Origin of the sequence: Rhodoferax sp. TH121 (assembly GCF_002251855.1) — a bacterium.
Lineage (GTDB): Bacteria > Pseudomonadota > Gammaproteobacteria > Burkholderiales > Burkholderiaceae_C > Allorhodoferax.
The window spans coordinates 57257-113975 of sequence record NZ_NOXW01000018.1; the positions used below are offsets into that span (position 1 = coordinate 57257).

The 56719-nt window shown below is 62.6% G+C and carries 48 protein-coding genes (2 of these 48 cut by a window edge); 16 read left to right on the forward strand and 32 right to left on the reverse strand.

Features of this window, described 5'->3' with window-relative positions:
- The 9 genes from CHU94_RS03485 to CHU94_RS03525 form a co-directional block, all read right to left on the reverse strand.
- Positions 1-131: the 5' end (the start) of an esterase gene (locus CHU94_RS03485; RefSeq protein ID WP_176451913.1), read on the reverse strand. Its footprint begins 448 nt before the window's first position; only the first 131 of its 579 coding nucleotides appear in the window; it begins with the start codon at positions 129-131; its stop codon lies off the left edge, out of view.
- 65 nt (positions 132-196) lie between these two features.
- Positions 197-556, reverse strand: coding sequence for a DUF4405 domain-containing protein (locus CHU94_RS03490; protein ID WP_094476814.1), 360 nt, complete (start codon positions 554-556; stop codon positions 197-199).
- 45 nt (positions 557-601) lie between these two features.
- A complete protein-coding gene (locus CHU94_RS03495; RefSeq protein ID WP_094476816.1) occupies positions 602-1642 on the reverse strand; it encodes an alpha/beta fold hydrolase in 1041 nt (346 codons plus the stop codon).
- 75 nt (positions 1643-1717) lie between these two features.
- A complete protein-coding gene (locus tag CHU94_RS03500) occupies positions 1718-2137 on the reverse strand; it encodes a DoxX family protein (protein WP_094476818.1) in 420 nt (139 codons plus the stop codon).
- 160 nt (positions 2138-2297) lie between these two features.
- Entirely contained in the window at positions 2298-3557 is a 1260-nt protein-coding gene (locus CHU94_RS03505; protein WP_094476820.1) for a Zn-dependent hydrolase, read from the reverse strand.
- 28 nt (positions 3558-3585) lie between these two features.
- Positions 3586-5028: a dihydropyrimidinase gene (hydA, locus tag CHU94_RS03510; RefSeq protein ID WP_176451914.1), complete on the reverse strand. Its 1443-nt coding sequence runs from the start codon at positions 5026-5028 to the stop codon at positions 3586-3588.
- A gap of 89 nt (positions 5029-5117) precedes the next feature.
- Positions 5118-6425 (reverse strand): NAD-dependent dihydropyrimidine dehydrogenase subunit PreA, encoded by a 1308-nt coding sequence (gene preA, locus CHU94_RS03515; RefSeq protein WP_094476824.1) that lies wholly within the window; start codon positions 6423-6425, stop codon positions 5118-5120.
- Between the two features lie 60 nt (positions 6426-6485).
- The gene (locus CHU94_RS03520) at positions 6486-7838 is read right to left on the reverse strand and encodes an NAD(P)-dependent oxidoreductase (protein WP_094476826.1); all 1353 of its coding nucleotides are present in this window, start codon (positions 7836-7838) and stop codon (positions 6486-6488) included.
- A gap of 77 nt (positions 7839-7915) precedes the next feature.
- Positions 7916-8833 (reverse strand): LysR substrate-binding domain-containing protein, encoded by a 918-nt coding sequence (locus CHU94_RS03525; protein ID WP_094476828.1) that lies wholly within the window; start codon positions 8831-8833, stop codon positions 7916-7918.
- Between the two features lie 222 nt (positions 8834-9055).
- On the opposite strand from CHU94_RS03525, the gene CHU94_RS03530 reads away from it, so the two are divergent.
- On the forward strand, positions 9056-10252 hold the full coding sequence (locus tag CHU94_RS03530; RefSeq protein ID WP_094476830.1) for an acyl-CoA dehydrogenase: 1197 nt from the start codon (positions 9056-9058) through the stop codon (positions 10250-10252).
- Positions 10253-10301: 49 nt separating this feature from the next.
- Complete coding sequence (locus CHU94_RS03535; protein ID WP_094476832.1) at positions 10302-11339, forward strand: LacI family DNA-binding transcriptional regulator; 1038 nt, start codon at positions 10302-10304, stop codon at positions 11337-11339.
- On the opposite strand, the gene CHU94_RS03540 is transcribed toward CHU94_RS03535, so the two are convergent.
- The 9 genes from CHU94_RS03540 to CHU94_RS03580 all read right to left on the reverse strand — a co-directional run bounded on the left by CHU94_RS03540 (position 11336) and on the right by CHU94_RS03580 (position 21721).
- Entirely contained in the window at positions 11336-12661 is a 1326-nt protein-coding gene (locus CHU94_RS03540) for a GH1 family beta-glucosidase (protein ID WP_094476834.1), read from the reverse strand. The genes CHU94_RS03535 and CHU94_RS03540 overlap by 4 nt on opposite strands.
- 2 nt (positions 12662-12663) lie before the next feature.
- On the reverse strand, positions 12664-13743 hold the full coding sequence (locus tag CHU94_RS03545) for a Gfo/Idh/MocA family protein (protein ID WP_094476836.1): 1080 nt from the start codon (positions 13741-13743) through the stop codon (positions 12664-12666).
- 14 nt (positions 13744-13757) lie between these two features.
- Complete coding sequence (locus CHU94_RS03550) at positions 13758-14804, reverse strand: LacI family DNA-binding transcriptional regulator (protein ID WP_094476838.1); 1047 nt, start codon at positions 14802-14804, stop codon at positions 13758-13760.
- 18 nt (positions 14805-14822) lie between these two features.
- Positions 14823-15905: an ABC transporter ATP-binding protein gene (locus CHU94_RS03555; protein ID WP_094476840.1), complete on the reverse strand. Its 1083-nt coding sequence runs from the start codon at positions 15903-15905 to the stop codon at positions 14823-14825.
- 35 nt (positions 15906-15940) lie between these two features.
- Complete coding sequence (locus tag CHU94_RS03560) at positions 15941-16840, reverse strand: carbohydrate ABC transporter permease (RefSeq protein ID WP_094476842.1); 900 nt, start codon at positions 16838-16840, stop codon at positions 15941-15943.
- A gap of 13 nt (positions 16841-16853) precedes the next feature.
- Entirely contained in the window at positions 16854-17753 is a 900-nt protein-coding gene (locus CHU94_RS03565; protein WP_094476844.1) for a carbohydrate ABC transporter permease, read from the reverse strand.
- Positions 17754-17866: 113 nt separating this feature from the next.
- A complete protein-coding gene (locus CHU94_RS03570; protein WP_094476846.1) occupies positions 17867-19093 on the reverse strand; it encodes an ABC transporter substrate-binding protein in 1227 nt (408 codons plus the stop codon).
- Positions 19094-19166: 73 nt separating this feature from the next.
- Positions 19167-20561: a GH1 family beta-glucosidase gene (locus CHU94_RS03575; protein WP_094476848.1), complete on the reverse strand. Its 1395-nt coding sequence runs from the start codon at positions 20559-20561 to the stop codon at positions 19167-19169.
- Complete coding sequence (locus CHU94_RS03580) at positions 20558-21721, reverse strand: LacI family DNA-binding transcriptional regulator (protein ID WP_094476850.1); 1164 nt, start codon at positions 21719-21721, stop codon at positions 20558-20560. The genes CHU94_RS03575 and CHU94_RS03580 overlap by 4 nt, the downstream gene beginning before the upstream one ends.
- Positions 21722-21937: 216 nt before the next feature.
- Between CHU94_RS03580 and CHU94_RS03585 the strand changes: the two genes are divergently transcribed.
- Entirely contained in the window at positions 21938-24400 is a 2463-nt protein-coding gene (locus tag CHU94_RS03585; protein WP_094476852.1) for a glycoside hydrolase family 2 protein, read from the forward strand.
- Positions 24401-24475: 75 nt separating this feature from the next.
- Here CHU94_RS03585 and CHU94_RS03590 read toward each other — a convergent pair whose 3' ends face one another.
- Entirely contained in the window at positions 24476-25723 is a 1248-nt protein-coding gene (locus CHU94_RS03590) for a YbiU family protein (protein ID WP_094476854.1), read from the reverse strand.
- A 143-nt stretch (positions 25724-25866) separates the two neighbouring features.
- On the opposite strand from CHU94_RS03590, the gene CHU94_RS03595 reads away from it, so the two are divergent.
- Positions 25867-27141 carry a CaiB/BaiF CoA-transferase family protein gene (locus CHU94_RS03595; protein ID WP_094476856.1) on the forward strand — a complete coding sequence of 425 codons (1275 nt, stop codon included), beginning with the start codon at positions 25867-25869 and terminating at the stop codon, positions 27139-27141.
- Positions 27142-27150: 9 nt separating this feature from the next.
- Here the strand turns inward: CHU94_RS03595 and CHU94_RS03600 are convergent, their stop codons facing one another.
- The 3 genes from CHU94_RS03600 to CHU94_RS03610 all read right to left on the reverse strand — a co-directional run bounded on the left by CHU94_RS03600 (position 27151) and on the right by CHU94_RS03610 (position 31734).
- Complete coding sequence (locus CHU94_RS03600) at positions 27151-28425, reverse strand: glycoside hydrolase family 125 protein (RefSeq protein WP_094476858.1); 1275 nt, start codon at positions 28423-28425, stop codon at positions 27151-27153.
- Positions 28426-28515: 90 nt separating this feature from the next.
- On the reverse strand, positions 28516-30477 hold the full coding sequence (locus CHU94_RS03605) for an ATP-binding cassette domain-containing protein (protein ID WP_094476860.1): 1962 nt from the start codon (positions 30475-30477) through the stop codon (positions 28516-28518).
- Between the two features lie 81 nt (positions 30478-30558).
- Positions 30559-31734 (reverse strand): GGDEF domain-containing protein, encoded by a 1176-nt coding sequence (locus CHU94_RS03610; RefSeq protein ID WP_094476862.1) that lies wholly within the window; start codon positions 31732-31734, stop codon positions 30559-30561.
- A gap of 86 nt (positions 31735-31820) precedes the next feature.
- Here CHU94_RS03610 and CHU94_RS03615 point away from each other — a divergent pair, with 86 nt between their 5' ends.
- Positions 31821-32687, forward strand: coding sequence for a pirin family protein (locus tag CHU94_RS03615; RefSeq protein WP_094476864.1), 867 nt, complete (start codon positions 31821-31823; stop codon positions 32685-32687).
- On the opposite strand, the gene CHU94_RS03620 is transcribed toward CHU94_RS03615, so the two are convergent.
- From CHU94_RS03620 to CHU94_RS03630, 3 genes are all read right to left on the reverse strand, one after another.
- Complete coding sequence (locus tag CHU94_RS03620) at positions 32659-33702, reverse strand: LLM class flavin-dependent oxidoreductase (protein WP_094476866.1); 1044 nt, start codon at positions 33700-33702, stop codon at positions 32659-32661. The two genes, CHU94_RS03615 and CHU94_RS03620, sit on opposite strands and share 29 nt — an antisense overlap.
- A 135-nt stretch (positions 33703-33837) precedes the next feature.
- On the reverse strand, positions 33838-35343 hold the full coding sequence (locus CHU94_RS03625; protein WP_094476868.1) for a CoA-acylating methylmalonate-semialdehyde dehydrogenase: 1506 nt from the start codon (positions 35341-35343) through the stop codon (positions 33838-33840).
- 88 nt (positions 35344-35431) lie between these two features.
- Positions 35432-36742, reverse strand: a complete 1311-nt coding sequence (locus tag CHU94_RS03630) for an aspartate aminotransferase family protein (protein WP_094477075.1) — start codon at positions 36740-36742, stop codon at positions 35432-35434.
- 167 nt (positions 36743-36909) lie between these two features.
- On the opposite strand from CHU94_RS03630, the gene CHU94_RS03635 reads away from it, so the two are divergent.
- Complete coding sequence (locus tag CHU94_RS03635; protein WP_094476870.1) at positions 36910-37836, forward strand: LysR family transcriptional regulator; 927 nt, start codon at positions 36910-36912, stop codon at positions 37834-37836.
- A gap of 140 nt (positions 37837-37976) precedes the next feature.
- Here CHU94_RS03635 and CHU94_RS03640 read toward each other — a convergent pair whose 3' ends face one another.
- A complete protein-coding gene (locus CHU94_RS03640) occupies positions 37977-39302 on the reverse strand; it encodes a D-amino acid dehydrogenase (RefSeq protein ID WP_094476872.1) in 1326 nt (441 codons plus the stop codon).
- 131 nt (positions 39303-39433) lie between these two features.
- On the opposite strand from CHU94_RS03640, the gene CHU94_RS03645 reads away from it, so the two are divergent.
- Positions 39434-40351 (forward strand): LysR family transcriptional regulator ArgP, encoded by a 918-nt coding sequence (locus CHU94_RS03645; protein WP_094477077.1) that lies wholly within the window; start codon positions 39434-39436, stop codon positions 40349-40351.
- A gap of 53 nt (positions 40352-40404) precedes the next feature.
- Entirely contained in the window at positions 40405-41022 is a 618-nt protein-coding gene (locus CHU94_RS03650; RefSeq protein WP_094476874.1) for a TetR/AcrR family transcriptional regulator, read from the forward strand.
- A 43-nt stretch (positions 41023-41065) separates the two neighbouring features.
- Here CHU94_RS03650 and CHU94_RS03655 read toward each other — a convergent pair whose 3' ends face one another.
- Positions 41066-41980 carry an aldose 1-epimerase gene (locus tag CHU94_RS03655; RefSeq protein ID WP_094476876.1) on the reverse strand — a complete coding sequence of 305 codons (915 nt, stop codon included), beginning with the start codon at positions 41978-41980 and terminating at the stop codon, positions 41066-41068.
- A gap of 400 nt (positions 41981-42380) precedes the next feature.
- On the opposite strand from CHU94_RS03655, the gene CHU94_RS03660 reads away from it, so the two are divergent.
- The 5 genes from CHU94_RS03660 to CHU94_RS03680 all read left to right on the forward strand — a co-directional run bounded on the left by CHU94_RS03660 (position 42381) and on the right by CHU94_RS03680 (position 48057).
- Positions 42381-43346 (forward strand): ABC transporter substrate-binding protein, encoded by a 966-nt coding sequence (locus CHU94_RS03660; RefSeq protein WP_094476878.1) that lies wholly within the window; start codon positions 42381-42383, stop codon positions 43344-43346.
- 74 nt (positions 43347-43420) lie between these two features.
- Complete coding sequence (locus CHU94_RS03665; RefSeq protein WP_094476880.1) at positions 43421-44959, forward strand: sugar ABC transporter ATP-binding protein; 1539 nt, start codon at positions 43421-43423, stop codon at positions 44957-44959.
- The gene (locus tag CHU94_RS03670; protein ID WP_094476882.1) at positions 44956-46023 is read left to right on the forward strand and encodes an ABC transporter permease; all 1068 of its coding nucleotides are present in this window, start codon (positions 44956-44958) and stop codon (positions 46021-46023) included. The genes CHU94_RS03665 and CHU94_RS03670 overlap by 4 nt, the downstream gene beginning before the upstream one ends.
- The gene (gene yjfF, locus CHU94_RS03675) at positions 46020-46988 is read left to right on the forward strand and encodes a galactofuranose ABC transporter, permease protein YjfF (RefSeq protein WP_094476884.1); all 969 of its coding nucleotides are present in this window, start codon (positions 46020-46022) and stop codon (positions 46986-46988) included. Before CHU94_RS03670 ends, yjfF begins: the two co-directional genes overlap by 4 nt.
- 85 nt (positions 46989-47073) lie before the next feature.
- Entirely contained in the window at positions 47074-48057 is a 984-nt protein-coding gene (locus CHU94_RS03680; RefSeq protein ID WP_094476886.1) for an aldo/keto reductase, read from the forward strand.
- A 61-nt stretch (positions 48058-48118) separates the two neighbouring features.
- On the opposite strand, the gene CHU94_RS03685 is transcribed toward CHU94_RS03680, so the two are convergent.
- The gene (locus CHU94_RS03685; RefSeq protein ID WP_094476888.1) at positions 48119-48541 is read right to left on the reverse strand and encodes a universal stress protein; all 423 of its coding nucleotides are present in this window, start codon (positions 48539-48541) and stop codon (positions 48119-48121) included.
- A gap of 91 nt (positions 48542-48632) precedes the next feature.
- Here CHU94_RS03685 and CHU94_RS03690 point away from each other — a divergent pair, with 91 nt between their 5' ends.
- On the forward strand, positions 48633-49526 hold the full coding sequence (locus tag CHU94_RS03690) for a DNA ligase (RefSeq protein WP_255033812.1): 894 nt from the start codon (positions 48633-48635) through the stop codon (positions 49524-49526).
- A gap of 74 nt (positions 49527-49600) precedes the next feature.
- Here CHU94_RS03690 and CHU94_RS03695 read toward each other — a convergent pair whose 3' ends face one another.
- Positions 49601-50407 (reverse strand): metallophosphoesterase, encoded by an 807-nt coding sequence (locus tag CHU94_RS03695; RefSeq protein WP_094476890.1) that lies wholly within the window; start codon positions 50405-50407, stop codon positions 49601-49603.
- Positions 50404-51366, reverse strand: coding sequence for a LysR family transcriptional regulator (locus tag CHU94_RS03700; RefSeq protein ID WP_094476892.1), 963 nt, complete (start codon positions 51364-51366; stop codon positions 50404-50406). The genes CHU94_RS03695 and CHU94_RS03700 overlap by 4 nt, the downstream gene beginning before the upstream one ends.
- 129 nt (positions 51367-51495) lie before the next feature.
- On the opposite strand from CHU94_RS03700, the gene CHU94_RS03705 reads away from it, so the two are divergent.
- On the forward strand, positions 51496-51891 hold the full coding sequence (locus CHU94_RS03705) for a hypothetical protein (protein ID WP_141211373.1): 396 nt from the start codon (positions 51496-51498) through the stop codon (positions 51889-51891).
- Between the two features lie 94 nt (positions 51892-51985).
- Here the strand turns inward: CHU94_RS03705 and CHU94_RS03710 are convergent, their stop codons facing one another.
- Together CHU94_RS03710 and CHU94_RS19190 are read right to left on the reverse strand one after the other, a co-directional pair.
- Positions 51986-53869, reverse strand: a complete 1884-nt coding sequence (locus CHU94_RS03710; RefSeq protein WP_094476896.1) for a phosphoenolpyruvate carboxykinase (GTP) — start codon at positions 53867-53869, stop codon at positions 51986-51988.
- A gap of 425 nt (positions 53870-54294) precedes the next feature.
- Positions 54295-54435 (reverse strand): hypothetical protein, encoded by a 141-nt coding sequence (locus CHU94_RS19190; RefSeq protein ID WP_176451915.1) that lies wholly within the window; start codon positions 54433-54435, stop codon positions 54295-54297.
- Between the two features lie 175 nt (positions 54436-54610).
- Here CHU94_RS19190 and CHU94_RS03715 point away from each other — a divergent pair, with 175 nt between their 5' ends.
- Positions 54611-56719, forward strand: the 5' portion of a protein-coding gene (locus CHU94_RS03715) for an ATP-binding protein (protein WP_094476898.1). It continues 219 nt past the right edge of the window; the window shows 2109 of its 2328 coding nt (coding positions 1-2109); the start codon lies at positions 54611-54613; its stop codon lies beyond the right edge, outside the window.

Genomic DNA, 56719 nt, shown 5'->3' on the forward strand with positions numbered 1-56719 from the left:
CTGATACCCGCGGACTCAAAGCCCTGAGGGGCTAAGGTCAGAGTACGTGGCTGACAGCCGCCCAACGTGTGCGCGAGCACTTCCATGTCCTCGGCGCGTGCGCCCCAGCCATGCAAAAGTACCAAAAGCATGTCGGGCTTCGGTTGCGTGTGGCCGCACTGCAAGGTGTGCGGCATCCAGGAGCAAGGTTTCAACATCATGGCTTGGCTGGGGCACTGCTTTGCTCGAGTTGTTGTGCCGCTTGGTCTACAGCAGCCGCCTTTGCGGGGTCTTGGGTGTTCAGTATTGCCACTGCGTACACCAGTACCAGAATCACACTCAGCACCGAGCCCGCCCACACTGCCGAACGATGGCGCGCGTGCGCAATCAGGCCGCGGTAGTTCAGCCTGAGGTGGCTGAGGATGGCCACGATCATCAGCACACCGAACAGCTTGTGCACCGGGTGCATACGAATAGTGAAAGAAGGCTGGTCAATGATCAACATCAGCACACCCGAGGTGGACATGGCGATGAATGACACCAGCAAGGTGATGGCTGTGAGGGCTCTGAGATTCATAAGTGGTTCTACAGGGAGTGGACAAAAATGCAGACAGCGGTAACGTTAGCCACGAGGTGCAGAATGTGCAGTGGGCGCGCTGTAGTGGGACAACAAAGTGGTGTGCTGAAGCGGCCAACTCTCCAAGGCTTTATGGTCGGCATCCCACACCGCGCGTAAAAACGCAAGTATCAGGGCCTGGCTGGCTTGTTTGACCAGAGGGTTGAGCTCAGCGCCACCGCTTCGGTTGCGGTCGGTGAACATGCTGTGGGAACCACCCTCATACACGGCGAGCCACTTCTGGTCGCCTCCGGTTGCGTGAAAAATCTTCAGTCGGTCTTCGGATCCGCTGAAGTAGCCGGGGATGCGTATGACGTCATCTGTTGCCGTGATGTGCAGGCTAGGAATCGTTATATGACCCAGAATGGGCTTCAGATCACCTTCGCCATAAAACGGTGGTGCAGAAATCACGATGGCGCCGCAGATACGTTCGTCTGCGAAATCCAAAACACCCCCAGCGCGTTGTACTCGGGCACCCGCTGCCAACAGTGTGGTGTTGGCGCCGTAACTGTGCCCTGCGGCGACGATACGCCGGGCGTCGAGTTTCTGGCCGAGGTCGCTGGCGATCAATGTGTCCAGCGCAAACCGGAGATCGTTCACTCGCTCCAGCGCTTCGCGTTCTTGCGCAGCCTTTTGGAGTCGACCAATCAAGCCAAGGACGTTACCCTTCCACAAGGTCAGGTCGCTGCCCACATGCTGCAGATGCAGGCTGGCGATACCGTGTCGAGCTAAATGCTGGCCAAACCAAGAGTAACCCTGGCGTGAGCCCCCAATCCCGTGTGAGAAGACAACCGTTGGCCATGGGTTTCTGGCCTGCTCCCCAGTGTCCGCGTCATAGGTCTTTGGCAGATAGAGGCGCACGGGAACCGCGCGTTGGCGTTGTGTATCGAACCAGTCCAGATCGCGTATTTCTACGCCTTGTTCGCTGCTAAACCGCGCAGGCCGAGAGGCGTCCGCGAAGGCAGCACCCCCCCAGGTGACCAGTGCGAGGGAGGCGCCTTTCTTCAAGAAGTCGCGGCGAACATTTCGTATGGGGTGCCGACTCATGGCGGGAGGTTTGTGGGTTGGATAGACACCGGCGTGGCCGGTGTCGCGTGTTGCTTACGCCCAATGCGGCAATGATCAGCGGGCAGTGATGGGGGCAGCTTTGCTGCGGCCCCAGTACACAAACGCAGCCAATCCCAACAGGATGACGTTAAAAGGGGTAGCGGGCCATTCGCCGCGGGAACCGTGGAAAGCGAAAGCCAGAACTTGCAAGACGATGATGCCCAGAGCGGCCAGCACCGTCAAACGAGGCTGAATCCGGGTAAGTGCGGGCAACAGGATGCCCAAGCCACCCAGCAGATCAACAATGCCTGTGAATGTTTTTAAAGCGGGGTACTGGGCTGCCCACACCATCATCTTGGCGACTTCGTCCGCCGGCGCCGCGAGTTTCATGTAAGCACCAAACAAAAGAAAGAAGGCCAGTACAAGCTGAGCCGCCCACAGCCCGACGCCCAGCAGGCGTCGAGGTGATGCGGTAGGAATAGTGGTGGTGTTCATAACAATCTCCAGATCAAAATAAAGGGTGATCTGTCGCAACAACAGACCTACCCTGAACGATAGAGATCGCAATGAATCTTGAGAAGCGATTAAATTTTGATGAAAACCATCTATATTTAAGATGGCTTGGTGTCAAATGCGTCTCTTCATTGGCCGAAACTCAAACCACTTTCGCCCGCTCCAACATCGCATGCAGCAACACATTGCACCCGGCGGTGATGTGCTCGGGCTTGGCGTCTTCAATCTCGTTGTGGCTGATGCCGTCCTTGCAGGGGATGAAGATCATGCCGCTAGGCGCTAGCTTGGCCATGTAGACCGCGTCGTGGCCGGCGCCTGAGACGGCGGGCATGTGGCTGTAGCCCAGGTTTTTGGCGGCTCGACCCACAGCGTCCACGCAGTCGTCGTGAAAGGCAATCGCCGAGTAGCTGGACACCATTTCAATCTTCACGTCCACGCCATGCTCTTGCGCTACTTTGGCGGCGAAGGCTTTCACCTCGTCGGCCATCTGGTCTACCAGCGCGTCGGTGCTGTTGCGCAGGTCGATGCTGAACTTCACGCGGCCCGGAATCACGTTACGGCTGTTGGGGAACACCTGCACCATGCCCACGGTGCCGCGGCCATGCGGCGGGTGGCGGTGGGCGGCGGCCACCACGTCTTGCATGATGCGCGTGGCGGCCAGCATGGCGTCCTTGCGCAGGCCCATGGGCGTGGGGCCGGCGTGGGCTTCCATGCCGGTCACGGTGCAGTCAAACCAGCGAATACCCAGCACGCCGCTGACCACACCGATGGTCACGTCGTTGTCTTCCAGCACCGGGCCTTGTTCGATGTGCGTTTCAAAATACGCTCCGATGGGGTGGTCGCCAGGTTCCTGGTCGCCGATGTAGCCGATGCGCTCCAGCTCGCCCTTCACGCTCTTGCCTTCGGTGTCGGTGGCGGCATAGGCATGTTCCAGCGTGAAGGCTTTGGCAAACACGCCCGAGCCCATCATCACGGGCACAAAGCGCGAGCCCTCTTCGTTGGTCCAGAAGGCCACTTCGATGGGCGCTTCGGTTTCAATGCCCAGGTCGTTCAGCGTGCGCACCACCTCAATGCCCGCCAACACGCCGTAGTTGCCATCGAATTTGCCGCCAGTGGGCTGGGTGTCGATGTGGCTGCCGGTCATGATGGGGGGCAAGCTGTTGTTGCGGCCCGCGCGGCGCATGAAGCCGTTGCCGATCTTGTCGATGGTGACGGTCATGCCGGCGTCGCGCGCCCAGCCCAGCACCAGGTCACGGCCCTGCTTGTCCAGGTCGGTTAGCGTCAGGCGGCAGACGCCGCCCTTGGGTGTGGCGCCAATCTTGGCCAGCTCCATGAGCGAGGCCCAGAGGCGGTCGCCGTTGATGCGGACTTTGGAGATGTCGATATCGGTTGCGGTGCTCATGGTGGTGTCCTTGGGCTTGGCTATGGGTTTAACGCTTCACGGCGGTGGGCGCCAGTGTTTCAGCGCGCAGGCGGCTGGCAGAGAAGTTGTCGCTGAAGGCGGGGCGTTTGAGGTAGCGTCCCTTGCCTTGCACGGCGCGCAGGTCGCCCTGCACGTAGACCAACTCGCCCTGGCTCACGGTGTGGCTGGGGATGCCCTTGACGGTGCGGCCTTCGAAGATGTTGAAGTCGCCCTTGCTGTGCTGCGTTTTCACCGACAGGGTCTTGGTACCCGCCGGGTCCCACACCACTAAATCGGCGTCGGCGCCTACGCTCACGCTGCCCTTTTGCGGGTAGATGTTGAACAGCTTGGCGGTGTTGGCGGAGGTGACAGCCACAAACTCGCTGGGTGTCAGGCGCCCGGTGTTCACGCCTTCGTCCCAGATGACGGCCAGGCGCTCTTCCACGCCACCGCAGCCGTTGGGGATTTTGGTGAAGTCGTCTTTGCCTGCGGCCTTTTGCGCAGCGCAAAAGGTGCAGTGGTCGGTGGCGGTGGTGTGCAGGTTGCCGCTTTGCAGGCCGCGCCACAAAAATTCGCTATTGCCCTTGGGGCGGAAAGGCGGGCTCATCACGTGGGCCGCAGCGGTGGCAAAGTCGGGGTGGCGGTAGACGCTGTCGTCCAGCACCAGGTGGCCGGCCAGCACTTCGCCGTATACGCGCTGGCCGCGGGCGCGGGCGCGGGCAATGGCTTCAGCCGCTTCCACGCAGCTCACGTGCACCACATAGATGGGCACGTTCAGCACGTCGGCAATCGCAATGGCGCGGTTGGCGGCTTCGGCCTCCACCATGGGCGGGCGGGAGAGCGGGTGGCCCTCAGGCCCCTTGATGCCCATCTCCGACACGGTTTTCTGCAGCAGGTAAACCAGTTCGCCGTTCTCGGCGTGCACGGTAGGCATGGCGCCCAGTTCCAGCGCGCGCTTGAAGCTGTTCACCAGCGTTTCGTCGTCGCACATGATGGCGTTTTTGTAGGCCATGAAGTGCTTGAAGCTGTTCACGCCCTCTTGCTGCACCAGCGTGCCCATGTCCTGGCGTACCTGCTCGCTCCACCAGGTGATGGCGACGTGGAAGGTGTAGTCCGACGCCGACTTCTCGGCCCAGCCGCGCCACTTGCGGTAGGCGTCCATGATGTTCTCTTGCGGGTCGGGGATGACGAAGTCGATGATGGTGGTGTTGCCACCGGCTAGTCCGGCCGCCGTGCCGGTGAAGAAGTCGTCCATCGTCACCGTGCCCATGAAGGGCAGCTGCATGTGGGTGTGCGGGTCAATGCCGCCGGGCATGACGTACTGGCCGCCCGCGTCCACCGTGGTGGCGCCGGCCGGGGCCGTCAGGTTCTCGCCCACGGCCACGATCTTGCCGTCTTGGGTAATCACATCGGCCTTGAAGGCGCGGTCCGCGTTGACCACGGTGCCGCCACGGATAAACAGAGTCGTCATGATTTGCTCCTAAAACAATAGCTGCTTGCGCAATAAATACGGGGTCTGGAGGCCATTTTGATGCCTAAATGCCGCTCTATCAAGTCCGTTCAGGCGCTGGCGCGCATCGGGTTGTTGGGGTGGGTGGTCCAGTCGGCGTGCACCGGGCTCACGGGTTTGCCGGTGCGTTGGTCCACTTGGCCCACCGGCACGTCGCGCATGCTGATGGTGTTGGGCACCGGGCACACGGTCACGCACAGGTTGCAGCCCACGCATTCGTCTTCCTTCACCTCAAAGTGGCGTTTGCCGTCTTTCATGAAGGTGATGGCCTGGTGGCTGGTGTCTTCACAGGCGATGTGGCAGCGGCCGCACTGGATGCAGCTGTCTTGGTTGATGACGGCTTTGCTGATGTGGTTCAGGTTCAGGTAGCGCCAGTCGCTCACGGTGGGCACGGCCTTGCCCACGATCTGGTCCACGCTGGTGAAACCCATCTCGTCCATGTAGGTGGACAAGCCGCTCTCCATTTCCTGCACGATCTTGAAGCCATAGACCATGGCGGCGGTGCACACTTGCACCGTGCCGGAGCCCAGGGCGATGAAGTCCAGCGCATCGCGCCAGGTGCCGATGCCGCCGATACCGCTGATGGGCAGGCCGGCAGTGGCGGGGTCACGCGCGATCTCGGCCACCATGTTCAGCGCAATGGGTTTGACGGCTGGGCCGCAGTAGCCGCCGTGGCTGCCCTTGCCGCCGGTGCTGGGCGACATGGTCAGGGTGTAAGGGTCCACGCCCATGATGGAGTTGATGGTGTTGATCAGGCTCACCGCATCGGCCCCACCGCGCTTGGCGGCTTGGGCGGGCTTGCGGATGTCGGTGATGTTGGGGGTGAGCTTCACGATGACGGGCAGCTTGCTGTATTGCTTGCACCAGGCCGTGACCATCTCGATGTATTCAGGCACCTGGCCCACGGCCGCGCCCATGCCGCGCTCGCTCATGCCGTGAGGGCAGCCAAAGTTCAGCTCAATGCCGTCGGCACCCGTGTCTTCCACGCGAGGCAAGATGGCCTTCCAGCTCTTCTCTTCGCAGGGCACCATCAACGACACCACCATGGCGCGGTCTTGCCAGTTGCGCTTGACCTCGGTGATCTCTTTCAGGTTGAGTTCGAGGTCGCGGTCAGTGATCAGCTCGATGTTGTTGAAGCCCATGAGGCGGCGGTCGGGCGACAGCAAGGCGCCGTAGCGCGGGCCGTTCACGTTGACGACGGGGGGGCCGGCTTCGCCCAAGGTCTTCCAGACTACGCCGCCCCAGCCGGCTTCAAACGCGCGGTTGACGTTATAGGCCTTGTCGGTGGGCGGGGCAGAGGCAAGCCAGAAGGGGTTGGGGCTTTTGATGCCGACGAAATTGGTTGCGAGATTGGCCATGGTGTGACTCCGGTGTTCTTGAGGTTGTGAGGTCGTGATGTCTCGTGACGGAGGGGCCGATCAGGCCTTGAGGTACGCGTGGATGGCTTTGGCAGCCAGCTTGCCGTGTTCCACGGCCTCCACGGTCAGGTCCAGCCCGCCGGCACGGCAGTCGCCGCCCGCCCACACGCCTTTGAGGTTGGTCGTGCCCTCGGCATCGGTGGCAATTTTTCCGCCCGAGAGCGTCAGGCCGGCCTCGGCCAACACAGGGTTACCCAGCTTTTGGCCAATCGCCTTGAGCACGGTGTCGGCCGCCAGGGTGGTGGTTTCGCCGGTGGGGGCGAGCTTGCCGTCCACCATCGCCTGGTGTGCAAAGGTGATGCCGCTCACATGGCCGCTCTGGCCCAGCACCTCCACGGGTGCCAGCCAGTGGTGGATGGTCACGCCGTTGGTTTGCGCCCATTCCTGTTCGGCCTTGGAGGCGGACAGACTTTCGGGCCCTCGGCGGTAGACCATGTGCACCTCTTCAGCACCCAGCAGCTTGCTTTGCACCGCGGCGTCGACCGCCGTCATGCCGCCGCCGATGACCACCACGCGGCGGCCCACGGGCAGGGTGGACAGGTCTTCGGTCTGGCGCAGGGTGGCAATAAAGTCCACTGCGTCTTGCACGCCTTGCAGGGTTTCGCCCACCACACCCAGTGCTTGGGTGGTGGCCAGGCCTAGACCCAAAAAGACGGCGGCGTAGTCTTTGCGCAGGCTCTCCAGCTGGGCTGCGGTTTCCAGTTTCCAGTTGTGCTGGATGGTGATGCCACCAATGTCCAGCAGCCATCGCACTTCACGCTGGGCAAAGTCGTCGGGGGTTTTGTAGCTCGCCAGGCCGTATTCGTTCAAGCCGCCGGCCTTGGGCTTGGCGTCAAAGATGACCACGTCATGGCCTTCACGCGCCAGCGTGTAGGCACAGGCCAAACCTGCAGGGCCGGCGCCGACCACGGCCACCTTTTTGCCGGTAGCGGGGGCGCGGGTAAAGATCTGGGGCTTGTCGCTTTCCATCAGCGCATCCACCGCGTGGCGCTGCAGGCGGCCAATGGCGACCGGGCGGTCTTCCTGGGTGTTGCGTACGCAGACGGCTTCGCACAGGTTTTCGGTAGGGCAGACACGGGCGCACATGCCGCCTAGCGGATTGCTCTCCAGAATGGCCTTGGCAGAGCCGCGCAGGTTGCCATCGGCAATGCGCTTGATGAAGGACGGCACATCAATGCTGGTGGGGCAGGCCGTGGCGCAGGGTGCGTCATAGCAGTAGAGGCAGCGTTCCGCCTCCAGCAGGGCTTGCGATTCGGTGAAGCGCGGGGTGGCGTCGGCAAACCGTTGGGCGTATTCCTCGCTGGCGAGGCGGCCTGCACGAACGTCGGCGGGAGAGGGTGAGGGGGTAGACACGCTGGCAACTCCTTTAAAAACTGACCGTTTGGTCAAGTCATGAGTTGCATGCTAGCAATCCACGTGCCACGCTGTAACTAGGGGTTTGCCCGCACGGTCTCCAGCAGCCACTGACCAAACTGTTGCAGCGCTGGGCGCTCGGCCTGGCCCTCAGGCAGCACCAGGTAATAGTGGCGCTCTTCAGGGTGGGGCAGGGGGTGCGCCACCACCAGGGCGCCGCTGCGCAGTTCGTTTTCAATCAGCAGTTGGGGAATCAGGGCTACGCCCATGCCGGCCACGGCGGCGGCAGTGGTCATGGAGAACTGTTCAAACCGCGGGCCGCCCAGCGCGTGGCTCGGAGCGGGTTCTCCCGGTGGGCCTGCGGCTTCTAGCCACAGGGGCCAAGCCTGAGGACGGGTGCTTTGCTGCAGCAGCGGCAGGGTCGCCACCTCGGCGGCCGACAGCGTGCTGCGCCCCGCCATGCACCGCGGTGCGCACACCGGCAGCACCACTTCGGGTAACAAACGCACCGCGCGGGTGCCTGCCCACTGGGCCATGCCCTCGGGCGTGCTGGCGTACAAGGCGGCGTCCAGCTCGGTGTCGGTAAACAAAAAAGGGCGGGTGCGGGATTCGATGTGCACCACCACGTCCGGGTGGGTAGCGGCAAACGCGGGCAGGCGCGGCACCAGCCAGCGGGCGGCAAAGGTGGGCACGGCGGCCAGGTAGATGGCGCCGCCGGCACCCTGGCCCGACATGGCGTCCAGCGTGTCGCGCTCCAGCGCCTGCAGGCGCGGCGCGATTTGGCGGGCATATTGGCTACCCGCCACCGTGAGCACCACGCCGTGCCGGGTGCGGCGGAACAGCTCCAGACCCAAATAGTCCTCCAGTGCTGCTACCTGGCGCGAGACGGCACTCTGGGTGAGCGCCAGTTCTTGGGCGGCGCGGGTGTAGCTCTGGTAGCGGGCGGCGGCGTCAAAACAGGCCAGTGCCTGCAGCGAGGGTATTTTTCTGCGCATGGTGTTTGACTATACACAGGAGCACGTCAAGAGGGCTAGTTTGCTATAAATTCAGGAGCTTTTTACGCAGTATTTAAAAGGTAAAAGCGTATAAAACAAGCATAAAAGGCATGGGTTCATAAGTGCTAAAACAGCATGTATGGATGCTGGAAAAGCGTTTGTCAGTGCGGCCGTGGCGCACTACGATGGCGGCCACACCCTATTGACCTCGGAGACGATTCCATGCCCCACGCCGCCTTCAACTGGCAAGACCCTTTTCTGCTGGACAGCCAGCTCAGCGACGACGAACGCATGGTGCGCGACGCGGCTGCGGCCTATTGCCAGGACCAGCTGCTGCCCCGTGTGACGCAGGCTTTCCGCGATGGCACGACCGATGAGGCGATTTTTCGTGAAATGGGTGCCCTGGGCCTGCTGGGTCCCACTATCCCCGAGCAGTACGGCGGCCCCGGCCTCAACTACGTGGCCTACGGCCTGATCGCCCGCGAGGTGGAGCGGGTCGACAGCGGCTACCGTAGCATGATGAGTGTGCAGAGCAGTCTGGTGATGGTGCCGATCTTTGAATTTGGCACCGAGGCGCAGAAGCAGAAGTACCTGCCCAAGCTGGCCACGGGCGAGTGGATTGGCTGCTTTGGCCTGACCGAGCCCGACCACGGCTCCGACCCCGGCAGCATGGCCACACGCGCTCACAAGGTCGCGGGCGGCTACAAACTAACTGGCAGCAAGATGTGGATCAGCAACAGCCCGATGGCCGACGTGTTTGTGGTCTGGGCCAAGGAAGTGAGCGAGGGTGGCAAGGTCGGGCCTATCCGCGGCTTTGTGCTGGAAAAAGGCATGGCTGGGTTGAGTGCTCCGGCGATCCACGGCAAGGTGGGCCTGCGCGCCAGCATCACGGGTGAGATCGTCATGGACGGTGTGTTTTGCCCAGAGGAAAACGCCTTTCCCGAAGTGCAAGGCCTCAAGGGTCCGTTCACCTGCCTCAATTCGGCCCGCTATGGCATTGCCTGGGGCGCGCTGGGCGCAGCCGAAGACTGCTGGCTGCGCGCGCGCCAGTACACGCTGGACCGCAAACAGTTTGGCCGCCCGCTGGCCGCCAACCAGCTCATCCAGAAGAAGCTGGCTGACATGCAGACCGAAATCGCGCTGGGCCTGCAAGGTTGCCTGCGCTTGGGCCGCATGAAGGACGAGGGCACGGCGGCGGTGGAGATCACCTCCATCCTCAAGCGCAACAGCTGCGGCAAGGCGCTGGACATTGCCCGCCTGGCGCGCGACATGATGGGCGGCAACGGCATCAGCGACGAGTTTGGCGTGGCGCGCCACCTGGTGAACCTGGAGGTGGTGAACACCTACGAAGGTACGCACGACATCCATGCACTCATCTTGGGCCGTGCGCAGACCGGCATCGCCGCCTTTGCCAACTGAGGCCCGTAGCCTGCCCCGGCGCAGGCGCTTGGCATAAACTCGGAAGGGTATGCCTTCTCCCTCCGATTCCCCTTCCACGGCGTCCGAGCCGGTCACCCTGTTGGATGTGGCCCGCGCCGCAGGGGTGTCGGCCAGCACGGTGTCGCGTATCCTCAATGGCACAGCCAAAGTGGCGCCGGAAAAACGCGAGGCGGTGGAAGCCGCCATCCGCCGCCTCAACTTCAAGCCCAACCTGTTTGCACGCAGCCTGAAGACTGGCATCACCATGACAGTGGGGGTGCTCACCCAGGCCATTGAGAGCCAGTTTTATTCGCGTGCGCTCAAAGGGATCGAGATGGGGCTGGCCGAGAGCGGCCATTCCTGCATCATTGTGAGCGGTCACTGGAACGCCGAGGCCGATGCAGCCAGCCTGAAGCTGCTGACCTCGCGCCGTGTGGATGGCGTCATCATCCTGACCGGCAATATCGCTGACAACGAGGTATTAGCCGTGGCACAGCAGCAGCCGGTCGTGATTACCGAGCGCAAGCTGGAGGGGCCGAATGTGCGCTCCATTGATTTGGACCAGAAGCACGGGGGCTACCTGGCCACCCAGCACCTGCTGGCGCTGGGACACACCCGTATCGCGCACCTGGCCGGCATGGAAGGGCGGCCCCACGCGCAGCAGCGCTACCTGGGCTATCTCCAGGCGCACGAGGAAGCGGGCGTCACGCCCAATCCCCACTGCGTGGTGCATGGCAACTTCACCGACAGAGGTGGCTACCTGGCGGCCCAAAAGCTGCTGGACAGCGGCGAGCCATTTACTGCCATCTTCTGTGCGAACGATGAGTCGGCACTGGGCGCGCGCCTGGCCTTGCACCAGAGCGGCATCCGGGTGCCTGAGGATGTGTCCCTGGTGGGCTTTGATGACCTTCCCCTGTGCAACTACATGACGCCACCGCTGACCACCGTACGCCAGCCGGTGTACGAGGTGGGCCTGTACGCGGCGCACACCTTGCTGGAGATGATGGGCTACCCCAGCGAGGCGGTGCATGTGCCGCCCTTGGAGTTGGTCGTGCGCCAGACGACCCGGGCCGTGGCCCCGGATTAGCGGCGCTGTTGGGCAATAAAGTCGCGCAGCCAGAGCGCACTGCTTTTGGGGGTGCGTTGTTGGCTGGCGTAATCCACATGGCAGATGCCAAAGCGCCGTGTGTAGCCGTGGCCCCACTCGTAGTTGTCCAGCAATGACCAAGCCAGGTAGGCGCTGACCGGTACACCTGCATCGCGGGCCTGGGCCACGGCGGCAAGGTGCGATTGCAGGTAGTCACGGCGCACCGGATCGTGCACCTGGCCGTTCTCCAGCACGTCATCCATGGCGGCGCCGTTTTCGGCAATGTAGATGTCGGGCAGGCGGTAATCTTGGTGGATGCGGACCAACATTTCGCGCAGGCCATCAGGCCAGATTTCCCAACCCATGTCGGTGAAAGACGAAGTGGTACAGCGCACGTCGGCGGCATGCGGAAAGGGCTTGGAGGCGCTGTGTTCCACGTGGCCGCGCGAGTAGTAGTTGATGCCCAGGCTGTCAATCGCTTGGCAGATGGTGGCCAAGTCGCCCTCGTGCACCGTGGGTACCAGAGACCCATACCTGTCCCAGATGTCCTGCGGGTAGTGGCCCAGAAACATGGGCTCCATGAACCAGCGATTGAATACGCCATACGCGTTGTGTGCGGCTTGGCGTGAGGCTGCCGAATCGTCCGCGGCGTGGTAGGGCTTCACGTCCAGCACCACGCCCAGGCGCGCCTTGCGGGTGTTCGCGCGCAGCGCCTGCATGCCCAGGCCGTGGGCCAGCATCAGGTGGTGGGCCACTTGCAGGGCCTTGGCCTGGTCCATCTCGCCGGGGGCGTGCCGACCTTCCAGATAGCCCACGGTGGCAGAACAGCGCGGCTCGTTGAGGGTGGCGTAGCCGTAGACACGGTCCCCCAGGCGCTGCGCCACCGCGGCGGCGTAGTCTGCAAAGGCATGGCAGGTGTCGCGATGGAGCCAGCCGCCCTGCGCATGCAGGCCCAGCGGCAAGTCCCAGTGGTAGAGCGTGGCATAGGGCGCAATGCCGTGCGCCAGCAGGCGGTCTACCAGGCGGTCGTAAAAGTCCAGGCCCTTGGGGTTGAGCGCGCCACGTCCCTGCGGGATCACACGGGGCCAGGCAATGGAAAAGCGGTAGGCGTTGTGGCCCAGTGAATGGATCATGTCCACATCCTCGCGCCAGCGGTGGTAATGGTCGCAGGCCACGTCACCGGTGCTGCCGTCCTTGATGCGTCCGCTGTGGTGGGCGAACTCGTCCCAGATGCTGGGCAAGCGGCCATCTTCGTTTGCCGCTCCTTCGATTTGGTAGGCCGAGGTGGATGCGCCGAAGTGAAAGTCAGGAGGAAAGTGCATGGTCAGAGGGGTGTGGGGTCCAGCGGTGCCGGCCGTGTGCAAGTGGTGGTGAGGGGCTGGGTGTGTCCGCCAAGGCCCGCCACAATGGCGCGCTCCATGGCTTCCAGCACATGCAGGGCCATCTCGGCGCTGCAGCGCTGGGGCCGGCCCGATTGCAGCGCCAGTGCCATGTCCACGAGCCCCAGGCCACGCATGTTGGTGGTGTACGGGCGCTTGCCATCCGCACGCACCCAGGGGCCGTCGCGCACGGCCGAGCGGACGGTGCCGCCAAAGCGGTTGGGGTCGGGGAGTTGAATGCTGCCTGCATCACCGTAAAGCTCCATGGGCGGGTGGCCATGTTTCCAGACATCAAAGCTGCTGGTCAGTACCACCTGCGCGCCCCCAGAAAATGCGAGCTGCGTCACGATGTGGGTGGGCACTTCCACAGCCAGCGTTTTGCCGGCGTTGGGGCCGACGGCAATCCGGCGTTCAGTGTGGGTTGTATGGGCGGTTCCACTGACATGTGCCACCGGGCCGAGGTGGTGAACCAAGTGCGTCAGGTAGTACACGCCCACGTCCAGCAGCGGGCCGGCACCGGTGCGGTAAAAAAAGTCCGGGTTGGGGTGCCACTCGTCCGGCCCATGCGCCATGAAGTGGGCCGTGCCGTGGCGGATGGGCCCCAGGGTGCCGCCATCGACCAGTGCGCGTACGGTTTGTGCCGCCGCGCCGTAGAAGGTATCAGGTGCGCTCCCTAGGCGCAGGCCTTGTCGCTCTGCCAGTGCGACCAGTTCTTGCCCTTGCGCAAACGTGGCCGCCAGGGGTTTCTCGGTGTAGAAGTGTTTGCCCGCTTGCAGCACCCGCATGCCGATGGCGTGGTGGCTCAGCGGCGGTGTCAGGCACAAAATGATGTCGGCGTCGCTGTCCAGCAGCGCCTCTAGCGACATGGCCGGCAAGCGGTATTCTTGTGCACGCCGCGCAGCACTTCCGATGCCAGGGCCAGCATTGGCAATGCCAACAATGTTGAAAAGTTTGCTGCGCTGCAGGGTGCGCAGGTAGGCAGGAAAAATATTGCCCACACCCACAATGCCAAGTTTGAAAACCATGAGCGAGGGGTAGCTCAGCTGCGCGTCACCGTGGTCAGGTCCACAGGCCGGTGGGGGCCTTGTGCCACCGAGCTGCGCCACACGATGTGGGGAGCGAAGTCCCGCTCCACCGGCAAATTCAGTGCGTAACACATGTTCAACAGGAACCGGCAGGCGTTGGTGGTGACCTTGTCCATGGGAATGCGTACGGTGGTGAGCGTGGGGGCGGTGTAGGCGGCGATGTCGGTATCGTCGTAGCCAATGATGGACACATCCTGCGGCACCCGGCGGCCAGCCTGGACAAACCGCGTGATGGCGGCCATGGCCATGACGTCGTTGGCGCAGAAAACGGCTGTGTAGTTCTGGTCATGCTGTGCCAACAGCTGCTCTGCCCCGGCATAGCCGGAAACAAAGCTGAAGGTGCCGTCCACATGGTGCTGAGGCTTCACCTGGACGCCATGGCGTCCCAGCTCGGCATGGAATCCGCGCATGCGGTCGTGGTTGTCAGGGGCATCGCGGTGGCCCTGGATCACGGCAATATCGCGGTGCCCTTGGGACAACAGGGCTATGGCCGCCAAGCGCCCGGCATGTTCATGGTCAACGCTGAAGGCATGCTGCCCCAACACCGGGCTTTGCCGGTTGAGCAGCACCAGGCGGGGGTAGCGGCGGTAGAGGTCGGCCAGGTCGCTTTCCAGCAGGTCATTGCTGAGAATAAAAACTCCGTCGCACTGCCGCTGCATCAGAAATTCCACGCCTTGCAGGGCCTTCTGGCGTTCGTTGCCCTGGCCACAGGCATTGGCCGCCACCATGTGCCGGTCTACTGCCCGCAATTCGCGATCAATGGCCTGCAGGATGGGCGAGTAAAAGGAGCCTTCGAACAGGGGCACGTAGACCCCGAGCATGCCCAGGCTCTTGAGCGAGAGCGCACGCGCCACATTGGAGGGGCGGAAGTCCAGCTGCTGGATGGCTTTTTGCACGCGGGCCAATGCATCCGGTGATACGCCCCCGCGGCCCGAGATCGCCCGGGATGCGGTGCCTACGCCGACCTGCGCCAGCCTGGCGACATCTTTGATGGTGGCCATCGTACGTGTATTGATCCTTTACAGGCGGCGTTCTCCGTCACCCTGGAAGATGGAGGCACGGGTGGCATCGACTGACAGTTCCAGGGTGGCGCCAGTCTGGTAGGTGGTGGCGCTTTCGGTGTGGATGCTCAGCGTCTGGCCCTGGCAATCCACCCACAGAATTTGGTGGGCGCCCATGGGTTCGATGAGCTTGATTTTTCCGGTGATGGATGAAACTCCACCGCCATGGGCGATTTGGATGTGTTCGGGGCGGATACCCAGAATCACATCTTGCGATGACGGTGCATCGGCCAGGAACGGGTAGGCCGACACGTCCAGTACGAATTCGCCGGCACGTACCGTCCTGCGGCCTCCGCTCACATCGAGCACGCCCTTGATGAAATTCATGCTGGGAGAGCCCAGGAAGCCCGCCACAAACACATTGGTCGGTTTGCCATAGACCACGGCAGGGGTGTCGATTTGCTGGATCTTTCCGTTACGCATGACCGCAATACGATCCGCCAAGGTCATGGCCTCCACTTGGTCGTGCGTCACGTAAATCATGGTGGCGCTCAGGTTCTGGTGCAATTCCTTCAGCTCGCGGCGCAGCTCTGCGCGCAGCTTGGCGTCGAGGTTAGAGAGCGGTTCGTCGAACAGGAACACCTTGGCATCACGCACCAGCGCCCGCCCAATGGCCACACGTTGACGCTGGCCTCCCGAGAGTTGGGATGGGCGGCGTTTGAGCAGCTCCTTGAGCTGCAGCATGTCAGCAGCGCGGTTCACACGCTTCTCGATCTCTGCCTTGTCCACGCCGGCCACGCGCAGGCCGAAGGACATATTGCGCTCTACATTCATGGTGGGGTAGAGGGCGTAGGACTGGAACACCATGCCGATATCGCGGTCCTTGGGGTCCGCCCAAGTCACGTCCTTGTCGCCAATGATGATCTGACCGTCGTTGACGTCGTAAAAGCCGGCAATCGAATGCAGCAGGGTGGATTTGCCGCAGCCCGAAGGGCCCAGAAGCACGAGGAATTCGCCTTCCTGCACATCCAGGTTCATGGATTTGAGGATGCTGTTGCCCCCCAGGGTGATGTCGAGGTCTTTGATATGGACGCTGGCCATGATGGAGTCTTTGTGGTGTAGGTTGAAAGAGAAGGTCAGCCCTTGACGGCGCCAGCGGCAATGCCACGGACGAACCAGCGGCCAGAGAAGAAATAGATGGCCAAGGGCACCAGGGAGGTGAGGATGGTGGCGGCCATGTCGATGTGGTAGCGGCGCTCGCCGAAGGTGGTGTTCACCAGATTGTTGAGCTGCACCGTCATGGGGTAGTTGTCCTTGCCCGCGAAGATCAGGCCGAACAGGTAGTCATTCCAGATGCCGGTGACCTGCAGGATGGTTGCCACGATGAGCATGGGTGTGGCCATGGGCAGCATGAGTTGCAGGAAGATGCGCCAGAAACCGCCGCCGTCAATGCGGGCCGCCTTGAATAACTCTTGGGGTACCGAGACGTAGTAGTTGCGGAACAGCAGCGTGAGCACCGGCATGCCAAAAATACAGTGCACCAGCAGGATGGCCCAGTAGGTGTTGTAGAAGCCGCCCATGCGGAACCAGGACACCAGAGGGTAGATCATGACCTGGAAGGGTACAAAGGCGCCCAGCATCAGGATGGCAAACAGCAGGTCTCCCCATTTGGAGCGCCAGAAGCTCAGGGCGTAGCCGTTGAGTGCGCCGAGAAATACCGACAACACAGTGGCGGGAATCGCCAATCGCACAGAGTTCCAGAATCCGCCTTGGATACCCTCGCAGGCCACGGAAATGCAGGCAGTGGACCAGGCTTCCACCCAGTTGCCGAACTGGGGATTCGTCGGCCAAGCAAACAACAGGGACTGCCGGACCTCTGGCCCGGCTTTTAATGATGTGATGACCATCACATACAGCGGCAACAGAAAGAAAGCCGAGACGCTGATCAAAAAGGCATAGACGCCCAAACGTGCAGGGGTGAAGGCGCTGCGGCGCGGCCGGGCGGCCTTGGCAGGGAGCGAAATAGTCGTGTTCATGGCGGAAGTACTTTCAATGTCCGGCATTGAGGCGGGCCTGTACCTTGGAGCGCCAGTACAGCAGGGGGGTGAGAACCGTGAAGACGGTGATCAGCATGACGACGGACGCCGCGGACGCCAAAGCAATGTTGTTGCGTTCGAACAGGTGGTCGATGATGAACTTGGCTGGTACTTCGCTGGCGTCCCCGGGGCCGCCACGCGTCATCACGGCCACGATGTCGAATGTGCGCACCAAAGCGACTGCCAGCAGCACGAATGCCGTGGCAAAGGCCGGACCGATCTGCGGCAACACGATGCTCCAGTAATAGCGCGGTTTGGAGATGCCTTCAAGCTGGGCTGCCTTCCACTGTTCCTCGTCGACCCCGCGCAATGCCGCGAGGATGATGGCCATGGTGGTGCCTGAGCCTTGCCAGACCATGGCAATGCCAACCGCATAAATCACCAGGTCCTGCCGGGTGGTCCAGTCGAAGACGAAGGACTCCCATCCCATTTCACGGAAGGCATTTTGAAGCCCCAGGCCAGGGTTGAACAGCCACTGCCAGATCAGGCCAGTGACGACGAAACTCATGGCGAATGGGTAGAGAAAAATCGTGCGAAACCAGCTTTCACCCTTGATGCGCTGGTCAATGAAAATTGCCATCAGAGTGCCGAGCACGATGACGCCGCCAATATAGACGACGGCCAAAATGCCCATGTGCTGCAATGACACCATCCACCGGTCGGTATTGAACAGGCGTTCAAACTGCATCAGGCCCACCCAGTCGTCTTTGGGCAGCATACGGGAAGTGGAGAACGAAATGCGAATGCTCCACAGCACTGAACCTACATAGGCCAGCAGCGTGGTGATGGCCAGCGGCAACAGGGCGGCATTGAGCGCCAGATGAAAGCGGCGTGGTCTTGAACTACGTGCCATGGTAAATCTCTCGGGTCACGTGAAAGTCCTGCTCGGCAGCGGGTCTGCCGAGCAGGATTGCACTTTTGCAGGACGGGGTCGGAGCAAGCATTGGCTGCCCCGACCCATGGCACTTAGAGCTTCAGTGCGGAAGCGACAGCTTTGACGACATCGTCAGCGGACTGGGCGGAGTTCCAGTATTTGCTGATGGCATCTTCGAATGCGCCCTTCACGTCGGGCGACAGCAGATCATCAATGCCTTCGATCAGGCGGTTTTCTTTCACAGCCTTCACGCCTTGCGCTGCGCAGATGTCCACGCCGCTCAGGTCCACATCGGTACGGATGGGGATGGAGCCTTTCTTGTTGTTGAAAGCCACTTGGACGGCGGGCGAAATCATCATTTCAGCCAGCTTCTTCTGGGTTTCAGCGCTGCCCGCGGCCTTGTTGCGTGGGAACACGAACACGTCACCGCCGATGGAGTACGGACTATTGGCGCCGCCTGCCATGAAGCAACCGAAGTCCTTGCCGGCTGCCTTGTTGGCGTTGATGAACTCGCCCTTGGCCCAGTCACCCATCATCTGGAAGCCGGCCTTGCCGTCGATCACCATGCCGGTAGCCAAGTTCCAGTCGCGGCCGGGGGAGCCGGGGTCCACGTAGGACTTCAGCTTCTTGAAGTTTTCCACCGCCTTTTTGAAGCCCGGGCCTGAGACGTCCTTGTTCTTGAACGTCTTCAGGTACAGGTCACGGCCACCGGTTGCAATCAGGATGGAACGGAAGGTGATGTTCTCCTGCCAGCCTTGACCACCCAATGCCAGGGGCGTCACGCCGGTGGCCTTGACTTTGTCCAGCGCTGCGAAGAACTCGTCCAGGTTGGCGGGGTCCTTGGTCACGCCAGCCTTGGCCAATACGGCCTTGTTGTACCAAATCCAGTTTTCGTTGTGCAGGTTGACAGGCACGGCGTAGTAGTGGCCATTCACTTTGACCTGACCCTTGATCTTCTCAGGCAGGATCTTGTCCCAGTTGCCCTTGGCAGCGACATCATCGAGGTTATTCAACAAACCTTCCTTGATGATTTCCTCGTATTGCTTGCCGTAGTTGAACTGCGCTGTCATGGGGGGATCACCACCGATGGTGCGATTAATGATCACGGTGCGTGCCTGAGCGCCACCGCCGCCGGCAACAGGTGTATCCACCCAGGTTCCGCCGGCCTTGGTGTAAGCCGCAGCAAATTCCTTGATGGCGGCGGCTTCGCCACCGGAGGTCCACCAGTGGATCACTTCGGCTTTTTGTGCGTGGGCTGCGCCCATCAGTCCCATGGTGGCCAAGCAGGCTGCCAAGGCATGTTTCTTCAAGATGCTCATTGTTGTCTCCTCTAAGGTGGGCAAGTGCCCGTTAAAAACGGGCCGACGGGCGTGATTACCCATCGGCTCCGGATCAAGACCCCCGCCGGAGGGCCAGGAACGCCTGCAAGGCCTTGCCGCTGTGCTTCAGCGTGCGGGCCTGTGTCTTGTAATCCACGTGCGTGATGCCAAATCGGCGCTCATAGCCGAATGCCCACTCAAAGTTATCCATCAGGGACCACACAAAGTAGCCCCGCACATCCACGCCCGCATCGATGGCCCGACTCACCGCCGCAAAGTGCGATTGCATAAAGCGCATGCGCTGTTCGTCGACCACCTCACCGTTGACCACGGCGTCATCGGAGGCCATGCCGTTTTCGGTGATGTAGATGGGGGGCAGGCGGTCGTATTGCGCCTTGAAGCGTCGCAGCAGGTCTTCCAGGCCTTGGGGGTACACCTCCCAACCCATCTGGGTGCGTTCCACGCCTTCGAGTGGAACGTCGACAAAACCGGTTCCACCATCGCTGTGCAGGTTGCAGCGGAAGTAGTAGTTGATGCCCATGAAGTCCATCGGGCGGCTGATGATGTCCATGTCACCGTCCAGCACCAGCGGCTCGGTTCCGGGCCACAACTTGAACACCTCTTCGGGGTAGCTGCCCTGGAGCAAGGGTTGCAAGATCCAGTCGTTGTGCTGCACTTCGTAGCGGCGGGCAGCGATGATGTCCGCTTCTTTGCTGCTGTCCGTGGTGCCGCGGCCCACGTTGCAGACGATGCCGCGCTTGGCGCTCGGGTCATTGGCTTCGAGGACGGGCAATGCCAAGCCATGGCCGAGCAGCAAATGGTGCAGGGCCTGCGTGGGGTAGCGGGGGTTGGCCAGGCCGGGGGCGTGGTGGCCATTGCCATAACCCAGGTAGGCGGAACACCAAGGCTCATTGAGTGTGGCCCAGCCGGTGACCAGGCCCTTGAGTTCGCGGCTGACCAGGTCTGCGTATTCGGCAAAGCGGTAGGCGGTGTCGCGGTTGAGCCAGCCGCCGCGGTCTTCCAGATGTTGGGGCAGGTCCCAGTGGTAGAGCGTGACAAAACGCTGAATACCTTTGTCAGCCAGGCGCTGGAGCAGCTTTTTATAGAAATCCAGGCCCTTGCGGTTGGGGGTGCCATCCGCGTGCATGACGCGCGGCCATGCGATGGAAAGGCGGTAGGCGTCCACACCAATAGACTCAATCAGGTCCACATCTTCGCTCCAGCGGTGGTAGTGGTCGCAGGCGCCGTCGCCGGTATCACCGTGCAGCACCTTGCCAGGCGTGGCGGAGAAGGTGTCCCAGATGCTGGGCAGGCGACCGTCTTCATGGATGGCGCCCTCGATCTGGTAGGACGCGGTAGCCACGCCCCAGACGAACTCTGGATGGGCCATGCGGGAGTTGGCGGGGGGCGCAATCTGCGCTGCCAGAGCCTTGGCGTTGGGCGCAATGCTGGGCTTGGTGCTTGTCATGGAATGGACTCCGTTGAGTGCGCGTAACCGTCGTCGGCCAGGATTTTGGGATCGTGGTCGACAAAACTTGGAACCGGTTCCGCGCTGGAGCCGAATTGAAACACCATCGCGTGGGCCGGCTTATCAGAGCTTTCCCTTAGTAACTCGCCGTAACGCAGTTCACATGGCAAAACGCGTTGCAAGGTTTCCACGGCCTCACCTTGTATGCGGCGCAACAGGAAATCGCACAAGGTGCTGGCCACCACCCGGATGTCGAGAAACAGTGTGGCGGGTGGCGGGTACAGGTAGTGGTTGATCAGTGCGCCATCGCGTGACACCAGTTCTACGTCGGTTCCCGGCGTTTGCCCCGCATCGCGCAGGCCGGCCATGATGCCCAAGGTGGAAATTTCGTTGGCGCAGACAAACCCGGTGGGCGCATGGGTGGTTTCGGCCAGTTCCCTTGCGATACGGCGGGCGACGCGCGCATCTTGCACGCCTTCGCATAACAGCGTGGGATCGACCGGCAGCCCCGCCTGTTTGAGCGCCGCCCAATAGCCGCGGCGGCGCTGCAGCGCATAGGTATAGAGCAGCGGTGGGCTGATGAGCGCAATGCGCCGGTGGCCGCGCTGAATCAGGTGCCGGGTGGCGACGAAAGCGGCTTGTTCATTGTCCGCGTCCACGTAGGGGTGTTCTGACACCAGCTCGGTGCGGCCAAAGGTGACGAAGGGGAAGTTGTGCTCCAGCAGATAACGCACACGCGCGTCCTGTGGCTGGGTGGTGTCCAGCACGATGCCATCGGCCAGCCGGCCTTTGACGATGCGGCGTATAGCGGGCAGCGGGTCTTCAGTGGCGGTGTTCCAGGGTTCAATTTGCAGCTGGTACGGTGTGCCGGCCAAGCTGCTGGCAATGGTCTCGATCTGCGCTGCCACGATGGCATCGGGTACGTCCTGCATGGGTGCCACGGCCTTTTGGTAATACAGCAGGAAGGTCCGGCCCGTGCGCAGTTTGACGCCACGCAGATCTGGCTCGTAGCCCGCAGTTTGGGCGGCTTGGCGGACGGCCTTCACCGTGTCGGCGCTCACATCGGGGGCGCCTTTGAGGGCTTTGGAAACCGTGGAAACAGACAGACCCAAGCCTTGCGCAAGGCTTTTGAGGGTGGGGCGTACCTTGGAGGTGGCCATGTGACTGTTACGAATCAGGTTTCGAAAACGTTATCGGGCTGGTGTGCTGTCTACAGGCTAAAAAACAAACATTAACAAAGGATTAAATCAATAATTAAAGACTTTTCGTATGGTGCCAATGCTGGATTACCCTCGTAACTGCCTTGTTCCAGTTTTCGAAAACGTTTTTTATTTCTACACTGCGGCGCTTCTTCCCCCATTTGCGCAAGGCTCCCCATGAATGCTTCCACGCTGGCCCCCAATGCTTCCGCACTGCCGGTGGGTGTCCTGACCCTGGACCTGGCCGGTCTCTGGCAACTCGCAGATTCCGAGGGGCAGCACGCCTGTGCGATACCGATTCCAGGGGATGTGCACTCCGCCTTGCTGGCCACCGGTGCCATCCCCGATCCGTACTTCGGCGCCAATGAGCATGTGGTGCAGTGGGTCGCCCATCGCGACTGGGAATTGCGCCGCAGCTTTGAGGTGCCCACTGGTGCAATAGGCCGTTGGGTGTTGACGCTGGACCAGGTCGATTGTTTGGCGAGCGTGTGGCTCAACGGTGAGAAGGTCGCTGCACTCGAGAACCAGTTCCGCCGCCACCGGCTGGACGTGACGGCCCAGCTGCGCGCGGGCACCAACGAGCTGATGGTGGTGCTGCACGATGCTTTTGCCGAGGCCCACAAGCGCCACGACGCGCATCGCTTCCCCTTGCCTTGGGACTTCAATGGCGACCGCAAGGCCCCGGTGAACCTGCTGCGCAAGACCCAGTGCGCCGCCGGTTGGGACTGGAACCTGAGCCTCATGCCACTGGGCCTGTACGGCGAGGTGCAGCTGCAGTGCGTGCCCGTCGCGCAGGTGGAGCACATCGCTGTGCACCAGACGCATGGCGCCCAGGGAGTCGAGGTTGTCGTGGAAGTGGACACCCGCGTAGCCCAGGCGGGTGTGGCGCAACTGGTGGTGCGCTTCAACGGCGAAGAACGCCCGGTTCAGTTCCACCTGGCCCCCGGCCAGACGCAACACCGCGAGACCTTTGTGGTGAGTTCTCCGGAGTTGTGGTGGCCCGCCGGACAGGGCGCACAACCGCTATACCCGCTGGAGGTGGTGCTGGACGGCGTGCTGCACACACGCCGCGTGGGCCTGCGCACGATGGAGCTGGTGACCGAACCTGACGAGGTCGGTACCACCATGAAACTGCGTGTAAACGGCCGCGACATCTTTGCCAAGGGCGCCAACTGGATTCCGGCCGACGCACTGCCCGGCCGCATCACCGAAGCAGCGGTACGCCCGCTGCTGGAGTCCGCGCGCGATGCCCACATGAACATGATTCGCGTCTGGGGCGGCGGCAACTACGAGACCGAGTTCTTCTACGACCTGTGCGACGAGTTGGGCCTGCTGGTGTGGCAGGACTTCATGTTCTCGTGCATGCACTACCCGTCTACCAAGGACTTTCTGGCGGAGGTAAAGCAGGAAGCTGTCTACCAGGTGCGCCGCCTGCAGCACCGCGCCTGCGTGGCGCTCTGGTGTGGCGACAACGAAATCATCGGCGCCCTGGGCTGGTACGACGATGCCAAGGCCAACCGCGACCGCTACCTGGTGAACTACGACCGCCTGAACCGCCTGTTGGGCGAGGCCGTGGAAGACCATGACCCGGCGCGCCGCTTCTGGCCCTCATCCCCCTCGTTGGGCGAGCTGGACTTTGCCGATGGCTGGCACTGCGATACGCGCGGCGACTTGCACTTCTGGGACGTGTGGCACTCGGCCAAACCGTTCGAGCACTACCGCACGGTGAAGCCGCGCTTTGCCAGCGAGTTCGGCTTCCAATCTTTCCCATCGTCATACACCGTGGAGAGCTTCACCGAGCCTGAAGACCGCAATGTGTCGTCCCGCGTGATGGAGGTGCACCAACGCAACAAGGGCGGCAACGCGCGCATCGTGGAGACCATGACGCGTTACTTCCGTTTTCCGCGCGACTTCGACCAGCTCATCTACGTCTCGCAAATCCAGCAGGCCCTGGCGATGCAAACCGCCATCGACTCCTGGCGTTCACTGAAGCCGCGCTGCATGGGCACGCTGTACTGGCAGCTCAACGACACCTGGCCCGTGGCCTCCTGGTCCAGCATCGAGTACGGTGGGCGCTGGAAGGTGTTGCAGTACCTGGCCCGCAACTTCTACGCGCCGGTGAGCGTGGTGGCCGTGCCCCAGGACGGCGAAGCTAAGTTTGCCGTGGTGGCCGTGAGCGACGAGCCGCAGGACCAGGCCCTGCAGGTGCAGGTGGTGGCCGTGCAGGTGCACACCGGCGCCGAGCGCACGCTGTGGAGCGGCAGCGCCACGCTGACCCTCGAGGCCGCGCAAACCCTCGCGGTGCTGGACGACGCGCACGTGGGCGCAGAAGAGTTTGTGCAGATCCGCTGGCGTGGCGCCGGCACCCCAGGCGGCTGCCGCGACCACCTGGTGCGCCCCTACAAGGACACAACCATGGCCGCAGCGCCCGTCGCGCTGATGCTGGTGGACGGACACACCGTGCGTGTCGAAAGCCCGCAGACCAGCTTCTTTGTGTGGCTGGAGACGCCGCAAGAAGGCCGCTTTGAGGACAACGCGTTCACGCTGCTACCAGGCCAGACGCGCACGCTGCGCTGGCTGGGGGCCGAGGCGTTGGACGCGGCCACCCTGCGCGTGCGCCACCTGGCGCAGAGTGCATAAAAAGCAACCAAATAAGGCCTGCAGGCCGTGGATAGTGCGTAAACAGCTATGAAATAAATAGCAATTTCAAGCGCCCTACCACGGCAACAAGCCCATCTGCCGCCGGCCTAGCTCACTGAGGTCGGCCTCGGTGGCGCGGCCAGCAAAGTCCAGCTCGTAGTTCTCGGGTGCAAAGTCCGGGCTGCTGTGACCGCTCAGGAAGGCCTCGGCCTGCTTGGGCAGGAAGGCCGCGTTCTTAGCGCAGTAGGGGGCGGCGCCGATGTAGATCACATTGCTGTAGCCGCTGCCCCGGTGTTGGTCTTCCACCGAGTGGATGGTGTCCGAGTGCCACCACACGGTGTCGCCCGGCTCCACCACGGGAATGGACACCTCGCCTTCTAGTAAGGTGGCATGCCACTCGGGGCTGGCGCTCAGCGCGCGGCCGGGTTGGGCGCCGCACAGGTCGTCCGCCGGCACATCGTCCAAGAGCGCACGCAGCAGCATCCAGGCCATGCCCTTGGCGATGGGCACCAGCTTGAGCGTGCCGTCGCCCGGGCCCTGGCGACTCAGCGCTGTCCAGCCCTGGAAGGTGCGGAACACGCTGGCCACGGCTGGGGAGGGGATCTCGTGCGTCTGGTCACGCCCCAGCGCCTGGAAGGGGTCGTAGGCCATCACATCGCCGAAGAACACCTCGTGGTAGACCCGGTGGAAGCTGGGTTCGCACCAGCGCTCCACCGAGCCCGCGTCCGCATGCGGCGAGAGGCCCAGGCTGGTAGCGCCGGGCGCGCGGCGGCGCAGGCGGTCGGCGTAGGTGCATTCGCGGTCAGGGTCAAACACCGGGCCGGCTGGGCCGCGGAACTGCCACAGCCGGTTCAGAAAGGCGCGCGCCTGCGCCAAGTGCGGGTGCTGGCGGGCCTCCATTTGGGGCCTGGACCAGTAGAGGCTGAAAATCTGCGGCGCGCCGGACTGCAGGGCGCTGAAGTACTTGTCCAACCCGGCCTTGCTCTGGGCCTGGCCCAGATAGTCCACGGCCTCGATGTAGCGGCCTATCTCTTCGTTCCATTGCGCAATCTGTTGTGGATCGAATACCCCGCGCAGCACCACACAACCGCGCCGCCGGATCTGCTGGCGCTGGGCTTCACCGACCTTGCCGGCCTGCACGTCGGCAAACTGCAGCGTGGGCACCGCGCCACCGGAGGCCTGTTCGGTACGGATGGCGGCAACCTCGTCGCGCACATATTGGTCGATGCGCGCAAAGCGCTCGCGTAGATCGGGGATCCGTGCGCGCAAGTCCGCTTTGGCGTCAATGATGGCTTGGGGAACGTTGTGCATCCATGCTTGCATGGGGGTGTCTCCTGCAGTGCAGAACGGAGTTCTGGGTGTTTTTTTGGAAACCAGTATAGGAAGCCCGCTTGGCCTTGGACATGCGGATCAACCCGCGTCATGCAGCGTATGCTTGCGGCTCACCGATTCCAGATCCGCACACCATGACTGCTGACTCTCATAATTCCCCCAGTGCCATTCCGGGTGCCCTAAGCCACCTCAAGGTCCTGGACCTCTCTCGCGTGCTGGCCGGCCCCTGGTGCACCCAGATGCTGGCTGACCTGGGCGCAGACGTCGTGAAGGTCGAGCGCCCCGGTGTCGGCGACGACACACGCCACTGGGGACCGCCCTTCCTGCAGGACGCGCGCGGCCATAACACGGCACATGCCAGCTACTTCACGGCCTGCAACCGCAACAAGCGTTCCATCACCATCGACATCGCCCAGCCCGAAGGCCAGGCGTTGATCCGTCAAATGGCCTTGCAGAGCGACATCCTTGTGGAGAATTTCAAGGTGGGTGGGCTGGCGCACTATGGGCTGGACTATGCGAGTCTGAAGGCACTCAACCCCAAACTCATCTACTGCTCAATCACCGGCTTTGGGCAGACTGGGCCGTATGCGGAGCGCGCGGGCTACGACCTCATGGTGCAGGCCATGAGCGGGATGATGAGCATCACCGGCCAGCCCGACGGCGCGCCCGGTGCTGGCCCGCAGCGCGCGGGCGTGGCCATCACCGATGTGTTCACCGGCATCTATGCCTGCAGCGCCATTTTGGCCGCGGTGGAAATGCGCCACCGCACGGGCCAGGGCCAGCACATCGACATGGCACTCTTGGATGTGGGCATGGCCATTCTGGCCAACCAGGCGGCAGGTTTTCTCAACACCGGGCTAGTGCCTCAGCGCACGGGCAACGCCCACCCCAGCCTGGTGCCCTACCAAGATCTGCCCACGCTGGATGGCGCCATGCTGCTGGCCGTGGGCAATGACGGGCAATTCGCCCGTTTCAGCGCCGTGGCAGGCCACCCGGAGTGGGCGCAGGACCCGCGCTTTGGCACCAATGCCGAACGCGTGGCCCACCGCGCGGCGCTAATCCCCTTGATCAGCGAGGTCACGCGCACGCGCACTACTGCCGAGTGGATTGCGCTACTGGAGCACCGCGCGGTGCCCTGTGGCCCCATTAACACGCTGGACGAAGCCTTTGATGACCCGCAGGTACACGCCCGCGGTTTGGTGCAAAAACAGCATCTGGCCCCCGCCATTACTGCGCAAACTGCTATCGAAAGCATAGCAACCGTGGCCAGCCCGCTGCGCCTGGCCGACGCGCCGGTGCAGCTGCGCCATGCGCCGCCCGCGCTGGGCGAGCACACCGAGCAGGTGCTCGCCGAAATGGGGCTGGACGCCGCAGCGATTGCGGCCTTGCGCGCCGCCAAGGTGCTGTAGCTTGGCGCCTTAGGGCAGGTGCAGCCCGTAGGTCTCGATCAGCAGCTCGGCAAACAGGGTGTTGGCCCAGGCAAACCAGGGGCGGGTGAATTCCTCGGGCCGGTCGGGGTGAAAGCTCTCGTGCATCAGTCCGGTACCGGCGTCGCAGTCGCGCAGCATGGCAATCAAGGCCAGACGCTCTGCGTGGTCTGAAGACGTCAGCCCCTGCATGGCAATACCGATGGGCCAGACGTAGCCGGGTGGCGTGTGCGGGCTGCCGATGCCACGCGCGCGGCTGCCCTGCTGAAAGTAAGGGTTGTCGCGGCTCAGCACAAAGCGCCGCGTGTTCTGCACCACCGGGTCATCGGCTGGCGCATAGCCCAGGTAGCTGATGGACAGCAGGCTGGGCACATTGGCGTCGTCCATCAGGTGGTGGTTGCCAAAGCCATCGGTCTCGTAGGCGTAGATCTTTCCGTAGACCGGGTGCAGCACCGTGCCATAGGCCTGGATGCCGTGGTCAATCTCTCCGGCCAGGGTGTCCAGCTCGGCGGCGAGGGCCGCGTCTTGCACCACCGTGCGCAGGATTTCTGCGGTGCGGCGCAGCGCCACCACGGCAAACATGTTGGCCGGGATCAGGTAGCCGAATTCACAGGCATCGTCGCTGGGCCGAAAGCCTGACCAGGTCATGCCGGTGTAGTTCACGGGCATGCCCATGCCCTTATTGCGCAAGGTATCGGTCTGCACCGCGTGCGGGCGCTCAAAGCGATAGGGCGAATCCTCAAAGTGCCGCTGTTCGCGGCGGAACAGGGCTGCCACGGTGCGCACCGCCTGGCGCCAGGTGTCGTCAAACACCGTGGTCACGCCGCTGCGCTTCCAGAACTGCCAGGCCAGGTCCAGCGGGTAGCAGAGCGAATCCACCTCGTACTTGCGTTCCCACACCATGGGGTGGGCGTCGGTCAGGTCCCCGGGGTGGCCACCACCCGTGGGGCCCTTGTTGAAGGCATTGGCGTAGGGGTCCAACAGGATGCAGTCCATCTGTCGACGGATCAGCCCGGCCACCAGGCCCTGCACCTCGGGCAGATCGGCGGCCAGCAGCAGGTAATGCCGTACCTGGGCCGACGAGTCGCGCAGCCATAGTGCCGGAATGTCCCCGGTGAAGACAAAGGTGCTGCCGTCGTCCAGGCGCTCCGTCGTGGTCTCGATGGTGTTGAGCGCGCAGGCGGTGAACTGGGCCTGCAGGGCAGGGTCTGCAGGCAGGCGGCCTGCGGCCTGTGCGATGCGGTCGTGGAGCTGTGGGAGGTGCATGGAGAAACCATAGCACGCGCCACGGCCTCCAAGATATGCGCCAGTTTCCGTCGGGTTACCAAGCCGCAGTGCGGCAAGGCCGCACGCGCATCAGCTGCCGCCCAGCTGTTCCCAGCGCTCCAGTGCGGCCATCAATTCGTCATCGATCTGTGCGTTGCGCTGCGCGAGTTGCAGTGCGCGTGCGTTGTCGCTGGCGTAGAGGCTGCCGTCCGCCAAGGCCTCGGTGATCTCTTTCTGCTCGGCTTCCAGCGCCGCAATGCGGTCGGGCAGGCCATCGAGCTCACGTTGTTCCTTGAAGCTGAGCTTCTTGGCCTTGGCAGGCGCCGGTGCCGCCGGGGCGGAGGCACTCACCTGGGCGACGGCTTGCTCCTGTTTTTGGAGCTGCTCGCGCTCGTAGTTGAAGGGTTTGGCGGTGGTCTTTCCCGCAGCGGCATTGATGGCATTGGCGCGCTTGGTCTGGATCAGCCAGTCACTCACGCCACCTTCGTACTCGCGCCACTTGGCATCACCCTCATAGGCAATGGTGCTGGTGACCACGTTGTCCAGGAAGGTACGGTCATGGCTGACCAGGAACACGGTGCCGTCGTAGCTTTGCAGCAGGTCTTCCAGTAGCTCTAGCGTGTCGATGTCCAGGTCATTGGTCGGCTCGTCCAGCACCAGCACGTTGGCGGGTCGGGCAAACAGGCGGGCCAGCAGCAGGCGGTTGCGCTCACCACCGGACAGCGAACGCACGGGGGATGTCGCACGGGCTGGCGAGAACAAGAAGTCACCCAGGTAGCTCTTGCGGTGCTTTTTCTGGTTGCCAATTTCGATCCACTCGCTGCCGGGGCTGATGAAGTCTTCCAGCGTGGCGTCCAGGTCCAGTGCGTTGCGCATTTGGTCGAAGTACGCCACCGTGACGTTGGAACCCAGGCGCACCGTGCCCCAAGGGCTGTGGCCGGGTTCGGGCTTGGGCGCGTTGGCAGGCGCTGGGTCCGGCTTGTGTTCGCCGAGGATCAGCTTCAAGAGCGTGGTCTTGCCCGCGCCGTTAGGGCCCAGCAGCCCAATCTTGTCGCCGCGCAAGATGGTGGCGGTGAAGTCCTTGACGATGACGCGGTTGCCAAAGGTCTTGCACACATGCACCATCTCGGAGACCAGCTTGCCGCTCTTGTCGCCGCTGTTCACGTCCATGTTCACGCTGCCCACCACGTCGCGGCGCGCCTCGCGCTTGGCGCGCAGCTCCTGCAGGCGGTTAATACGGGCCGTGGCGCGCGTGCGGCGCGCTTCCACGCCCTTGCGGATCCACACTTCTTCCTGCGCCAGCAGCTTGTCGGCCTTGGCGTTGATGATGGCTTCCTGCGCGAGTTGCTCCTCTTTTTGCGTGAGGTACGCGGCAAAGTTGCCGGGGTAGCTCATCAGCTTGCCGCGGTCCAGCTCGACGATGCGTGTCGCCACGTTGTCCAGGAAGGAGCGGTCGTGGGTGATGGTGATGATGGAGCCCTTGAATTCCTTGAGCAGGCCTTCCAGCCATTCAATCGAGTCCAGGTCCAGGTGGTTGGTCGGCTCGTCGAGCAGCAGCACATCGGGCTGGGCCACCAGCGCCTGCGCCAGGGCCACACGCTTCTTGGTGCCGCCCGACAGCGTGCTCACTACCGCCTCGGGGTTCAGGTGCAGGCGGTCCAGGGTTTCGTTGACGCGCTGTTCCCAGTTCCAGCCGTCCAGCGTCTCAATCTCGCTCTGCATCGCATCGAGATCGCCTTCGCCCGCGCAATATTGCTCAATCAGGCCAATGACCCGCTCCACTCCTGCGCGAACAGCTATAAAAATAGTAGCATCTGCATCCAGCACGGGCTCCTGTGCCACATAGGCAATACGGGTGCCGCCCTGCACTTGCAGGGTGCCGTCGTCGGGCTTTTCCATGCCGCCCAGAATTTTGAGCATGGACGACTTGCCTGCGCCATTGCGGCCAATCAGGCCCACGCGCTCCTGCGTTTCGAGGGAGAAATCAGCGTGGTCGAGCAGGGGGACGTGCCCAAAAGCCAGCTGGGCGTCGAGAAGGGTAATTAGTGCCATAGGAATCCGGTGTAACCCCGGATTATCCCAGTAGCGCTTTGTCCCTCTGGGCCTGCAGGGGGCTAGGTATCGCGCATCACATCAGACCACCCGGTTTCGCCCTTGGTGTTTCGCTAGATAGAGGGCCTTGTCGGCTTCTGTATAGAGGTGGTCGAAATCGAGTTTTTCCGCTGCGGTGGTGCTGGAAACCCCGAAGCTTGCCGTGACCGGTATGCGATTTCCTTCCCACTGGATGACAGAGGTCTCCAAGCGTTGCCGGATTTTTTCGGCAATCCGACGCCCGGCATCGATGGTGGTGTGGGGCAGCAGCACGATGAATTCTTCCCCACCCAAGCGGCCCACCAGGTCTGTGCTGCGCACGGTCCCGCTGGTCAGTGTGGCGGCATGCCGCAAGACGGCATCGCCGGCAGGGTGACCCCAAGTATCGTTAATGCGCTTGAAATAGTCCAGGTCGAGTAGCACGATGGTCGTGGAGCTGCCTTGGCGCTGGCTGCGAGCCAGTTCGCTGCGGCTGAGTTCTGTGAATGTGTTGCGGTTGAACAGACCGGTCAGACCATCCTGGCGCGTCAGTCGCTCCAACTCCCGCTGTTTTTGCTGTAGCTCGGCATTGGCTTTTTCCAGCTGCTTGCGTTGCAGGGTGATGATGGTGAACTTGCGCCAAAGCATCACAGAAAGTGCCCACGAGATACCACAAATCGCCAGACCGCTCAGACGGTTGGACATCAGGTGTTGCGGGTTCGTTTGTGTCCAGCCCAGCGCGAAGTAAAAGGCAACATAGGCACTGCCATAGAGCCATGCCGCGGTTCTGGGGTGCAGGTAGATGGCCAAGCTGGTGGCCACACACACCAGCGCAAACGCGGTGATGTTGGGCGTAACCCATTGTTCTACCGCAACCTCTCCAATCACTAGCGCAATCCCCGTGCCCACTGCCAGCAGGCCAATGTTGCGGCCGGCCCACGTCCGTTGCCGGTGTTGCAGTGCCCGCGCTGCAGCCCACATCGCTATCAGGCACGTGCACGACCCCAGATGCAACCACATCGACCACAGTTTCCAGCGGTGTGCCGGGTCATGGTCCGGTGCGCCGAGCAGCAGATACAGAAACACCAGGAAAAGTACGCCATCCAGCACTGCAAAGAGGGGCGCCAAGTTGCGCACGCGGTCTAGGTCTACGGCAACTGCATCGTCCTGCACCAAGGCAGATTCGATGCGCCATTGCTCCCACTGATGGCGCATGCGGAGAATGTGGGGGCTATTCATACGACGTTTTTCTACAGATTAGTCCGGGCTTGCTAGCATAGCGTGCTGCCCCTCCCCCGCATGCTTGATTCACCGGAGCTGCCTCTATGACCGAACGTCTCACTCCCAAAGCCCATGACCTGGGTGGCGGCTTCACCGTGCGCCGCGTGCTGCCCGCCATGCAGCGCCAGGCGATTGGGCCGTTTTTGTTCTTTGACCACTTTGGCCCGGTGACGGCGCAGCCCACCGACAACCACGATGTGCGCCCGCACCCCCACATCGGCCTGGCCACGGTGACCTATCTGCTGGAGGGCGCCATGATGCACCGCGACTCTACCGGGGTGGTGCAGCGCATCGAGCCTGGCGCCATCAACTGGATGACGGCGGGCCGGGGCATCGTGCATTCCGAGCGCACGCCGGACGACCTGCGCAGCGTCACTCGGCGCAGCCATGGCTTCCAGCTCTGGTCCGCCCTGCCTGCGGAGCATGAGGAAGATGCGCCGTCGTTTGCCCATACCCCGGCCAGCCAGATCCCGGTGGTGGCGCTGCCCGGTGCCACGGTGCGCGTACTGATTGGCTCGGCCTTTGGTGTCACCTCCCCAGTGGCCACGCTGTCTCCCACGCTGTACCTGGCGCTGGAGCTGGAGGCCGGTGCCTTGCTGACCATTCCCGACACGGCGCAGGAGCGTGGCATTTACAGCGTGGACGGCCCGCTGGAAGTGGATGGCGAGCTGCTGGAGCCCGGTCAGATGCTGGTGCTGGAACCCGGCAGCACACCCACCCTGTGCGCCCGTGAAGCCACGCGCGTGATGCTGGTCGGCGGTGCGCCGCTGGGCCACCGCCACATGGTGTGGAATTTTGTCTCCAGCCGCAAGGAGCGCATCCTGCAAGCGCAGGACGACTGGGAGGCCCAGCGCTTTCCCCGGGTGCCGGGCGAGACCGAATTTATCCCGCTGCCAGCGCGCCGGCCTTAGCCGCATCAGCCTGCGCGTCGCGCACCGCCTGTGCAGCAATGTCCAGCGCGCGCAGGCGCAAGGCGGGGTCGTAGATGTCGCAGACCAGCATCAACTCGTCGGCCTGGGTTGCGTCGGCCATGGCGCTCAAGCCGTCACGCACGGTGTCGGGCCCACCAATCACGGCTTCGCCCAGAAAGTCGCCAATCGCGGCACGCGCATCGGCGGGGAGCTGGGGCAAGAAGTTGGGCACCGGCGGCGGCAGGGAGCCGCGCTTCCCGGTGAGGATGCCAAGCACGCGCTGGTAAATGCTGCTAGCCAGCAGTTCTGCCTCTGCATCGGTGCTTGCCGCCACCAGCGGCACGCCCACCATCACGTAGGGCTTGTCCAGGGTCGCCGAGGGTTGGAACAGGCTGCGGTACATACCGATGGCCTGGTGCAAAAAACGCGGTGCAAAGTGCGAGGCAAAAGCGTAGGGCAAACCCATGTGCGCGGCCAGTTGCGCTGAGTACAGGCTGGAGCCCAGCAACCAGATCGGCACATTCGTGCCCGCGCCCGGCATGGCCATGATTGTTTGCCCGGGCTGCAGCGGGCCCAGCAAGGCTTGTAGCTCGGCCACATCGCGCGGAAAGTCTTCCTCGTGCTCCACTTTGGCGCGGCGCAGCGCGCGCATGGTGGCTTGGTCGGTGCCGGGCGCGCGGCCCAGGCCCAGGTCAATGCGGCCCGGGTACAGCTCGGCCAGTGTGCCAAAGGCTTCGGCGACCACCAGCGGTGCGTGGTTGGGCAGCATGATGCCGCCGGAGCCCACACGGATACGCTCGGTGCCGCCCGCAATATGGCCTACCAGCACGGCGGTGGCGGAGCTGGCAATGCCGGGCATGTTGTGGTGTTCGGCCAGCCAGTAGCGGCTAAAACCCAGGTGTTCGGCGTGCTGGGCGGTGCGCAAGGCGATCTTCAGGGCATCCGCCACGGTGCCGCCCTCACGTACAGCGACCAGATCCAACAGCGACAAGCGGGTGTTTTTCAGAACATTCATAGAACCCCATTGTCATGAGAAGCCGAAAACCTTGTGCCAGCCAGTGCGGCCGAACTGTGGCTAAGCAGCAGATTGCGGGGCCGAAATAAAAAGGGCTTGCCAAGCGGCAAGCCCTATTACTTTTGCTGCTGCCTATCAGCGGCTGCTGGGGAAGCTGAACACCGCGCCTTCGCGTACGCCAGCCGAGGGCCAGCGCTGGGTGATGGTCTTGCGCTTGGTGTAGAAGCGCACGGCATCGGGGCCGTAGGCATGAAGGTCGCCGAACAGGCTGCGCTTCCATCCGCCAAACGAGTGGTAGGCCACGGGCACGGGCAGGGGCACGTTGACACCCACCATGCCGACCAGGATGTTGTCGGTGAAGTAGCGCGCGGCCTCGCCGTCGCGGGTGAAGATGCAGGTGCCGTTGCCGTATTCGTGCGCGTCGATCAGGTCCATGGCTTCTTGTAGGCTCTTGACGCGCACCACACCCAGCACGGGGCCAAAAATTTCTTCCTGGTAAATCACCATGCCGGGTTTGACGTTGTCAAACAGGCAGGGGCCCAGGTAATAGCCGTCTTCATGGCCGGCCACCTTTAGCCCACGGCCGTCCACCACCAGCGTGGCGCCTTCTTTCACGCCCTGGTCCACATAGCCCCTCACCTTCTCGAAGTGCGGCTTGGTCACCAGCGGACCCATATCCATGCCGGGCGCGGTGCCGGGGCCGACCTTCATCTTGGCGATCTCGGCTTTCAGGCCTTCAATCACTGCGTCGGCGGTGGCATCACCCACAGCCACCACCAGCGGGATGGCCATACAGCGTTCGCCGCAGGAGCCATAGGCCGCGCCCATGAGCGCGCTCACAGCGTTGGCTACATCGGCGTCGGGCATCACCACCGCGTGGTTCTTGGCGCCGCCCAGGGCTTGCACGCGCTTTCCGTGCTTGCAGCCCTCAGCGTAGATGTATTCAGCAATCGGCGTGGAGCCCACAAAGCTCACGGCCTTCACGCGCGGGTCTTGCAAGAGCGTGTCCACGGCTTCCTTGTCGCCGTTGACCACGTTGAGTACGCCGGGTGGCAGGCCGGCTTCGAGCGCCAACTCGGCCACACGCAGGGTGGAGCTGGGGTCGCGCTCAGAGGGCTTGAGCACAAAGGTGTTACCACAGGCCACGGCCATGGGCCACATCCACAGCGGCACCATGGCGGGGAAGTTGAAGGGGGTGATACCGGCAGTGACGCCCAGCGCTTGGAACTCGCTCCAGCTGTCGATGGCGGGCCCCACGTTCTTGCTGTGCTCGCCCTTAAGCAGCTCGGGCGCGTACGACGCGTATTCCACGTTTTCAATGCCGCGCTGCAGTTCTCCCAAGGCGTCGCTCAGCACCTTGCCGTGTTCGGCAGTAATCAAGGCGCAAAGTTCTTCAGCGTGCTTTTCCAGCAAGACTTTGAGGTTGCTCATGACGCGGGCGCGCTTGAGTGGAGGCGTGTTGCGCCAGGCGGGGAATGCGGCTTGCGCGTTGGCAATGGCTTCTTCCACGGTGGCCTTGGGGGCCAGCAAGACCCGCTTCTCGGCTTTGCCGGTGGCGGGGTTGAAGACGTCCTGGGCGCGTTCGCCGGTGGTGATGATCTTGCCGCCGATGAGGTGGCCGACTGTAGGGAGTTGGGACATGGGAGCGATTTAAGAGTCAAAATGGCTGCTAGCCCACGATAAATATGCGCGAGCAGCTATAAAAAGAATAGCGATTGAGTGGTTCGCTTCAGGCAGTTTCGTTGATCGCCTCGCCCAGCGCGTTCACCAGGCTGTCGATCTCCGCTTCGGTGCTGATGAAGGGGGGGGCCAGCGCAATGCAGTCGCCGGCGTAGCGCACGTAGAAGCCCTTGTCCAGGCAGCGCATGGCGACTTCATAGGGACGCTTGGCGGGTTCGCCCGGCACGGCGGCCAGGGTGAAACCGGCGGACAGGCCTAGGTTGCGAATGTCGGTGATGTGCTTGGCACCGCGCAGGCTGTGCACGGCTTTCTCAAAGTAGGGCGCCAAGGCGTTTACCCGCTCAATCATGTTCTCTTTGACCAATACATCCAACGCAGCCACACCCGCCGCGCACGCGACGGGGTGGGCAGAGTAGGTGTAGCCGTGGGGGAATTCCAACATGTAGTCCGGGCCGCCGGCAGCCATAAAGGTGTCGTAGATCTCCTTCTTGGCCACCGTCACGCCCAAAGGCTGCGCACCGTTGGTGATTTGCTTGGCAGCGTTCAGGATGTCCGGCACCACACCGAAGTAACCCGCACCGGTGTAGGCGCCCAGACGGCCAAAGCCAGTGATGACCTCGTCAAAAATCAGCAGGATGTTGTTCTGGGTGCAGATCTCGCGCAGGCGCTGCAGGTAGCCCACAGGCGGCACCACAATGCCGGCAGAGCCGGACATCGGCTCGACGATGACGGCGGCAATGTTGGACGCATCGTGCAGAGCAATCAGGCGCAACAGCTCGTCGGCCATGTCGCCGCCTTTCTCGGGCAGGCCCTTGCTGAAGGCGTTGCTGGCGAGCTGGGTATGGGCCAAGTGGTCGGCCTCAATGCCTTGGCCGAAGGTCTTGCGGTTGGCTGGCAGGCCGCCCACCGAGATGCCGCCGAAGTTCACGCCGTGGTAGCCCTTCTCGCGGCCAATCAGGCGGGTCTTGCTGCCCATGCCCTTGGCGCGCCAGTAGGCACGCGCCATCTTGAGTGCGGTGTCGGCGGATTCGGAGCCCGAGCCGGTATAGAACACATAGTCCAGACCTTCGGGGGTGAGTTCCACAATCTTGTTGGCCAGCTCAAACGACAGGGGGTGGCCGAACTGGAAGGCGGGCGAGTAGTCCATGGTGGCCATCTGCTTGCTCACCGCTTCGGTGATTTCGCGGCGGCCATGGCCCAGGCCCGCACACCACAGGCCGGAGAGGCCATCAAAAATCTTCTTGCCGTTGGAGTCGGTGAAGTAGGCGCCCTGGGCACTCACCATCATGCGTGGGTTGGCCTTGAAATCGCGGTTGCCGGTAAAAGCCATCCAGTGCGATTCCATCCACTCGCGGGACATGGGGAATTTGGAGGCGCTGGTGATGGCCTCACCGGTGGTGGGTGTGCTGGTGTCGTTGAGCTTCATGAAGAACTCCAGGGGGTTAAAGCCGGTTTGGGCGATAGTGCATTGTGGGCAGCTCTGTTACTCTCATAAAGTTACAAATAGCACTTTTTACTTGCCAATCTATGAAAGTAAAAGCCAAGGCTGTACTAGGCCAACTCAGCGACATGGATTTGCGCCTGTTGCGCGTCTTCAAGGCCGTGGTGGATTGCGGCGGTATGGCCGCCGCTGAGCTGGAGCTCAACATCGGCACTTCCACAGTGAGCCGCCATATCAAGGATCTGGAAACGAGGTTGGGCCTGACCCTGTGCCGCCGGGGCCGGGCTGGTTTTGCGCTCACCGCCGAGGGCGAAAAAATCTACGCCCAGACCACCCAACTGCTGGCTGCGACCGACGCATTCCGCAGCCGCGTGGACGAAATCCACCAGCGCATGGGCGGGCAGCTACAGGTGGCCGTGTTCGACAAAACCGCCAGCAACCCCGCCAGCCACATCGCCGAAGCCATTGCCCAGTTCCACGCAGACGCACCGGATGTGGGTCTGAACCTGCATGTGGCCACCCTCACGGCTATCGAGCGCGGGGTGCTGGACGGGCAGTTTCACGTCGGCATCATCCCCGGTCACCGCGCCTCAGACGTGTTGGACTACACCCCCTTGTTTGACGAGCACATGCTGCTGTATTGCGGCACCCGCCACGCACTGTGGAATGCAGACCCCAGCGGCCTGGACTGGGAGACCTTACCCAAGTACGCGTTTGCGGGGCTGGGCTACCACTCGCCTAATATGGAGCTGAGCCAGCGCATGCGCCTGCCGCGCCGTGCCACAGGGTTTGACCAGGAGTCCATCGCCACGCTCATTCTCTCAGGCCAGTTTTTGGGCTTTCTGCCCGACCACTACGCGGAGAGTTTTGTGCGCAGCGGTCGCATGCAAGCCGTGCGGCCCGACCTGCTGCACTACGCCTGCGAGTTCTTTGCGATTACCCGCAAGTCACCGCAGCCGAGCCGGGCGACGCTTGCGTTTCAGCAGTGTTTGGTAAAGGCGCATAGGGAGTGAAAAACCCAAGTTCACCAATGCCGTCTCGGATCAGGTGGTGCAGGCGTTCTGCGCAGGTCAAGGAGGAGGCCGCATAGCGTCCGGGGGACACGGAGCAGAGCGCCTGCACCACCTGATCCCGCCAACCCAGGTAGTCCGGATTACGCCCCGTAAAACCTGAAATCCATCTCCGGCTTCTTGCCGTGGATCAGTTCCGCCATCGCCTTGCCCGAGCCCGCACCATGCGTCCAGCCCAAGGTGCCATGCCCCGCATTGACCCACAGCCCGCGTACGGGTGTTTGGCCGATAAAGGGGATGTTGGTGGGGGTGGCGGGGCGCAGGCCGGTCCAGTAGTTGGGCTGGCCGCCTTCGGCTTCGCTGCGGGTGTCGCAAACGCCGGGCAGCACCTCTTCAATACGGCGGGCCAGCATGTTGCAGCGGGCTTGGGCCACGGGGCTGTCCAGCGTGAGGTCGAAACCGCCCACCTCGATGGTGCCAGCCACGCGCAGCTGGTCGCCCAGACGGCTGATGGCGATCTTCTTGGCGTCGTCGATGGTGGACACAAAGGGTGCCAGTTCGGGCTTCTTGATCTTGAACGTCGCGCTATAGCCCTTGCCGGGGTAGATGGGCAAATTCACACCTACGGTGCGCAAGAGGGGCGCGGTGTACGAGCCCGCGGCCACCACAATATGGTCCGCCTGCAGCGTGCGTAGCGAGCCGGCGATGTTTGTGCCCTTGGGGCCCGTGGATAGTGCGCGGACAGCTACTGATTTGATAGTGCCTCCCGAAACATTGAGCGCTTCCACGCTGTGCTCATACAAGAACTGCGCGCCGCGTGCTGCGCAGCGCTTGGCCAGCTCCTGCGTGAAGACGCGGCAGTCGCCAGATTCATCGCTGGGGGTGATGGTGCCGCCCACAATCTGGTGCGCAAAGGATTTGAAGGCGGGTTCGATCTTGAACAGCTCGTCCTTACTGATGACCTGGCGGTTTACGCCGTACTTGCGCATCAGGGCTGCGGCCTCGCCAGCCGTGTCGAAGGATTTCTGGTCGCAGTAGTAGTGGGCAATGCCGCGTTCCAGGCGGTTGTATTCGATGCCGGTGGCGGCCACGATGTCTTTGAGCGCCGCATGGCTGTAGGCGCCCAAAGCCACGAGCTGCTGGACATTGCGCTCGAAGGCAGCGTCGTTGCAGTTGGCCAGGAACTGCAGGCCCCAGGTGTACTGGTGCACGCCGGCGCCCAAGGGGTTTTGCGGGCGGAACAGCAAGGGGGCTTCCTTGCTCAGCATCCACTTCAAGGCCTTCAGCGGCGCCTCCTTGTTGGCCCAGGGCTCGCAGTAGCTCACGGAGATCTGTGCGCCATTGGCAAAACTGGTCTCCATGGCGGCGTCGGGCTGACGCTCGACCACGGTGACTTCATGGCCCAGTTCCAGCAGCTGCCAGGCGGTGCAAATGCCGATCGTGCCGGCGCCGAGAACAATAATTTTCATGGTGCCAGTGTCATGCAAGCCCTGCGCCAGTAAAAGCGAAATGAAAGCATTTGCGAAAACATTAGTATTGCTAATAATGCTGTGGGTCCGATTTTCGGCTCTGTCCCCTGTTGATCATGGATGTGAATGCGATGCGAACCTTTGATACCGATGCCCTGGAATGCCTGGCCGCCATTGTGGAAGAGGGCGGCTTTGAGCGTGCCGCCGTGCGCCTGTCCATCACGCAATCGGCCGTGTCGCAGCGCCTGCGGGCGCTCGAAGCCCAGGTGGGTACCGTGTTGCTCGTGCGCAGCCGCCCGGTCAAGGCGACCACGGCCGGACGCTTGCTGATCAAACACGCCATGCAGATGCGCCTGCTGCGCGCCGACCTGGAGAGTGATTTGCTGGAGCTGGCGCCCAGCACCGGGGCGCCGCGCGAGGACGAACGCATCTCGATTGCGGTGAACGCGGACAGCATAGCCACCTGGGCGCTCGCGGCGTTGGACCCGCTGGTGCATGCCGGGCTGCCACTGGAAATCATCACCGACGACCAGGACTTCACCCACGAGTGGCTGCGCGAAGGCCAGGTGCTGGGCTGCGTGACCACGCTCAAGCAGGCGCTGCGTGGTTGCAAGGTGCTGCCCTTGGGCGCCATGCACTACGTGGCGGTGGTGAGCAAAGACTATGCGCAGGCGCACTGCCCTCAAGGCCTCACGCCGCACAACTTCCGCCAGATCCCGTTTGTGGCCTTCAACCGCAAGGACGATTTGCCGGCCGAGTTTGTGGGCCGGGCGTTGAACCTGCGCCGCGTCTCGGTAAGCCAGCGCTTTGTGCCCAGCTCCGAGGGCATGGTGCGCGCTGTGCTGGCCGGTTGGGGCGCCAGTGTGGTACCCGAGCTGCTGGTGCGTGGGCTCATTGACAACGGCCAGCTGGTGAACCTGCTGCCCACAGCTACCCTGCCGGTGAACCTGTACTGGCACTGTTGGAACCTCAACTCCGAGGTGATTGACCGCCTGACGGCCGCCCTGTCACAGACGGCGGGCCGCATTCTGGGTGGTAAGACTGCCTAGTCACAAATTGGACGAGCTCTCCGCAATTTGACGCCCCCGGATAGAATGTGGCCATGACCACCGCAGCCCCCGCCAAGATCTCATTCAAGCAGCAGATGCTGCAGGCGCGCGAGGACGCCATCATCCGCGCCGTCAACCTGCTGCTGGCGGAAAAAGGCTTTGAGGCGATGACCGTGGACGAGGTTGCCGCGCAGGTGGGGATTGCCAAAGCTAGCCTCTACAAACACTTTCCCAGCAAGGAAGACCTGGGGGCCGCCGCCATGGCGCACCTGATGGCCCAGGCCCAGGCCTTCCTGGACACCTTGCCTGAGACCCAACCCCCGCTGGACAAGCTGCGTGCCGTGGTTCGCTGGACCATGGGTCTGAAGCTGGGCGGCGAGATGCCCTCCTTGCCCAGCCAAAACTCCACACTGCGCGCCACGCTCATGGGCCACAAAGCCTATATGGACGGGCTGATGGACGTGAGCGACCGCTTGGGCGCCTGGATTGTGGAGGCCCAAGCACAAGGCCTGATCAACCCCAAGCTGCCGGCCATTGCCGTGCTCTACACCCTGTACGCACGCGCTTGCGACCCGGTGCTGGAGTTCCTCAAGATGGGTGAGCTGCACACCGATGCCGAAATCATCGAGCTTGTGCTGTCGACCTGTTTTGAGGGTCTAAATGCTCGTTAGCCCTCGTATTTTCTGCGTTAATAGCTCCTGAATTGATAGCAATTCAGGCGAGCGATTCAAAGCGCCATTCCACCCGCTGGCTCAGCGTTTGACCGGTACTGAGGACTTGCAGGCCCGGCTGGCCTTCGGCATGGAAGGCGTCGATCGGGTGGGTCACCGGTTCAAAACAAAAGTGCGCGCCTTGCGGTGGCCGGTACAGCAGGCAATACCCGTCATTCTTTCCGCGTGCCACGACAGCGGGGTCACGCATGTGCAGGCGCAGGCCGTGTTCGGGCCAGTCGATGTGGGACTCGCCGCTCCAGCCGGTGTAGGCGTTGTCGATCAGGCTGCCGCTCACCGCCATGCCCTCGCGCGGGTCCCAACTGGGCGGAAAGTCGGAGCTGTGGGTGGTAGGCATGGGGTCCGCCCCGCTCAGCCACACCCCTTGCACCTCCGCATGCAGGCGCGCCTGGGGCGTGCGCAAAAACGCAGGGTGCTGGCCCAGGCCATAGGGCAGGCTGCCCTCGCCCAGGTGGGTCACTTCCAGCAGCTGGTCCATGCCGTCCTCGCGCAGCACAAAGCGTTGCAAGGCGCGGTAGTGGTAGGGGTTGCCGTCAAAGTTCCTGGATTCGAGCGCCATCTCCAGCGTGTCCAGCCGCGGCTGGCGGATGGCCCAGGGCTGCAACCAGCCGTCGCCATGGATGGGGTAGGGCTCGCCCACGCGGTTGGGGCGCATGGGGTGGGTGATGCCCTGGTACGTAAAGCCGCCATGGCCAATCCGGTTGGACCAGGGCACCAAGGGGAACGACGCTGTGGTGTAGAGGTCTGCCACACCGCCCCAGGGGCGCCAGAGGTCCAGCGCGCCCTGCGCAGTGTCGCGCTGCCAGCGTGCGACGCTGCCACCCAGCGTAGGGATCAAGCCCAGGCGCTGCCCCGCGTGTTGCAGAAGGTGGATGGTGTGGTGGGCAGTCGAGGTCATGCGTGCGAGGGAGAGGTTGCAAGAGAAGAGGGCCACGTGGCCGGAGTGGTCTCGCATGCTACGGGCCCGGCACTACCTTGAGAAATAAAAAGTTCGACCTCTGACTTATTATTTTTGCAATCAGTTATTACGTTGAATTTAGGACTAAATCAAACATAAAGATTAAATAGTCCTTCAAATTCAAGGGCCTAGGGTAAACCTGAATTCAAAGTTCTGTATGTGAGATATGCAAATCTCTATTAGATCTATATCAATTCGCTGCGTACTATTCGCCCACTTCTTGATACCGATTTCAGGGATTTCTGGTGAGGCACAAGAGGCACAGAAGCAGGCCGGACGCGGGTGGCCCTTCTGACATCCCGTGGGCCCGCATCCACTTACAAAACGAGGAGACAGATCAATGAAAAACAACCGCCGTACCCTGCTAGCGACTGCCGCCGCCGCTGGACTGACCCTGGCCCTGCCCGGAGCCGCCTTCGCCCAAAAGAAGATCGTCATGGGCTTCAGCCAGATTGGCGCTGAAAGCGAATGGCGTACTGCCAACTCCAATTCCATGAAGTCGGCCGCTGCGGCCGCCGGCATTGAGTTGAAGTTCTCCGACGCGCAGCAAAAGCAGGAAAACCAGATCAAGGCCTTGCGCTCCTTCATCGCCCAAAAAGTGGACATCATCGCCCTGACCCCCGTGGTGGAGTCTGGCTGGGACACCGTGCTCAAGGAAATCAAGGACGCCAAGATTCCCCTGATCCTGATGGATCGCTCGGTGGACTCCAAGGACACGTCCCTGTACGCCACCCATATTGGCTTTGACTTCGTGAAGCAAGGCGAGATGGCTGGCCAGTGGCTGGTGGAAAAAGCCAAGTCCATGAAGGGCGACATCAATGTGGTCGAACTGCAAGGCACTGTGGGTTCTGCCCCCGCGATCGACCGCAAGAAGGGTTTTGAGACTGCCATCAAGGGCAATGCCAACATCAAGATCATCCGCTCGCAAACCGGCGACTTCACACGTGCCAAGGGCAAGGAAGTCATGGAAGCCTTCCTGAAGGCTGAGGGCAAAAAGATCAATGTGCTCTACGCGCACAACGACGACATGGCCATCGGCGCCATCCAGGCCATCGAGGAGGCCGGTCTCAAGCCCGCCAAGGACATCTTGGTCATCTCCGTGGACGGTGTGAAGGGCGCGTTTGAAGCCATGATCGCCGGCAAGCTCAACGTGAGCGTCGAATGCAGCCCGCTGCTCGGCCCCCTGGTCATGGCGACTGCCAAGGACATCGTGGCTGGCAAGACTGTGGCTCGCCGCATCATCGGCAAAGATGGTGTGTACCCCATGGAAACCGCGGCCAAAGAGTTCCCCAGCCGCCAGTACTGATCGCAACGACATCTCCATTTGGTCACCAGGTCTTGGCCTGCGGCTCACGCTGCAGGCCTTTTTTACACGACACCATGACACACACACCACCAGCGGCGCCAGCTGCTGCGCCCGTGCTGGAACTCTCCGGCGTGGCCAAGCAGTTTGGTCCCGTGCGGGCCCTTTCGGGCGTGAATCTGCGCCTGTTCCCTGGCGAGGTGCACGCCCTCATGGGCCAAAACGGCGCGGGCAAGTCCACCCTTATCAAGGTCCTGACCGGCGTGTACCAAGCCGACCAGGGCGATATGCGCCTGGCGGGCAAGTCCATACGCGCCGCCTCCACCCTGGACGCGCAGCGGCTGGGCATCAGCACCGTTTACCAGGAAGTCAACCTCTGTCCCAACCTGTCGGTCGCGGAGAACATTTTTGCCGGCCGTTATCCACGCAAGGGTGTAGCGGGCCTCTGGGCCATCGATTGGAATCGCATGCACCGGGAAGCCCGTGAGCTGCTGGCGCGCCTGAATCTCGACATCGACGTCACGCAGACGCTATCCAGTTACTCAGTGGCGGTGCAGCAGATGGTGGCCATTGCCCGAGGACTGAGCATCTCGGCCCAAGTCCTCATCCTGGACGAACCAACTTCGAGCCTGGATGATGAAGAGGTTGAGCGCTTGTACGTGGTGCTGCGCCAGCTGCGCGACCAAGGCATGGCGATTCTGTTCGTCACCCACTTTCTGGACCAGGTCTACGCCTTGTGCGACCGTATCACCGTGCTGCGCAATGGTGAGCTGGTGGGCGAATACCCGGCCGCTGAATTGGGCCACAACGCCTTGATTGCTGCGATGGTGGGCCGTGAGTTGGCCGCCGCCCAGGGCGCCAGTCCGGTGGACGAAGCGACTCGCGCTGCTGAGCCTGAATGGATGCAAACCAAGGCGCTGAACCGCCGTGGCCATGTGAAGGCAATGGACCTGGGCATCCGCCGCGGCGAAGTGGTGGGGCTGGGCGGTTTGCTGGGGTCGGGCCGTACCGAATTGGCCCGCCTGCTGTTTGGTCTGGACCGCAGCGATGCGGGCGAAATCCAAGTGGGCGGCAAGGCGGTGCGTATGGACTCGCCGGTCACTGCCATCCAGATGGGGCTGGCGCTGTGCCCTGAGGACCGCAAGGCTGAGGGCATCATTGCCGAACTCTCGGTGCGCGAAAACATTGTGCTGGCCTTGCAAGCCCGCCAAGGCCTGTGGCCCGCCATCGGTCGGCTGCAGCAGACTACGCTGGCAGAAGGCTATGTGAAGGCTTTGGGTATCAAGACCGCCGATGTGGACACGCCCATCGGCCAGCTCTCGGGCGGCAACCAGCAAAAAGCCGTGCTCGCACGCTGGCTGGCCACGCAGCCCAGCCTGTTGATATTGGACGAACCGACCCGCGGCATCGACATTGCCGCCAAGCAGGAAATCATGAACGAGATACTGGCCTTGGCCAAACAGGGGATGGCGGTGCTGTTCATCTCCTCCGAAATGGAAGAAGTGGTGCGCGTCTCCGACCGCATCGTGGTGCTGCGCGACCGGGCCAAGGTGGGCGAGCTGCCCGCCGGCACCGAAGAGCAAGCGGTCTACGCCATGATTGCGGGGCAGGCATGAGCACCGGCACTACACCATCGTTGTGGAAGCGGGTGCAATCGCACCACCTGCTGTGGCCCGTTGTCACGCTGGTCTTGATTCTCACGGTCAACGCCAGCCTGAACCCCGGCTTCTGGATGCTGCAGTGGCGCGACGGCCATCTGTACGGCAGCGTCATCGACATCCTGAACCGTGCAGCCCCGCTGATGCTGGTATCGCTGGGCATGACGCTGGTCATTGCCACGCGCGGCATTGACATCTCGGTCGGTGCCACGGTCGCCATCAGTGCGGCGGTGGCGGCGCTGATGGTGGGCGGCAAGCTGGTTATCACCGACGGTGTGCCCCAGCATGTGAGTCGCTTCCCCATGTCGGTCGCCATCCTTTGTGCGCTGGCTACCGCCTTGGTGTGTGGTTTGTGGAACGGCTTGCTGGTCGCCAAGATCGGCCTGCAGCCCATCATTGCCACGCTCATCCTCATGGTGGCGGGCCGCGGTGTGGCGCAGTTGCTGACCGACGGGCAAATCGTCACGGTCTACTACCCGCCGTATTTCTATATTGGCAGTGGCTACCTCTGGGGTCTGCCGTTTGCGCTGTTCATCGCAGGCTTTGTGTATCTCTTGATGCACCTGGCCGTTACCCGCACCGCACTGGGCCTGTTCATCCAGGCCATCGGCATCAACCCGGCAGCAGCGCGGGTTGCGGGGGTGAAGGAGCGGCTCATCAGCATCTGCGTCTATGCCTTCTGCGGCCTCACCGCAGGCATCGCCGGGCTCATCATCAGCTCCAACGTCAAGAGTGCGGACGGCAACAACGCCGGCAACCTGCTGGAGCTGGACGCCATTCTGGCTGTCACTCTGGGCGGCACCCTGCTCACCGGCGGGCGTTTTAGCCTGGCGGGCAGCATGATTGGTGCCCTCATCATCCAGACGCTCACCTCCACCATTTATTCCATCGGCGTGCCGCCCGAGATCAACCTCGTGGTCAAGGCAGCCGTGGTGTTCGTGGTGATGCTGATGCAGTCGGCGGAGTTCCGCCGCGCGGTGCGCGGCTGGGTCGTGCGTCCTGCTGCAGGGAGCCACGCATGAAGCTCCAGAGCAAATACATTCCCCTGGCGGCCACCATCTCGCTGTTTGCCGCCATGTCGGTATTCGGCGGTGTGTCCTACACCGGCTTCTTCTCGCCCCAGGTGTTTCTCAACCTGCTGATCGACAACGCCTTTCTGGTGATCGTGGCAGTGGGCATGACCTTTGTCATCCTCTCCGGCGGCATTGACCTGTCGGTCGGCTCGGTCGTGGCGCTCAGCACCATCGTGCTGGCCAAGCTGGTGCAGCACTTGCATTGGGACCTGATGGTGGCGATTCCGCTGGTGCTGGCCATGGGTACGCTGTTTGGCGCCTTCATGGGCTGGCTGATCCAGCGCTTCCGGCTGCAGCCTTTCATTGTCACGCTAGCGGGCATGTTCCTGGCGCGCGGTTGCTGTTACCTCATCAGCATCGACTCCATCAGCATCACCGACGAGGCTTACACCGTGTTGGCGCAAACCCGCATCCACCTCTGGCCTGAAGGGCCCATGGTGTCCATTAGCGCCATCCTGGCCTTGGTGGTGCTTGCTGTGGCCGTGTTCATGGCCCATGGCACCGAGTTTGGCCGCACCGTTTACGCGATTGGTGGCTCGGAACACTCGGCCGTGCTCATGGGCCTGCCGGTGGCGCGCACCAACGTCATGGTCTATGCCCTGAGTGGCTTCTGCGCCGCGCTGGGCGGCGTGGTGTTCACCTTCTACATGCTCTCGGGCTATGGCCTGCACGCCGTGGGGCTGGAGCTGGACGCGATTGCGGCGGTGGTGATTGGCGGCACGCTGCTCAGCGGCGGCGTGGGCTATGTGGCGGGCACACTGTTTGGCGTGCTCACGCTGGGCGTCATCCAGACACTCATCATGTTCGACGGGTCTTTAAGCTCCTGGTGGACACGCATCGTGATCGGCGCGTTGCTCTTTGTGTTCTGTGTGTTGCAGCGCGTGTTTGAAGCCGGGCGCAAGCCAGGGGCATAGGTTTTGGGTTCAAATGAAGCGCTAGCCCGCACATGGATTGCGCGAGAAGCTCCTGAAACCATAGCAAACTGAACTGAGGAAATCTATGCAATACCGTCCCCTGGGCCGTACCGGCTGGAACATTTCGACCGTGAGTTTCGGTGCCTGGGCCATCGGTGGCACCTGGGGCGCGGTGGACGACGCCGACTCCATGGCCGCGCTGCACCGGGCGCTGGACCTGGGCGTCAACTTCTTTGACACCGCCGATGTGTATGGCGATGGCCGCAGCGAACGCCTGCTGGCCCGCTTGCGCAAGGAACGCAGCGAACCGTTTTATGTGGCCAGCAAGGCCGGCCGTCGGCTGGATCCGCATGTGGCGAGTGGCTTCACGCGTGCCAACCTCACGGCCTTTGTGGAGCGCAGCCTGCAGAACCTCAACGCCGAGGCCATCGACCTACTGCAGCTGCACTGCCCGCCCACCGAGGTGTTCTACATGCCCGAAGTTTTCGGCATCCTGGACGACCTGGTAAAACAAGGCAAGCTGCGCCATTACGGCGTGAGCGTGGAGAAGGTGGAAGAAGCCCTCAAGGCCATCGAATACCCCGGCGTGCAGAGTGTGCAGATCATCTACAACCTGTTCCGCCAGCGTCCGGCCGAGCTGCTGTTTGAACAGACGCAAAAGCGCGGCGTGGGCATTCTGGCGCGCCTGCCGCTGTCCAGCGGCTTGCTCAGCGGCAAGATGAGCGCGCAAAGCACCTTTGCCGCCGACGACCACCGCGGCTTCAACCGCGAAGGTGCGGCCTTTGACAAGGGCGAGACGTTTTCGGGGTTGGACTTCAACGTGGGTCTGCAGGCGGTAGAAGCCATGCGACCGTTGGTGCCTGCGGGCATGAGCATGGCGCAGATGGCTCTGCGCTGGATCCAGATGCACCCGGCCGTGACCTGCACTATCCCCGGCGGCAAGAACCCGGCGCAGGTGGTCGACAACGTGGCGGCGGCGGACTTGCCGCCCTTGAGCGATGCCACCATGCAGGCACTGGCCGACGTGTACTCCCGCTACGCCAAGCCGCTGGTGCACCAGCGCTGGTAATTTGGCGGCACTGGGCGCAGCGCCTCGAGGCGCGCTGCGCGGGGTTTAGCGCACGGCGGAGTCAGCGGACCAGCAGCGCAGGTACCTTGCAGTTGGCCAACACCTGGGTGGCCACCGAGCCCATTACCAAATTGCCCAAGGCGCCGTGGCCGTGCGAGCCCAGCACCACCAGGTCGAACTTGCCGCTTTCGGCCACTTTGGCAATGCTGGTGCCCGCGGGGCCAACCTTCCACTCGGTCTTGGCATTGATGCCGTGGCGCAGCAGGAACTTGGCCACCGGGCCCAGCACTTTTTCGGCTTCTTCGGATTGGTAGCTCTTGACGACCTCTTTGCCAACGGCGGCTTTGGCGCGTGGTGGCAAATCAGGTTGGGCGGTGAACACGGTGTAGTCGTGGGCGGGCGAGAGCAGGGCTTCGTGGGTACTCAGGTAAGCCAGCATTTTTTTGCTGTACGCGCTGCCGTCAACGGCCAACAGAATCTTCATGGAACTCTCCTCGGTAAAGGGGCCAGTGTAGTGGCGCTATTGCAGAAGTCCGTGCGCCACATCAAACTCCTTGCCTGACAAGGGGAGATGTATGCCACACCACAACACCATGGCGCGCCGCGCCCTTTTGCAAGCCAGCGCGCTGTACTGGATCGGGAGCGGCCTGCCCGCCCGGGCGGCTGACGCCGCTCAAGCGCCTGCCCTGATGCTGGCCCAGGTGCACACCAGCCGCCATCCGCTGGCAGGCCACTGGGTCAGTGAAAAATACGATGGTGTGCGCGGGTATTGGGATGGTCAGCAATTGCGCACGCGCGGTGGCCACACCATTGCGGCCCCGGCCTGGTTCACCGCGGGCTGGCCAACCCAGCCGTTGGATGGCGAGTTGTGGGTGGGGCGCGGGCATTTTGCCCAGGCGGTGGCGACGGTGCGTGACCAGCGCCCGGACCAGGCCGCCTGGCGCGCCGTGCGCTACATGGTGTTCGACCTGCCCGCCCACGGCGGCCGCTTCGATGAGCGGATTCCCGCTTTACAGGCCGTGGTGCAGCAGATCGCCCAGCCCTGGGTGCAGGCGGTGGTGCAGACCCCGGCGACGGACGCTGCGGCCTTGCAAAGCCAGTTGGCGCTCACCGTGCGTGCGGGTGGCGAGGGCCTGATGCTGCACCAGGGCAGCGCCCGCTACACTGCCCAGCGCACCGAGGCGCTGCGCAAACTCAAGCCCCACGCTGACGCTGACGGGCGCGTAATCGCCCAAGTGCCGGGGCAGGGCAAACTTGCCGGGCGCATGGGAGCCTTGTGGTTGGAGCGGCCTGCGCTGGATGGCCAACCCGCACAACGTTTCAAGCTGGGCACGGGCTTTAGTGATGCCGAGCGCACCGCGCCACCGCCGGTGGGCAGCTGGGTGACGTACCGCTACCGCGGGTTCACGGACAAGGGCGTGCCGCGGTTTGCCAGCTTTCTACGTGTAGCGCCCGGGCCGGGCTTTTGAGTCAAAGGCACAGGCCTTGAAGCACCGTTCAATTGCTATTAAATATGTAGCTGTTTGCGCAATATTCACAAGGACTAGGGGCTGATTTCAATCAAAAATTCCGCCCGGTAGCCCAGTTGCTCATTCTTGCGCGCATAGCCCAGCGGGTTGGCCACCACGCGGCACGTACCCACACGGTAGTCGCTGGGCGCATGCAAGTGGCCATGCAGCCAGAGCTGCGCGTAGGGTAGCAGTTCGTCCAGCGCGTTGCAAAAGCCGGCCGTGCCCGGCACCAGGCCGTAGCGCGGATCGGCGCTGTGCAAGCTGGGTGCAAAGTGGGTGATGACCACGGTGGGCCCGTCAAACGGCGTGGTGAGCGCCGCACGCAGCCAGGTCTGGCATTCCAGGGCCTGGGCGCGCAGGCCCTCGGCCAGCCAGGGCTCGCCGTGGCGTGTGCTCAGGGTCTTCTTCAGGTAGTAGTTGGCGGCGCGGTAAGCTTTTTCGCGTGCCTTGAGGCGCTGGGCCTCGGGCGCGTGCATGGCCAGCGCGTCAAAGTCGGTCCACAGCGTGGTGCCCAGCAGGCGTACGCCGTGCATCACCAGCGTTTCGCGCTCTAGCCAGACAATGCCCAGCCGTTCGCAGGTGGCGCGCAGGCGGGCGTGGGCTTCGTCAAAGTCAAAGCTGTCGTACTCGTGGTTGCCGGGCACAAACACCACGGGCGTGGGCCAACCGTGTAGCGGTGAAAAGCGGCCCAGGCCAAAGTCCTCGTCCGTGAGTTGCGAGCCGGTCTGGTACGAGCCCACATCGCCCGCCAGCACCAACAGGTCTGCGCCTGGCAGGGGCTGGGCCTGCCAATGCGGATTGCCCTCCAGGTGCAGGTCGGACAGCAGCTGGATCTTCATGCGGAGAACAGGCGGTCGCCCAGCAGGGCAATCTGCTGGCGCAGCCAGGCATGGGGTGCCGCTGCGTCCAGCCGCTGGTGCCACAGTGCATCTACTTGGATAGGGGGCACCTTGAAGGGCAGCTCGCGGATCACCAGTTGGTCGGCATAGCCGGTCACGTTGACAAAGTGGCGCGGCAGCACGGTCAGCAGGTCGGAGTGCACCACCACGCGCCCGGCGGTGAAGAACTGGTTCACGGTCAGCACCACGCGGCGCGTGCGTTTCAGGCTCACCAGCGATTCGTCAATAAAACCAAAGGCCCGGCCCGAGAAGCTCACCAGCATGTGGCTGGCCTCGCAAAACCGGTCCAGCGTGAACGTTCCCTGCGTCATGGGGTGGTACTTGCGCATCACGCACACATAGTCGCCCACAAACAGGCGGTGGTGGTGGAAAGACTCTGCCGCGCCGGCCTGGGCGCGCGCGGTCAGGTCGGTCAACACGGCGGGAAAGTGGCCAATGGCCAGGTCGGCCGCCCCTTCGTCCAGCACACGGCGCGGGTCGCGGGTGGTCAGTGGAACGACGCGCAGCGATACGCCAGGCGCCTCGCGTGCCAGCACCTCCACCAGTGGTGGCATCAGCTCGGCGGCGGTGGCGTCGGCCATGGTCAGCACAAAGGTGGTGTTGGCGGAGCCGGGGTCAAACACGCTGGGGGCGAGCGAAGTCTGCAGCTTCTGCAGAGTTTCGCGCACGGCCGGCCAAAGCTCCTGTCCGCGTGGTGTGGGCTCCAGGCTGCGGCCCTTGCGCACCAGCAGCTCGTCGCCCAGGGCGTCGCGCAGGCGGCGCAGGGCGTTACTCACGGCAGGCTGCGTCAGTGCCAATTGCTCGGCCGCCTTGGTCAGGCTGCGCTCGGCCATCACGGTGTCAAAGACCTTGAGCAGGTTCAGGTCAAAGGTGCGCAGATTGAGCGGGGAGGTGGCCATGGCCAATCATAACTTTGGTGAATACCAAACATCACTAAGCAAAAGTTGAGTCGCATGAGGGAAAACCCTATGATTCACACAATTCAAAGATTTCATCCAGTGAGTTTCAACCTTTTCAAGGAGTTGACCATGACACAAGTACTCTCTTACGCTTACCTCGACGCCGCACCTGCCGTACAAACCGGTACTCCCAAAGCCGAGGGCTCTCGCACCCTGGCCGGCATGTTGTTGGCTGCCGTGCTGGCCGCTCTGCTGGTGGTGGCAGACCAAGTGATCGACACTTGGGTGGATGGCCACTTGCTGGTGGGCTGGGTGGCTTTGTGGACCGTGGCCTTCGCAGCTCTGGCTCTGTTGGCACCTCCCCTGCGCAAGATGTCGGCAGCCGCCTCTGCGGTGATCATGGGCTGGGTCCGTGCTTCCCAAGAGCGCCGCATGGAAGAAAAAATGTGGGAATACGCCCACCGCGACCCCCGCATCATGGCCGAACTACAACACGCTGTCATGCGCAGCCGCAACGAAGCCTAAGCGTCTCTCCCCCCAACGAAAAAGCCACCGGTTCGGTGGCTTTTTACATTGACGGGCCAGGTCGGGGTGGCTGGGCCTTCTTTTGTTGTGCCCTTCAGGCAGCCAAGCGCTGCGCCAGCTGGGATTTGGTCTCTTCGAGTTCCTTCGGCAAGTGGTAGGCGAGCTGGGTGAATAGCTCGGTGTGCAGGGCAATCTCGGCCTTCCAGTCGTCCTTGTTCAGGCTGGTCACCGAGTCGAATTGGGCTTGGCTGAAATCCAGGCCAGTCCAGTTGATTTCACTGTACTGGGGTGCAACACCAAAGCCGGTTTCCACGCCAGTGGCTTGGCCTTCCAGGCGGTCAATCATCCACTTCAGCACGCGCATGTTTTCGCCGTAGCCGGGCCAGACGAACTTGCCGTCGTCGCCCTTGCGGAACCAGTTGGTGGTGAAAATCTTGGGTTGTTTGGCGCCCGACTTGGCCAACTTGTCGCCCATGTTGAGCCAGTGCTGGAAGTAGTCGCTCATGTTGTAGCCCATGAACGGCAACATGGCGAAAGGGTCGCGGCGCACCACGCCTTGTTGGCCGACGGCCGCGGCCGTGGTCTCGGAGCCCATGGTGGCAGCCATGTACACACCTTCGGTCCAGTTGCGGGCCTCGGTAACCAGGGGCACGGTGGTCGAGCGGCGGCCACCGAAAATGAAGGCATCAATCGCCACGCCATTGGCGTCGTCCCATTGGCTGTCCAGCGCAGGGTTGTTGCCGGCGGCCACGGTAAAGCGTGCGTTGGGATGTGCGGCTTTTGCGCCAGTTTCCTTGGCGATTGCGGGCGTCCAGTCCTTGCCTTGCCAATCAATTAGGTGATCTGGCATGCCGCCGGTGTCTTTTTCCATGCCTTCCCACCACACGTCACCGTCATCGGTCAGGGCGACATTCGTGAAGATCACGTTCTTGTCTAAGCTGGCCATGCAGTTGGGGTTCGTGTGGAAGTTGGTACCCGGCGCCACGCCGAAGTACCCGGCTTCGGGATTGATCGCGTAGAGCTTGCCGTCGGCACCGGGTTTGATCCAGGCAATGTCATCACCGATCGTGGTGACCTTCCAGCCTTCAAAGCCGGTGGGTGGCACCAACATGGAGAAGTTAGTTTTGCCGCAGGCGCTGGGGAAGGCGGCTGCCACATGGTATTTCTTGCCTGCGGGATTGGTCACACCCAGGATCAGCATGTGCTCGGCCAGCCAACCTTGGTCACGGCCCATATTGGACGCAATGCGCAGCGCAAAGCACTTCTTGCCCAACAATGCGTTGCCGCCGTAGCCGGAACCGTAGGACCAGATTTCACGGGTTTCGGGGTAGTGAACGATGTATTTGGTCTTGTTGCAAGGCCACTTCACATCGGCCTGACCTTCGGCCAAGGGGGCGCCGACGGTGTGCACACAGGGCACAAAGGGACCGTCCACGCCGATGACGTCGAACACGGCTTTGCCCATGCGCGTCATGATGCGCTGGTTGACTGCCACATAAGCGCTGTCGGACAGCTCGATGCCAATGTGGGCGATGTGGGAGCCCAGGGGCCCCATGGAGAAAGGCACCACATACATGGTGCGGCCGGCCATGCAGCCATCGAACAGCGCTTTATCTCCGTCCTTGCCGGTTTGCAGCAGGGTACGCATTTCCGCCGGGGCCATCCAATTGTTGGTGGGGCCGGCGTTTTCTTTTTTCTCGGAGCAGATATAGGTGCGGTCTTCCACGCGGGCTACGTCGCTGGGATCGGAGCAGGCCAAGAAGCTGTTGGGGCGTTTGGCGGGGTTGAGCTTTTTGAAGGTGCCAGCGTCGACCAATTGCTGGCACAGGCGCTGGTATTCCTCGTCGGAGCCATCACACCAATAGACATTTTTGGGTTTGCACAGCGCCACCATATCGGCGACCCAGGCAATCAGCCTTGCGTTTTTGACGTAACTGGGGGTGTTGAGGGTGAGGCCCTGCATCACGGGTGCGTTCATGGAAAAGCTCCTAAGTTTGAAATCGTCTTTTCAAAATCGGGAGAGGCGCGGGCCCGGTTGCCAACAACTTTGAGAAGACGGCTTGGGCAGGGGAGGCCCGCAAACCAAGCGCTTCTCGTGAATTCTAAGAACTGGTACCGAAGTTACGGCGTGATTACATCGAAAAATTATGCATAAAAAACATTACAAAATGCCATCTACGTGCTGACTTTTCGTGATGCGGTTGAGTATGGTCGCGAGGAATGTTGCGCAAGTACCAAGACGCGCAGGCGGTGCGACACAAAGCGGGGAAGGTCGGGAAAGAGGGGAGATAGGCGCTACTTAGCGCAGTGAGATCCAAAGGCGGGGCAGCGAACGTGCCCGACAACCTGTTTTTGACCCGCGCAGGTAGAGCCGGCTAGGGCGTCGCGCGGGTCGGATTGTGTTTAGGCCATGGACACGGCAATGAATGCCAGCAGGAACATCAACACGCCACCCACGATGGGCAACACGATGGGCATCAAGGGCACCACTGCATCCACGGGGTCGGTGGCTTGGTTGTCGGAGTGGTTGTCAGGTGCGGACATGGTAGATCCTTGGGTTCTTCGATTGGAAAACGGGAATTTTACCCACACCCATCCGGTTTCGAAGTCTGCGGGTAAGACTTGGGCCTGCTTTATGGAAATCTGGACGCGTGACTTCCATCTTGGCCCGGACTGCGCTATCGTCATTTCAGCACCTCACTGTGCTGGAGGCGTTTGAATGGTCAAGCGTACGTTGTTCCACGCCTTGGGTGGACACCTCATTCCCTCACCGGGCCTGCAAGAGGCGCCGGTGCTGGACCTGATGTGCTCCCACTTTGTGCTCACCTTGGCGGCACGCCAGGGGGCCAATTTCAATGTGCGTCGCGATTTCAATGGAGTCGTCGGCTTGGCCGGGCGGCATCTGGTCTGGCCTGTGTCGGTGCTGGGCCGCTTGCGTGAGTTTCTGGCCCGGCGCTGCCAGGGTAACGAGCTCTGGCGCGGCCACGAGGCGCTCGAGGCATCGGAGTTTTTGGCGCGATATGGCCAATGGTGTGGCCCCTACGACGAGGCGACCCTGTTCTTTTTTCTGGACGAATACGCCAAGGATCAGCCCAAAGACCTGATTTCGGTGCTTTCGGTCACCGGGGAGTGGCTGCGCCATGCGCTCAAAAAGCAATCCACTCTGGTGGAGAAAAACATCGATGCGCTGGCCAGGCTCTTGCAGCTCAACAAGGCGGAGCGCGCGCTCCTGCTCTACGGCACGCTAGCCCGCTACCAGCGCGACATGCGCAGTATTTTGGTGGAGTTCAAGGTCAACAATGCGCCCGAGGCCTATGCCGCAATTGCCGAAGTGGCGGGGGTCAGCGCACAGGAGCTGCGAGAGGCATTGCGCGCCGGCTCGCGCCTGGAGCGTATCGGGCTGGTGGAAAACCTGATCTCCGAGCACAACATCACCGACCTGGCTGACCTCATGAAGGTGAGCGAAAAGCTGCCGCCCGTGCTGATGCGCCAGTACCGTGATCAGGCCGAATTGATGGCTGTGTTCACCCGTTTGGCTACCAAAAGTCAGCTGGGTATGCAGGATTTCAGCTTTGTGGCCGAAGACGCCGCGGTGCTCTGCAGCCTGCTGGCCCATGCAGTGGCGCGCAAAGAAGTCGGTATCAACGTCCTGTTGTATGGCCCCCCCGGGACTGGCAAGACCGAGCTTGCCAAAGTGGTGGCCCAACACGCGGGCTTGGAGCTGTTTGAAGTCGAGTATGCCGACCGGGACGGCAATTCACTCAGTGGGCGGGACCGCTACCGTTCCTTGCAGATCGCCCAGGTGTTCCTGAAAGGCAGTGCACAGGCGGCACTGTTGTTTGACGAGGTGGAGGACGTGTTCCCCCCCCTCTCCAGCGAAGCTGCGCACCTGATTGCGCGGGCTGACGCATCGGCTGCCCCGGCCAGTGGCAGCGTGAGTGGCAAGGCGTGGGTGAACCAGGTGTTGGAGTCCAACGCCGTGCCCACGCTGTGGGTGACCAACCGCATAGAGCAGATTGACCCGGCCTTTCGCCGCAGGTTTGCCTACCACTTGGAACTGAAATCTCCGCCCCCCGGGGCCCGTGAAGCACTGGTGCGCAAAACCCTGGCCGATGTCCCGGTGTCTGAGGGCTTTGTTGCTCGCCTGAGTAGCCGCAAAGCTCTGACACCCGCGCAAATTCGCACGGCCGCCCGCTTTGCAACGCTGGCCCGCAACCCCGCCGACACGGAAATGGCGGGGCCGGCTCTGGAGGCCCTGATTGAGCGCCAGCTCAAAAACGCCGACTTGGCGTTGGGTACTGTGGCCCCAGCAAGAACCACTTCCACCGCGTTAAGTGCCTACCGCTTGGACTTGCTGAACTTGCAAAGCCGTTACGACATTGAGCGCGTGGTGCAGGCCCTGAAAACCCGTGGCCACGGGACACTGTGTTTCTACGGTCCGCCTGGCAGCGGCAAGACAGCGCTGGCAGAGCATATGGCGCAAGCCTTGGGGCGGCCTTTGCTGGTACGCCAAGCCAGCGATTTGCTGAGCAAATACATCGGGGAGACCGAGCAGTCCATGGCTGCCATGTTCCGCGAAGCGGAATCCGAGGGCGCGGTGCTGCTGCTGGACGAAGCCGACAGCTTCTTGCAGGACCGTCGGGGCGCCCAGCGCAACTACGAAGTCACCGAGGTGAATGAAATGCTGCAGGGCATGGAGCGCTACCGCGGAGTTTTCATGTGTACCACCAACTTGATGGGCCGGCTGGATCCAGCCGCTTTGCGCCGCTTTACCTTCAAGATTGAGTTTTTACCCCTGAGCCATGCCCAGCGGGAGTTGGTGTTCCTG

Excerpts from the sequence above, each read along its gene's own strand:
- CHU94_RS03490 (WP_094476814.1), bottom strand. The coding sequence starts at position 556 with ATGAATCTCAGAGCCCTCACAGCCATCACCTTGCTGGTGTCATTCATC.
- CHU94_RS03495 (WP_094476816.1), bottom strand. The coding sequence starts at position 1,642 with ATGAGTCGGCACCCCATACGAAATGTTCGCCGCGACTTCTTGAAGAAA.
- CHU94_RS03500 (WP_094476818.1), bottom strand. The coding sequence starts at position 2,137 with ATGAACACCACCACTATTCCTACCGCATCACCTCGACGCCTGCTGGGC.
- CHU94_RS03505 (WP_094476820.1), bottom strand. The coding sequence starts at position 3,557 with ATGAGCACCGCAACCGATATCGACATCTCCAAAGTCCGCATCAACGGC.
- hydA (WP_176451914.1), bottom strand. The coding sequence starts at position 5,028 with ATGACGACTCTGTTTATCCGTGGCGGCACCGTGGTCAACGCGGACCGC.
- preA (WP_094476824.1), bottom strand. The coding sequence starts at position 6,425 with ATGGCCAATCTCGCAACCAATTTCGTCGGCATCAAAAGCCCCAACCCC.
- CHU94_RS03525 (WP_094476828.1), bottom strand. The coding sequence starts at position 8,833 with ATGCGCAGAAAAATACCCTCGCTGCAGGCACTGGCCTGTTTTGACGCC.
- CHU94_RS03530 (WP_094476830.1), top strand. The coding sequence starts at position 9,056 with ATGCCCCACGCCGCCTTCAACTGGCAAGACCCTTTTCTGCTGGACAGC.
- CHU94_RS03535 (WP_094476832.1), top strand. The coding sequence starts at position 10,302 with ATGCCTTCTCCCTCCGATTCCCCTTCCACGGCGTCCGAGCCGGTCACC.
- CHU94_RS03540 (WP_094476834.1), bottom strand. The coding sequence starts at position 12,661 with ATGCACTTTCCTCCTGACTTTCACTTCGGCGCATCCACCTCGGCCTAC.
- CHU94_RS03545 (WP_094476836.1), bottom strand. The coding sequence starts at position 13,743 with ATGGTTTTCAAACTTGGCATTGTGGGTGTGGGCAATATTTTTCCTGCC.
- CHU94_RS03550 (WP_094476838.1), bottom strand. The coding sequence starts at position 14,804 with ATGGCCACCATCAAAGATGTCGCCAGGCTGGCGCAGGTCGGCGTAGGC.
- CHU94_RS03555 (WP_094476840.1), bottom strand. The coding sequence starts at position 15,905 with ATGGCCAGCGTCCATATCAAAGACCTCGACATCACCCTGGGGGGCAAC.
- CHU94_RS03560 (WP_094476842.1), bottom strand. The coding sequence starts at position 16,840 with ATGAACACGACTATTTCGCTCCCTGCCAAGGCCGCCCGGCCGCGCCGC.
- CHU94_RS03565 (WP_094476844.1), bottom strand. The coding sequence starts at position 17,753 with ATGGCACGTAGTTCAAGACCACGCCGCTTTCATCTGGCGCTCAATGCC.
- CHU94_RS03570 (WP_094476846.1), bottom strand. The coding sequence starts at position 19,093 with ATGAGCATCTTGAAGAAACATGCCTTGGCAGCCTGCTTGGCCACCATG.
- CHU94_RS03575 (WP_094476848.1), bottom strand. The coding sequence starts at position 20,561 with ATGACAAGCACCAAGCCCAGCATTGCGCCCAACGCCAAGGCTCTGGCA.
- CHU94_RS03580 (WP_094476850.1), bottom strand. The coding sequence starts at position 21,721 with ATGGCCACCTCCAAGGTACGCCCCACCCTCAAAAGCCTTGCGCAAGGC.
- CHU94_RS03585 (WP_094476852.1), top strand. The coding sequence starts at position 21,938 with ATGAATGCTTCCACGCTGGCCCCCAATGCTTCCGCACTGCCGGTGGGT.
- CHU94_RS03590 (WP_094476854.1), bottom strand. The coding sequence starts at position 25,723 with ATGCAAGCATGGATGCACAACGTTCCCCAAGCCATCATTGACGCCAAA.
- CHU94_RS03595 (WP_094476856.1), top strand. The coding sequence starts at position 25,867 with ATGACTGCTGACTCTCATAATTCCCCCAGTGCCATTCCGGGTGCCCTA.
- CHU94_RS03600 (WP_094476858.1), bottom strand. The coding sequence starts at position 28,425 with ATGCACCTCCCACAGCTCCACGACCGCATCGCACAGGCCGCAGGCCGC.
- CHU94_RS03605 (WP_094476860.1), bottom strand. The coding sequence starts at position 30,477 with ATGGCACTAATTACCCTTCTCGACGCCCAGCTGGCTTTTGGGCACGTC.
- CHU94_RS03610 (WP_094476862.1), bottom strand. The coding sequence starts at position 31,734 with ATGAATAGCCCCCACATTCTCCGCATGCGCCATCAGTGGGAGCAATGG.
- CHU94_RS03615 (WP_094476864.1), top strand. The coding sequence starts at position 31,821 with ATGACCGAACGTCTCACTCCCAAAGCCCATGACCTGGGTGGCGGCTTC.
- CHU94_RS03620 (WP_094476866.1), bottom strand. The coding sequence starts at position 33,702 with ATGAATGTTCTGAAAAACACCCGCTTGTCGCTGTTGGATCTGGTCGCT.
- CHU94_RS03625 (WP_094476868.1), bottom strand. The coding sequence starts at position 35,343 with ATGTCCCAACTCCCTACAGTCGGCCACCTCATCGGCGGCAAGATCATC.
- CHU94_RS03630 (WP_094477075.1), bottom strand. The coding sequence starts at position 36,742 with ATGTCCCGCGAGTGGATGGAATCGCACTGGATGGCTTTTACCGGCAAC.
- CHU94_RS03635 (WP_094476870.1), top strand. The coding sequence starts at position 36,910 with ATGAAAGTAAAAGCCAAGGCTGTACTAGGCCAACTCAGCGACATGGAT.
- CHU94_RS03640 (WP_094476872.1), bottom strand. The coding sequence starts at position 39,302 with ATGAAAATTATTGTTCTCGGCGCCGGCACGATCGGCATTTGCACCGCC.
- CHU94_RS03645 (WP_094477077.1), top strand. The coding sequence starts at position 39,434 with ATGCGAACCTTTGATACCGATGCCCTGGAATGCCTGGCCGCCATTGTG.
- CHU94_RS03650 (WP_094476874.1), top strand. The coding sequence starts at position 40,405 with ATGACCACCGCAGCCCCCGCCAAGATCTCATTCAAGCAGCAGATGCTG.
- CHU94_RS03655 (WP_094476876.1), bottom strand. The coding sequence starts at position 41,980 with ATGACCTCGACTGCCCACCACACCATCCACCTTCTGCAACACGCGGGG.
- CHU94_RS03660 (WP_094476878.1), top strand. The coding sequence starts at position 42,381 with ATGAAAAACAACCGCCGTACCCTGCTAGCGACTGCCGCCGCCGCTGGA.
- CHU94_RS03665 (WP_094476880.1), top strand. The coding sequence starts at position 43,421 with ATGACACACACACCACCAGCGGCGCCAGCTGCTGCGCCCGTGCTGGAA.
- CHU94_RS03670 (WP_094476882.1), top strand. The coding sequence starts at position 44,956 with ATGAGCACCGGCACTACACCATCGTTGTGGAAGCGGGTGCAATCGCAC.
- yjfF (WP_094476884.1), top strand. The coding sequence starts at position 46,020 with ATGAAGCTCCAGAGCAAATACATTCCCCTGGCGGCCACCATCTCGCTG.
- CHU94_RS03680 (WP_094476886.1), top strand. The coding sequence starts at position 47,074 with ATGCAATACCGTCCCCTGGGCCGTACCGGCTGGAACATTTCGACCGTG.
- CHU94_RS03685 (WP_094476888.1), bottom strand. The coding sequence starts at position 48,541 with ATGAAGATTCTGTTGGCCGTTGACGGCAGCGCGTACAGCAAAAAAATG.
- CHU94_RS03690 (WP_255033812.1), top strand. The coding sequence starts at position 48,633 with ATGCCACACCACAACACCATGGCGCGCCGCGCCCTTTTGCAAGCCAGC.
- CHU94_RS03695 (WP_094476890.1), bottom strand. The coding sequence starts at position 50,407 with ATGAAGATCCAGCTGCTGTCCGACCTGCACCTGGAGGGCAATCCGCAT.
- CHU94_RS03700 (WP_094476892.1), bottom strand. The coding sequence starts at position 51,366 with ATGGCCACCTCCCCGCTCAATCTGCGCACCTTTGACCTGAACCTGCTC.
- CHU94_RS03705 (WP_141211373.1), top strand. The coding sequence starts at position 51,496 with ATGACACAAGTACTCTCTTACGCTTACCTCGACGCCGCACCTGCCGTA.
- CHU94_RS03710 (WP_094476896.1), bottom strand. The coding sequence starts at position 53,869 with ATGAACGCACCCGTGATGCAGGGCCTCACCCTCAACACCCCCAGTTAC.
- CHU94_RS19190 (WP_176451915.1), bottom strand. The coding sequence starts at position 54,435 with ATGTCCGCACCTGACAACCACTCCGACAACCAAGCCACCGACCCCGTG.